General features: G+C 65.9%; 44 protein-coding genes and 1 pseudogene (1 of these 45 running past the window's edge). 12 read left to right on the top strand and 33 right to left on the bottom strand.

From position 1 onward, the window contains the following. The 4 genes and pseudogenes from QC821_RS19100 to QC821_RS19085 form a co-directional block, all read right to left on the bottom strand. A pseudogene (locus tag QC821_RS19100) lies at positions 1-4,739 on the bottom strand (LEPR-XLL domain-containing protein); its annotated part reaches 4,216 nt to the left of the window's first position; the annotation flags it as partial. 145 nt (positions 4,740-4,884) lie between these two features. Then, positions 4,885-5,709, bottom strand: a complete 825-nt coding sequence (locus tag QC821_RS19095; RefSeq protein WP_309724713.1) for a SapC family protein — start codon at positions 5,707-5,709, stop codon at positions 4,885-4,887. Positions 5,710-5,721: 12 nt separating this feature from the next. Continuing rightward, the gene (locus tag QC821_RS19090) at positions 5,722-6,576 is read right to left on the bottom strand and encodes a hypothetical protein (protein ID WP_309724711.1); all 855 of its coding nucleotides are present in this window, start codon (positions 6,574-6,576) and stop codon (positions 5,722-5,724) included. Further along, positions 6,576-7,952: a TolC family outer membrane protein gene (locus QC821_RS19085; protein WP_309724709.1), complete on the bottom strand. Its 1,377-nt coding sequence runs from the start codon at positions 7,950-7,952 to the stop codon at positions 6,576-6,578. Before QC821_RS19085 ends, QC821_RS19090 begins: the two co-directional genes overlap by 1 nt. Before the next feature lie 453 nt (positions 7,953-8,405). Between QC821_RS19085 and QC821_RS19080 the strand changes: the two genes are divergently transcribed. Beyond that, on the top strand, positions 8,406-9,473 hold the full coding sequence (locus QC821_RS19080; protein ID WP_309724707.1) for a helix-turn-helix domain-containing protein: 1,068 nt from the start codon (positions 8,406-8,408) through the stop codon (positions 9,471-9,473). Here the strand turns inward: QC821_RS19080 and QC821_RS19075 are convergent. Together QC821_RS19075 and QC821_RS19070 are read right to left on the bottom strand one after the other, a co-directional pair. Continuing rightward, a complete protein-coding gene (locus tag QC821_RS19075) occupies positions 9,456-9,743 on the bottom strand; it encodes a hypothetical protein (RefSeq protein ID WP_309724706.1) in 288 nt (95 codons plus the stop codon). The genes QC821_RS19080 and QC821_RS19075 overlap by 18 nt on opposite strands. Positions 9,744-9,754: 11 nt before the next feature. Beyond that, the gene (locus QC821_RS19070) at positions 9,755-11,185 is read right to left on the bottom strand and encodes a sigma-54 interaction domain-containing protein (RefSeq protein ID WP_309724705.1); all 1,431 of its coding nucleotides are present in this window, start codon (positions 11,183-11,185) and stop codon (positions 9,755-9,757) included. Positions 11,186-11,485: 300 nt separating this feature from the next. Between QC821_RS19070 and speB the strand changes: the two genes are divergently transcribed. Genes speB through QC821_RS19050 form a run of 4 tightly spaced genes read left to right on the top strand, consistent with a single transcriptional unit; the run spans position 11,486 to position 16,986 of the window. Beyond that, the gene (gene speB, locus QC821_RS19065; RefSeq protein WP_309724703.1) at positions 11,486-12,436 is read left to right on the top strand and encodes an agmatinase; all 951 of its coding nucleotides are present in this window, start codon (positions 11,486-11,488) and stop codon (positions 12,434-12,436) included. A gap of 48 nt (positions 12,437-12,484) precedes the next feature. After that, on the top strand, positions 12,485-13,864 hold the full coding sequence (locus tag QC821_RS19060; RefSeq protein ID WP_309724701.1) for a YjiH family protein: 1,380 nt from the start codon (positions 12,485-12,487) through the stop codon (positions 13,862-13,864). A gap of 10 nt (positions 13,865-13,874) precedes the next feature. Further along, on the top strand, positions 13,875-15,491 hold the full coding sequence (locus tag QC821_RS19055) for a 5-guanidino-2-oxopentanoate decarboxylase (RefSeq protein WP_309724699.1): 1,617 nt from the start codon (positions 13,875-13,877) through the stop codon (positions 15,489-15,491). A 49-nt stretch (positions 15,492-15,540) separates the two neighbouring features. After that, on the top strand, positions 15,541-16,986 hold the full coding sequence (locus QC821_RS19050) for an aldehyde dehydrogenase family protein (RefSeq protein ID WP_309724697.1): 1,446 nt from the start codon (positions 15,541-15,543) through the stop codon (positions 16,984-16,986). 89 nt (positions 16,987-17,075) lie between these two features. Here the strand turns inward: QC821_RS19050 and QC821_RS19045 are convergent, their stop codons facing one another. After that, on the bottom strand, positions 17,076-17,456 hold the full coding sequence (locus QC821_RS19045) for a histone-like nucleoid-structuring protein, MvaT/MvaU family (protein ID WP_163503470.1): 381 nt from the start codon (positions 17,454-17,456) through the stop codon (positions 17,076-17,078). Between the two features lie 313 nt (positions 17,457-17,769). Here QC821_RS19045 and bioA point away from each other — a divergent pair, with 313 nt between their 5' ends. From bioA to QC821_RS19025, 4 genes are all read left to right on the top strand, one after another. Continuing rightward, positions 17,770-19,041, top strand: coding sequence for an adenosylmethionine--8-amino-7-oxononanoate transaminase (gene bioA, locus QC821_RS19040; RefSeq protein WP_309724694.1), 1,272 nt, complete (start codon positions 17,770-17,772; stop codon positions 19,039-19,041). A 341-nt stretch (positions 19,042-19,382) separates the two neighbouring features. Next, entirely contained in the window at positions 19,383-20,135 is a 753-nt protein-coding gene (locus QC821_RS19035; protein WP_309724692.1) for an SDR family oxidoreductase, read from the top strand. Positions 20,136-20,165: 30 nt separating this feature from the next. Next, complete coding sequence (locus QC821_RS19030) at positions 20,166-21,020, top strand: fumarylacetoacetate hydrolase family protein (RefSeq protein WP_309724689.1); 855 nt, start codon at positions 20,166-20,168, stop codon at positions 21,018-21,020. 13 nt (positions 21,021-21,033) lie between these two features. Beyond that, entirely contained in the window at positions 21,034-22,674 is a 1,641-nt protein-coding gene (locus QC821_RS19025; protein ID WP_309724688.1) for a UxaA family hydrolase, read from the top strand. A gap of 371 nt (positions 22,675-23,045) precedes the next feature. Here the strand turns inward: QC821_RS19025 and nanR are convergent, their stop codons facing one another. From nanR to QC821_RS18985, 8 genes are all read right to left on the bottom strand, one after another. Beyond that, positions 23,046-23,774 carry a transcriptional regulator NanR gene (gene nanR / locus QC821_RS19020; RefSeq protein WP_309724685.1) on the bottom strand — a complete coding sequence of 243 codons (729 nt, stop codon included), beginning with the start codon at positions 23,772-23,774 and terminating at the stop codon, positions 23,046-23,048. 93 nt (positions 23,775-23,867) lie between these two features. Then, positions 23,868-24,941: an Ldh family oxidoreductase gene (locus tag QC821_RS19015; RefSeq protein WP_309724683.1), complete on the bottom strand. Its 1,074-nt coding sequence runs from the start codon at positions 24,939-24,941 to the stop codon at positions 23,868-23,870. A gap of 27 nt (positions 24,942-24,968) precedes the next feature. Next, a complete protein-coding gene (locus QC821_RS19010; RefSeq protein ID WP_309724681.1) occupies positions 24,969-26,348 on the bottom strand; it encodes a TRAP transporter large permease in 1,380 nt (459 codons plus the stop codon). A 12-nt stretch (positions 26,349-26,360) separates the two neighbouring features. Next, the gene (locus QC821_RS19005) at positions 26,361-26,897 is read right to left on the bottom strand and encodes a TRAP transporter small permease (RefSeq protein ID WP_309724679.1); all 537 of its coding nucleotides are present in this window, start codon (positions 26,895-26,897) and stop codon (positions 26,361-26,363) included. Between the two features lie 54 nt (positions 26,898-26,951). After that, positions 26,952-27,953, bottom strand: a complete 1,002-nt coding sequence (locus QC821_RS19000) for a sialic acid TRAP transporter substrate-binding protein SiaP (protein WP_309724677.1) — start codon at positions 27,951-27,953, stop codon at positions 26,952-26,954. A 116-nt stretch (positions 27,954-28,069) separates the two neighbouring features. Beyond that, on the bottom strand, positions 28,070-29,248 hold the full coding sequence (locus tag QC821_RS18995; RefSeq protein WP_309724675.1) for a four-carbon acid sugar kinase family protein: 1,179 nt from the start codon (positions 29,246-29,248) through the stop codon (positions 28,070-28,072). Continuing rightward, entirely contained in the window at positions 29,245-30,267 is a 1,023-nt protein-coding gene (gene pdxA, locus QC821_RS18990; RefSeq protein WP_309724674.1) for a 4-hydroxythreonine-4-phosphate dehydrogenase PdxA, read from the bottom strand. The genes QC821_RS18995 and pdxA overlap by 4 nt, the downstream gene beginning before the upstream one ends. Then, a complete protein-coding gene (locus QC821_RS18985) occupies positions 30,264-31,028 on the bottom strand; it encodes an SDR family NAD(P)-dependent oxidoreductase (protein ID WP_309724672.1) in 765 nt (254 codons plus the stop codon). The genes pdxA and QC821_RS18985 overlap by 4 nt, the downstream gene beginning before the upstream one ends. Positions 31,029-31,193: 165 nt before the next feature. On the opposite strand from QC821_RS18985, the gene QC821_RS18980 reads away from it, so the two are divergent. Next, a complete protein-coding gene (locus QC821_RS18980) occupies positions 31,194-32,357 on the top strand; it encodes a fumarylacetoacetate hydrolase family protein (RefSeq protein WP_309724670.1) in 1,164 nt (387 codons plus the stop codon). A 14-nt stretch (positions 32,358-32,371) separates the two neighbouring features. After that, complete coding sequence (locus tag QC821_RS18975; RefSeq protein WP_309724668.1) at positions 32,372-33,790, top strand: FAD-binding oxidoreductase; 1,419 nt, start codon at positions 32,372-32,374, stop codon at positions 33,788-33,790. A 16-nt stretch (positions 33,791-33,806) separates the two neighbouring features. Here the strand turns inward: QC821_RS18975 and hpaI are convergent, their stop codons facing one another. From hpaI to ltnD, 11 genes are all read right to left on the bottom strand, one after another. After that, complete coding sequence (hpaI, locus tag QC821_RS18970) at positions 33,807-34,571, bottom strand: 4-hydroxy-2-oxoheptanedioate aldolase (protein WP_309724666.1); 765 nt, start codon at positions 34,569-34,571, stop codon at positions 33,807-33,809. Between the two features lie 31 nt (positions 34,572-34,602). Continuing rightward, on the bottom strand, positions 34,603-35,499 hold the full coding sequence (locus QC821_RS18965) for an NAD(P)-dependent oxidoreductase (RefSeq protein ID WP_309724664.1): 897 nt from the start codon (positions 35,497-35,499) through the stop codon (positions 34,603-34,605). Positions 35,500-35,556: 57 nt separating this feature from the next. After that, positions 35,557-37,017, bottom strand: coding sequence for an aldehyde dehydrogenase family protein (locus tag QC821_RS18960; RefSeq protein WP_309724662.1), 1,461 nt, complete (start codon positions 37,015-37,017; stop codon positions 35,557-35,559). Between the two features lie 12 nt (positions 37,018-37,029). Then, on the bottom strand, positions 37,030-38,307 hold the full coding sequence (locus tag QC821_RS18955; protein WP_309724660.1) for a TRAP transporter large permease: 1,278 nt from the start codon (positions 38,305-38,307) through the stop codon (positions 37,030-37,032). Further along, positions 38,304-38,879: a TRAP transporter small permease gene (locus tag QC821_RS18950; protein ID WP_309724658.1), complete on the bottom strand. Its 576-nt coding sequence runs from the start codon at positions 38,877-38,879 to the stop codon at positions 38,304-38,306. Before QC821_RS18950 ends, QC821_RS18955 begins: the two co-directional genes overlap by 4 nt. Before the next feature lie 55 nt (positions 38,880-38,934). Next, the gene (locus QC821_RS18945) at positions 38,935-39,942 is read right to left on the bottom strand and encodes a TRAP transporter substrate-binding protein (RefSeq protein WP_309724657.1); all 1,008 of its coding nucleotides are present in this window, start codon (positions 39,940-39,942) and stop codon (positions 38,935-38,937) included. A gap of 221 nt (positions 39,943-40,163) precedes the next feature. Continuing rightward, positions 40,164-41,126 carry a D-erythronate dehydrogenase gene (gene denD / locus QC821_RS18940; RefSeq protein ID WP_309724655.1) on the bottom strand — a complete coding sequence of 321 codons (963 nt, stop codon included), beginning with the start codon at positions 41,124-41,126 and terminating at the stop codon, positions 40,164-40,166. A gap of 56 nt (positions 41,127-41,182) precedes the next feature. Then, complete coding sequence (gene otnI / locus QC821_RS18935; protein ID WP_309724654.1) at positions 41,183-41,980, bottom strand: 2-oxo-tetronate isomerase; 798 nt, start codon at positions 41,978-41,980, stop codon at positions 41,183-41,185. A 24-nt stretch (positions 41,981-42,004) separates the two neighbouring features. Further along, positions 42,005-42,664, bottom strand: a complete 660-nt coding sequence (gene otnC, locus QC821_RS18930) for a 3-oxo-tetronate 4-phosphate decarboxylase (RefSeq protein ID WP_309724652.1) — start codon at positions 42,662-42,664, stop codon at positions 42,005-42,007. After that, a complete protein-coding gene (otnK, locus tag QC821_RS18925; protein WP_309724650.1) occupies positions 42,661-43,986 on the bottom strand; it encodes a 3-oxo-tetronate kinase in 1,326 nt (441 codons plus the stop codon). Before otnK ends, otnC begins: the two co-directional genes overlap by 4 nt. Next, entirely contained in the window at positions 43,983-44,927 is a 945-nt protein-coding gene (gene ltnD, locus QC821_RS18920) for an L-threonate dehydrogenase (RefSeq protein WP_309724649.1), read from the bottom strand. Before ltnD ends, otnK begins: the two co-directional genes overlap by 4 nt. Positions 44,928-45,310: 383 nt before the next feature. On the opposite strand from ltnD, the gene QC821_RS18915 reads away from it, so the two are divergent. Beyond that, positions 45,311-46,336 carry a LacI family DNA-binding transcriptional regulator gene (locus QC821_RS18915; RefSeq protein ID WP_309724647.1) on the top strand — a complete coding sequence of 342 codons (1,026 nt, stop codon included), beginning with the start codon at positions 45,311-45,313 and terminating at the stop codon, positions 46,334-46,336. A gap of 77 nt (positions 46,337-46,413) precedes the next feature. Here QC821_RS18915 and QC821_RS18910 read toward each other — a convergent pair whose 3' ends face one another. From QC821_RS18910 to gyrA, 7 genes are all read right to left on the bottom strand, one after another. Then, the gene (locus tag QC821_RS18910) at positions 46,414-47,298 is read right to left on the bottom strand and encodes a PRC-barrel domain-containing protein (RefSeq protein WP_309724645.1); all 885 of its coding nucleotides are present in this window, start codon (positions 47,296-47,298) and stop codon (positions 46,414-46,416) included. A 145-nt stretch (positions 47,299-47,443) separates the two neighbouring features. Continuing rightward, the gene (gene rpsA, locus QC821_RS18905) at positions 47,444-49,294 is read right to left on the bottom strand and encodes a 30S ribosomal protein S1 (protein ID WP_309724643.1); all 1,851 of its coding nucleotides are present in this window, start codon (positions 49,292-49,294) and stop codon (positions 47,444-47,446) included. 11 nt (positions 49,295-49,305) lie between these two features. Further along, the gene (gene cmk, locus QC821_RS18900; protein WP_309724641.1) at positions 49,306-49,989 is read right to left on the bottom strand and encodes a (d)CMP kinase; all 684 of its coding nucleotides are present in this window, start codon (positions 49,987-49,989) and stop codon (positions 49,306-49,308) included. Then, positions 49,986-52,277, bottom strand: coding sequence for a bifunctional prephenate dehydrogenase/3-phosphoshikimate 1-carboxyvinyltransferase (locus tag QC821_RS18895; protein ID WP_309724639.1), 2,292 nt, complete (start codon positions 52,275-52,277; stop codon positions 49,986-49,988). Before QC821_RS18895 ends, cmk begins: the two co-directional genes overlap by 4 nt. Before the next feature lie 2 nt (positions 52,278-52,279). Next, complete coding sequence (pheA, locus tag QC821_RS18890) at positions 52,280-53,371, bottom strand: prephenate dehydratase (RefSeq protein ID WP_309724638.1); 1,092 nt, start codon at positions 53,369-53,371, stop codon at positions 52,280-52,282. Positions 53,372-53,373: 2 nt separating this feature from the next. Continuing rightward, a complete protein-coding gene (serC, locus tag QC821_RS18885; RefSeq protein WP_309724636.1) occupies positions 53,374-54,456 on the bottom strand; it encodes a 3-phosphoserine/phosphohydroxythreonine transaminase in 1,083 nt (360 codons plus the stop codon). 209 nt (positions 54,457-54,665) lie between these two features. Beyond that, complete coding sequence (gene gyrA, locus QC821_RS18880) at positions 54,666-57,386, bottom strand: DNA gyrase subunit A (protein WP_309724634.1); 2,721 nt, start codon at positions 57,384-57,386, stop codon at positions 54,666-54,668. Positions 57,387-57,671: the final 285 nt, after the last annotated feature.

The raw sequence follows: 57,671 nt of genomic DNA, 5'->3' as shown, positions 1-57,671 counted from the left end.
GACACGGCGATACCGGCAGCCACATCCGCGGTGTTCGATTTCTTGCTGCTCTCGCCGGACTCTCCCTGCGAATCGAAGCGCTTGCTGATGAAGTCCGGTGCCTTGTCCTTGGCCTGCTCCTTGGCCTTCTTGGTGACGGCTTCGCCGGTCGCTTTCTTAGCGTTGTCGAGGGTCGCCTCGGGTGACGCGTCGTTACGGGTTTTCTTTATGCCGTCGAGCAGGCTGTTGGGGCCGCTGGGCTTGGAGGTGCCGGCACTGGCGGTGGTGGCACCGTTGCCCGGCCCCTGCTCGCTGTCGGCGGTGACGTTTAGATCGCCGCCCACGCTGACCTCGCCGGCCAGCTGGGCTTGCGTAACGCCCGTCGCCACGTTGACAGACAGAGCAATCCCCACGACGCCCTTGTCGGGGCCTGACGCCGCCTTGGTCGTGCTGCTGTGCAGGCTGGTGGCCGCGACCGTCAGGTCACCCCCCGCTTCGATGCGGGCATCGTCCCACACCATCACCCGCGACTCGCTGACCCGTACGCTGACCGCCACGGCAGCGGCGACCCCCTTGACCCCGCTGGGCTCCGCCTCGACATTCTGTACCGTGGTCACCGCGCTGGTGATACCCAGGTCATTGTCGGCCTGCAAATGGCCGTGCACGTGGACGTTTGATCTGGCGACGATCGTGCTGACCGAGACCCCTAGCCCCCAGGCTTTGGTCGGCTTGATGTCGGCGTTCAACTCGATCTCTGACTGCACGCTGAGGTCGTTTGACGCCAGCAGCGACGCCTGTTCGCCGATATCGATCGTGGCGTCGGCGATCAGCGTGGAAATGCTGCCAAAGAAGGACAGGTCTTGAATGAAATCAAGGGCTGCATCGATACCGCTATCAATGAAGCCGAGGCCGGTGCGCTCATTGAACCAGTCGCGATCCGGGTCGACGATGCGAGCGTCCAGGGTAATGTTGTTACCCTCGACCGTCGCCTCTCCCAGGGTCATGGATACATCGAAGAGGCCGACATCAATGAAGCTGTTAACCGGTGCCTGGAGCACATCGGGTAGGTGGGCATTGAGGCTGATGTCGCCCTCGCCGGCATCGATGACGCTGCCGCCGTCGATCACCAGATGACGCGCCGTCAGCGTCAGCGAGGCATCGCCGTCGGTAGACAGCTGCATGCCGTCGTCCAGGGTCAGCGTCCCGGTAGTGCGCAGTTCGATATCGTCACTGAAGGTGTATCCGTCAGTGAAATCGCTCCCGCGCAGGGTGCTATCGCCCTTCCACAGACCGATCAGGACGCCGCTGTCATTCTCCAGCGTCACTTCATCCAACCCGTCGAGGCTATCGGCCTCGAGTTCGACGACGATGTCGTGATCCTCGGCGGCATCGACTGACACGTTCAGCAAGCCTTTGCCCAGCTCGATCAGGCTGCCGCCCACGTTGAAGCCCGACGAACTGACCGACACATTGGCCGCGCCGCCAAATACCGAGAGTTCCGCAAAGGTAATGTTGGACAGCGAACTGGTCACGCTGCCCAGCGCCAGCTCACCGTTGGTCAGCGTGATCTCATCGTCGTTTTCGCTGGCTTCGTAAGACGAGCGCAGCGCATTGTCACCCTCACCGCCGTCGATGTCCTGCTGACCGCCGGCAATGATGATGACGTCGTCGCCGCGGCTACCGGTCAGCGTATTATCGCCGCCCTGGCTGGCATCCAGCGTGACGCCACGGGCGATCAGCGCCTTGCTTCGCCACTCGCCATCATCGAGCGACATGCCCAGGGCATCGGCGGTCAGGATGGCCGCCGTGTCGTCAGCGTCGATCGAGAAGTCGTCGTCGCCATCGGTCAGGTCGCGGACTACCAGTTGACCGCTGGCAGTGTCGATCTCGGCCTCGAGCAGGGAATTGCCCTCGGCGTCCTCGATACTCTCCAGCAGCAGAACCAGGTGCTCGACGGTAAGCGCGTCGGCAATATTGAGGGAGTGCTCGCTGCCATCCTTGAGGCCGATGGTGAGGGTGGCGCTGGTCTGCTCCAGGTCGCTGTCCTCGAGGGTGTCGAGGTAGACCTGGTAGTCGGCGGGGTCCTCGAAGTCCGCTTCATCAAGGAATACGTCCCCCAGGGCATTCATGAACCGCGCGATATCGGCGTCGCTGATCTCCGCCTGGCGCATCAACTCGCTCAGCTCGGTGTACTCACCGACCCCGTGCCAGCCGCTGGCGTCGAGGATGTTGTCGCTCGACCCGCCGCGGACGGTCAGCCGCTCTACGTTGACGTATTGGGACGTCTCGCCGCCCAGCTCGAAGCTGCCACCATCGACGCTGATTGCCTGGTCGCCAGACGCCTGCAGGATGAGGTGGTCGACGTCTTCACCGCCGATGATATCCACTTTTCCGCCGCTGACATGCAGGGTGTTGTTGCCGGCGATGGCGGAAATCTCGCTCTCGCCCTGGCCGGCATAGATCGTATCGTTGCCGGCACCGCCTTCGATAAACACGCGCCCGGCAAAACCGCGGGCATCGAGAACGGTATTGCCGAACTCGGCCTGGAGTACCGCGTCACCGATATTCGCGAGGGAGTCGACGCCGGCCACGCGTTCATTGCGGATACTGGACGCCACCGCCTGGGCACCCGCCCCCGCCAGCGCCACGTTGAGTGTCTCGCGCGCCAGCGACCTGGTGAAGTCACCGTTCGCATCGACGTCCATGAAGTCATCGACGAAGCGCACCGTCCAGGCCACTTTGTCCTCGCCGTCTTCCACGAACAGCTCGCGGGAGACCTGCAGGTTCCCCTGGCCGACGCCGCTCAGCGACTCGAGGGCGTGCTGGACTTCCAGCGCCTCACTGCCCATGGCGAGTTCGTCGGTGTGGTGACCGTTGTAGCCGAACTGCACCCTGGCCTCGGGGTCGTAGGCCATCACCAGACGATGCTCTTCGGCGAAATCGCCGCGCACCAGCCGGTCGTCGTGCAGCCCGAGGTAGTGGGCGGTGCTACCCATTACCGCGTTGTCGCCCTCACCGCCATCCAGCGTATTGTCTCCGCGATAGCCGTAGAGCACGTCATCACCGGCGCCACCGGTGAGCGTATCGTTACCCAGGCCGCCCAGCAGCAGCGCCCCACCATCGCCGGCATAGAGTCGATTGTTGCCGTCCACGCCTTCCAGACGCACTTCACCCCGGAAGCCCCGGGCATCGAGAACATCGTCACCCTCACCGCCGACCAGCACGGCCTGCTGCACGCCGTCGAGGGTGAATGCCTGCCAGTCATCATCACCCTCGACGGTGACACTCAGGGTGGCGGAATCATCCTCACCGGTATCTTCGAGCCGCATGCTGACATCGTGGGTTATCTCCAGCCCGACGCCTGCCTCGATGACATTCTCGTCACCGCCATTGCCCACCACATGACCGCCCCCCGGCCCGAGCAGGAAACGGTCGCTGCTGGCGCTGCCGAGCATGGTGGTATCCACCGCGTCCTCGAGCATCTGGAAGGTCACGCCGCCGCTTTCACGGTAGCCGCTGGCATCCAGCGTCTGGCCGCTGCCCGTGGCGGAAAGCACCAGTTCAAACGGCACCTGGGCGAAGCTGAGGGTGTCGTCTCCCGCCTCGGCGGTGATGCCATTGTCGTCATCGGAGCGCAGGATAATGTCGGACGCGCGCTCCACCACGAAGGTGGTGTCGTTGACCTCGGCGCCTTCGAGCCGGAACTCGTCGCTGCCCCCACGTGAAATAAGGGTGCTGATGCCCTCGCCGGTGATCAGGGTATCGTCACCGCTGCCGCTGATGATCAGGTTGTCGCCGTTACGCCCGTCGAGGATCGTATCCGGGGCATCGTCTCGATCGTCGCCGACCAGGATGTCGTCGCCGTCGGTGCCGATCACGTGGTTGAAACCGCCGATTGACTGGAAGCCCGTGGCGGCGCCCTGGGCCAGGTCCACTTCGACTGGCGACACGTAGTCGGAAAAATCGAGCACATCGCCCGGGCGTCCGTCGAGGACGTCGATCCCCGAGAAAGCCACCTCGCCAAGCCGCAGGTCGCCGGCATCGAACAGCGACCAGGAGATCTCATCATCGAGGGAGCTGGTCAGGGTATGCGCGACGCTATCGTCCTCGGGAGATAGCAGCCCGTCGGACGTCTCGCGATAGGGAGCCACATCGATGGTCGCCACGCCCTTGAAGCTCAACCAGTCCGCGTTATCGCTTAACCGAGCGTCGCCCTTGCCCTCATCGGTCACGTCCCAGCTAGTGTCCGCCGCCAGCCCCTCGATACGATCATCCCCTTCGCCCCCCACGAAGGTGATGTTGAGCGTCTCGGTGTTGGCCAGCGACAGGGTGTCGTCGCCGTCCCCGCCCTTGAAGTTCACCAACAGCCCATCGACCTCGCCGATAAGGCTTTCATCGAAGCTGAGACGGTCGTTGTCTTCGCTGCCGTCGACGGTAATGCCCCGTTGCATGGCGACCGAGCGGCTGATGCTTGCCAGCTCCTCGTCGTCATCACCCAGGAAGTTGATGGCCTGAACCACGCCATCGATCTCTTCCACCAACTCCAGGTGCTCGCCATCCTCGGTCATGCGCAGCATGACATCGCTGCCCGACGCCAGCGCCGCCGTGAGCGGGTCCGCTGACAGCAGCATGCGCGGCTCGAGGCCCTCGAAAATGAAGGCTGACTTCTCGGCCTGGGCTCGCGTGCTGCGCTTGCCGCGCACCAGCTTGGCGACCAGTTCGGCAAGCGGCTTGCGAAGCGGCTGGAAGGGGCGGTTCATGGCGATTCTCCTGCATGTCGGACCACGCGCGGGGGGGCATCGTGATCCTTCGGTTAGGGCGGCCGGGGCATATGGCCGCCCCTGTTCCAAGCGTTGCACCTGTTCAGCGGTGGCACTTGGCGGTCTGGCGTTTAGCCAGGAGGGCTCAATGCACCGGCGTCTCTTCACCGCCGGCATCGGCTGCCGAACCAGACGACTCGGCGATGGTCTGCTCGGCGGGGTCACCCTTGTGCTGGGCACCCACGCGGGCACCACCGCGGGACAGACGGCTCAGGCGGTTGAAGTTGCGCATCGACTGCAGGTGCACGTAGAGCAGCTCCAGCTCATCGGTTCCCAGCATGGAGCGGATGTCATCTTCCTTGAGGGCCTTGAGCTTCTGGCGATTGACCGCCTTGAAGCCGGTCAGGGTGCGCGGGCTACCTTCGCCTTGGCGCACCTGAGCCTGCACGTCTTCGAGCAGGTCAAGATCCACCAGCCGCTGACAGAAGGTCCGCGTGCGCTGGAAGTGGCTCTGGTAGTCCTGGAGGAAGTCGAGCACCTTGGCCAGGTACTGGGTCTGCTCGCCGTCGGCATCGAAGAAGCGCTCGCCGCGGCCCTCCTGATTGAGGCCCTCGTAGGCGTTGTCGATGCACAGCGTAAAGGTCTTGCCATCCTCGCTGGAGGCAAACACGAACGGGTAGCGGCGCAGGAAGGCCGGCACGTACTCGCCGCGCCACTGGCCTTCGGCGTCGACCATCAGGTTGGCATCCTGCTCCAGGCCCAGCACGGCCACCGGCAGTACGCTGCCCTCGGCTTCGGTGAATACCACCGGCAGGTCGCTGGCCGCGGCGGGAAATTCGGCGGCCATGACGGGGACGGAGTTGATGTCCTTGGCGAAGCCAAAGTCCTTGCCCACCTTGAGTGATAGTTCGCCGTGCTTGTCGCGGGTGATGGGCTGAACGTCGCGGTAAATTAGCAGTTGTGTCGCCATGCTGATGCCTTCTTATCGGGTATGAGAAAGGGTGTCGTGTGGCACGGAGTGCCGCTTGCCTGCGTAGTAGCAGGTAAAAAATGGCTGCTGGCCGGCGCCCACGCCGAAGGACACGTTGCCCAGCAGCTGGTCGCCGTGCTGGGCAATCCACTGCACGAGGCGCTGGCGAGGGGCGCACTGCCAGTCACGCGCCAGTGCCATCAGCAGCCCGGCCACGCTGCCAAGCGGCAGCCGTGACTGGTGCATATGCAGGTTGAGTGAGTCCCGGGGAGTGGTGCTGCCGGCCTGTTGTTCTTCGATGCGCACCGTCATCGGTGGCCATGCACGCTGGGATAGCGCCGAGCTGATCTCGAGCTGCTCGACGATGTCGGCGACTAGCGCAGGCATGACGGCAAGCTGATCGCCGATTGCCGCCGATGCCGCTGAAGCAGAGGGCAGCAGCAGGTACTCAGATACGGCTGCATGATCCTGGCCGGGGGTCCACTTCCAGGCGCGGTATTGAACGTGCCGCGTAGCGGGATCGGGTGCCGACTCAGGCAACGTGTACTCCCAGTAGACTTTGCGCCGCTCGCCCTCCAGGCCGAGGTGAAGAAAATGCGGTGCTGAGCCACCCGCGGCCGCCAGCTCCGATAGCACCCGCTGCTGATCGCTTGTCGGCATCTGCCACCGCGCCAGCAGCGTCTGGAGGGTGTCGGACAGCACCGACTGCGACAGCCGCGCCAGCGGCAGGCTGAACAGCACGCGCTGCGCGCCCCAGTGGCCAGGCCCCAGCTTGACGGACTGCTCTTCCAACCACGGCGTCGCCAGCTCGGCGACCGCCTCGCGCAGCAGCGTCAACGCCGCCGGATGCCACTCGGTCGCCGTCATCAGGCCGCCGCCTGCCGACCGACGACGACCTCATCGCCAAGAAAGCCGTCGATCTCTGCCAGGTCCTCGGCGTTGAGAATCCCGGCGGCATGCTTGAGCCGGATCACGCTAAGCAAGTAGTCGTAGCGGGCATTGGCCAACTCACTCCGCGCCAGGAACAGGTCGCGCTCGGCGTCCAGCAGATCGAGCAGCGGCGTTATGCCGGATTCGAAGCCCACCTGGCGAGATTCCACGATCCGCTCGCTGGCACGCAGCGACTCTCTTAGCGCCTCCTCACGTGCCATGGCGGTGATGATGCCCTGGTAGCCGGCTTGCACCTGGCGATCGATCTCGCGCCGCACCTGCTCCAGCGTGGAGCGGCTGGCGTTGATCAGCTGTTCGCCCTGGCGAACCTGGGATGACACCATGCCGCCGCTGTAGATGGGGATATTGACGTTGAGCCGAATGGTCTGGGTTTCCACCTCGCTGCCGCCACCGAACAGTGACCCCTCAGTGTCGTCATTCTCGTAATTGAGACTCAAATCAACCGTCGGGTAGTGGCCACCACGCCGGACATTCACATCCTGGGCGGCGACATCACTGGCCAACTCTGCGGCTTTCAGGCGGGGACTGCGCTGCAGCGCCAGCTCCGTCCACGCCGACTCGGCATCCGGATCAGGACGCTGTAGTTGAAGATCCTCACGCACCAGGCGCAGCTGATCTGGGGCCTGGCCGGTGATCTCGCCAAGCCCGTTGTGTGCATCGCGCAGCCGGTTGGCCAGGTCCAGTTCACGGGCCTGCACCTGCAGGAAACGCGCCTCGGCATCGAGCAAGTCGATCTCCCGGGCAAGTCCGTCTTCGTATCGCGCCCGCACTTGCCCTAGGTTGGTCTCGACCTCTTCCTTCTCGGCGTTCAGGAAGTCCAGGTTCTCTTGCAGTGCCAGCACATCGAAATAGCGCTCGGACACCCGCAGCAGCAGGTCCTGACGTGCTACCTCGAGCTCCGATGCCGCCTGCTGTGTCTCCATATCCGCCTGGCGAAATGATGCCCAGCGCGAGTAGTCGTAGACCGACTGCGTGAGTGAGATGCCGTACACGGTGGTGGGATAGCTGGTGCTGCCGCTGCCAAAGACTTCATTGTCGGAGCTGACGATGTCCTGGCTGATTTCGCTACGCGCAACGTTCGCGCTCACCTGCGGCAGCAGCGCGGAACGCGCCTGGTAATAGCGTTCATCGGTGGCCTGCTTGCCGAAGAAGTCCGACTGGAACTGGGGGTCGTTGTCCCGAGCCAGATCGTAGACATCCATCAATCCGGCCGCAGTCGCATGTGAGGCGCCGACAAGGAGTGCCAGCACGCCCAACATTCCCAGGCGCTGCCCGGAAAATATCCTGATCATTATTGTAAATCCCCTGCAATACCGGCCCTGCTGAGCCAAGTGTGCCCATCATGACCAAAGCGATTCGTTACAGCGTTAGGCTGCTTGATAGAGCCAAGGGGCAAAGCGCCAACCTAGGTTTGGTTAGCAATTATTGGAGTCCCTGCAATGCGTGCTTTACCCCGTCATCCTTAAGCATGAGTCTAGTCATATCGAAAGGCTTACACGCGTCACTTTGTCTCTAGATGCACACCACTTCGTCCTGACGTACGGTTACAAACCTGCAGGGAGTCGCTCACCAGCTAACTATCATGAGACTCAACACCACCCGTTCCACGCCGGTCGGGTTATTCCCAAGTGTCCGATGGTAGGCTTGCAGACCAGTTCGCTCACAAGACGAGAAATGAAAATAGCGCCTAGGTGGCGCTCAACCGACGCGCCTAAGGGAACCTGGCAAGAATTAAGGATACTTAAGTGAACGTCGACGCAGCCCAGCGACAACACGACGACCGCTCAACGCTCCCGTACCTCATTTTCTCGACTGATGAACTGCCACTCGCGGACAGAACCCGGGCGTGGCAGGAAATCGCCGCACCACTGTTTGAGGTGATGCCAAGGGAGACGACGCTGGAAGGGCGAATAAATTCGTTCTTGCTCAGTGACTGGCTGGTCGGCACCATTGAATGCAACGCCCACCGCTACTCTCGCCAACCGTCGATGTCGGCCAACGATGGTTTGGATTACTACTTCATCCAGCACTACCAGCAAGGCGAACTGAAGGGTACCTGTGGCGACAATACGATTGAGCTGCGTCCAGGCGACATCGGCTTTTTCGACACCAAGCAGGCCATCGACGTCAATGTCACCAGCGTACGTACCTTTTCCCTAATTATTCCTCGGCACGAGTTTGGCATCGACCCCGCAAGCACCAACTTGCACGGCATGGTGCTGAAGCGTGAAAGCCCTATGGGGTATATGCTGGGGAATCACTTCCAGAGCATGCTGCAGCTACTGCCTACGCTACCCATACAGGATGCCAAGCAGTTAAAAAGCTGCACTCGTAGCCTGATGGTTGCCTGGCTCGACACCCTGTCCTCGCAACAAACCCGCAGCGCATCGACGCTTAGAGGGCTCAAGCAGCAGCTGCACGCCTTTATCGACGAGCGACTGAGCGATCCAGCACTCGACCCGGCCCTGCTGCAGAGAGAATTTGGTATATCGCGCACCACGCTTTATCGGGCCTTCGGCGCGCCTGGCGTCAGCGACTACATTCGCTACCGCCGGCTCGAAGCGGCACTACGCGATATCAAGCGAGAAGAGGCAATGTCGATCAGCCAGATTGCCTTTCGCTGGGGCTTTACCAATGAACGAAAGTTCCAGCGTGCTTTTCGCAAGCGCTATGATATGTCGCCCAGCGACGCCCGGCACGATAGCAAGGACCTGCTGCAGCTTCACTCTCCAGTATTGGCCCTACAAGACACCATGGCTTATTGGGTTAAACGAGGAAAGGAAACCAGGGCTGAATCAGGCGATCTTGCCTAGCGACAGCAGGGTGCGCATCAGCAGGCTGACCGACTCACTGGACTGCTGGTACTCCTGCATCAACATACTGACGCGGCGCTCGAAGGCCTCCTGATCGTTACGCTGCTGGGCCTCGCGGCGCGCCTCGGCGCTCATCACGCTGGGCATGTCGCGGGGCGCCTGGCCGCTGTCGAGGGCCACCAGGGCATCGGCGAAGGCGTCGTCGAGCTCGCGGAATTTGCGCAGTTTCTCGCGCTCGTCCATAGGTTTGGGGCGTTTTTCGTATCGCATTCTTGAGTGACTTATCTCTCGTTATGAATCGTCAGGCCATGCTTGCTGAGCTTGCGCACCACGCTGGGCTGACTGATGCCCAGGCGCCGGGCCATGGCATAGGTACTCGGATGGTCGCGGCACAGTGATGCGAGGATATCGCGCTCCATCGCCGCCATTGCTTGCTTGAGGGTTTGCCCCTCGGATAGCAGCGTATTCCCAGGCATGGGCGCATGGGATGAGCGATCACTTACCAGTATACCGGGTTCCTGGCCGGCGGCGAACCTCTGCTGCCCCACGTCGGGCTCGATCAGGTCGCCGGGGGACGATAGCCAGGCGCGCTCCAGGGTGTTCTCGAGTTCTCGTACGTTACCCGGCCAGTCGCGGGCCATCAACTGCGACCAGAGGCCGGCATGCAGCAGCTTGTTGCCACCATAGCGCTGGTTGAGACGGGCCAGCTGCAGTTCGGCGAGCACTGGAATGTCCTCGCGGCGCTCGCGCAGCGGCGGCAGCGTGACCGGTATCACGTTGACCCGGTAGTAGAGATCGAGGCGAAAGCCGCCCTCCTCCACGCGCCGGGCAAGATCCTGATTGGTAGCCACCACCAGCCGGAAATCTACCCGCCGCGGCCGGGTGTCGCCCAGCCGCGTAAGGCTGCCATCCTGGATCACCTTGAGCAGTTTGGTCTGCATGGCCAGCGGTAGTTCGCCGATCTCGTCGAGAAACAGCGTGCCGCCGTCGGCCTGCTCCAGCAGGCCGGCGCGGCCCTGGCGCGTGGCGCCGCTGAAGGCGCCGGGCTGGTAGCCGAACATCTCGGATTCGAACAGGCCCTCGGGAATCGAGGCGCAGTTGACGTCGATGAAGGGACCGTCGCCGCGCCGGCTCCAGCGATGCAGCTGGCGCGCGAAGGCGGTCTTGCCAACCCCCGATTCGCCGAGCAGCAGCACGGTGGCATCGGTGGGCGCCACGCGCTTTAGCAGCACGGCAATCTCGCGCATGACGCCGCTGCGCACCTCGAGGCTATCGAGCTCCAGATCGTCGCCGATCGAACCGCCGCCGCTGCGTTTGAGGTGGTCGCTGAAACGCTGCTGTAGCAGCGCATACTCGTCCTGCAGCAGCTGCAGGTCGGTGAGATCCATCGAGCGGCTGACGACCCGCTCGAGCTTGCCGTCGATATACACCGGATGTGCCTGGGCGAGCACCCGTCGTCCGGTGGCAGTCTGCTGCATCAGCTGGGCGGGCTCGCCGGTGCGCATCACCTCGAGACTTACCGAGGGCTTGAGAATGCCCTTGGTTTCCAGCGCCTGCACCGTGGTGCGGCACAGCGCCTCGCGGCTCATGCCGTATACCGCCGCGGCGCCGGGGCTGACGTCCAGCACCCGGCCCTCGCCGTCGACGATGAAGAAATGGTCGCTGGCCGTCTCGACGATGGTGGCCAACACTTGGCTATCGATGTCGCGCATGACGGGTCTCGCTGAGGGCGAAATCGATACGTTAACGCATCATTGATGCATTTTTAAATCAAATCGGCGGCGCAATGATGTAAAAACGCATCACCCTGCCGGAAACCGCCTATAAAACAGTCGCGTAAACTTGGCACGCAATGTGCAGTAGGTGATGGGCAAAGCGCCAAAGGCCAATGTAGGAGCGTATTTATTCGCGATGGGTTTTTCGACCCCGGCAGCGCTGCGTGCTGCATCGCGACTGACGTCGCTCCCACAAGGGCGGGGCCCTTTGCAAATCGATTGAACAAGGAGAACAGCATGAGCGAGTTCAACCAGCCGCTGGGCGGCAACGAGATGCCGCGCTTCGCCGGCCCGGCGACCATGATGCGACTGCCCACCCAGGATAGCGCCGCTGGCCTGGACGTGGCCTTTATCGGCATTCCGATGGATATCGCCACCTCCAACCGGCCGGGCACGCGGCTGGGGCCGCGCCAGATCCGCGACGAGTCGCGCATGCTGCGCCCCTATAACATGGCTACCCGCGCCGCGCCCTTCGACAGCCTGCAGGTGGCCGATATCGGCGACGTGCCGATCAACACCTTCCACCTGCCCAAGAGCGTCGACATCATCAGCGCCTTCTACGACGAGGTGCTGCGCCACGACTGCAAACCGCTGACCATGGGCGGCGACCATCTGATCACCCTGCCCATCCTGCGCGCCATGGCCAACAAGCACGGCCCGGTGGGCCTGATCCATATCGACGCCCATGCCGACGTCAACGAGCACATGTTTGGCGAGCCCCTCGCCCACGGCACGCCCTTCCGTCGCGCCCAGGAAGAAGGCCTGCTGGCCCACGGCAAGGTGGTGCAGATCGGCCTGCGGGGCACCGGCTATGCTGCCGAGGACTTCGACTGGTGTCGCGACCAGGGTTTCCGCGTGGTGACCGCCGAGGAGTGCTGGTACAAGTCGCTGGCGCCGCTGATGGCGGAGGTGCGCGAGCAGATGGGCGACACGCCGGTCTATATCACCTTCGACATCGACGGTCTCGATCCCTCGGTGGCCCCTGGCACCGGCACCGTCGAGATGGGCGGCCTGACCTCGGCCCAGGGCCTGGAGCTGGTGCGCGGCGCTGCCGGCCTCAACATCGTCGGCGGCGACCTGGTGGAAGTGTCGCCGCCCTATGACCCCAGCGGCAACACCGCACTGATGGGCGCCACGCTGCTGTATGAAATGCTGTGCGTACTACCCGGCGTAACGCACCAGGATTGATCGAGCCGATACCCCCCACTGACTGACGACAACAACGAGGATGACCTCATGCCCTCTCCCGACACGACCCAAGAGACGGTGCCCCGAGCGCCGCTAGACCGTGGCAACCTGCTGAAATTCCTCATCCCCTCCGTGATTGGTGTGAGCCTGTTCCTGATCCCGTTCCAGGTCGGCGACACCATCAACATCGGCATGGGCCTGATGGCCGACGGCCTCAAGGCGCTGCTCGACGGCGCACTGCCGGCCATCGCCACCGCGGTGCTATGCCTGTCGGTGATACTCACCGCCTGGGTCAAGATCGCCAAGCCGTCCTTCGCCGCCGAGGGCGTGTTCAAGGACATGTTCGATGTCGGACCGGTGTGGTTCGGCATGCGTATCCTGGGCGCAGCCTTCGCGCTGATGACCTTCTTCCAGTTCGGGCCCGAGTTCGTCACCGCCTCCTTCACCGGCGGCGTGATGCTCAATGACCTGGCACCGGTGCTGCTGACGTTCTTCTTCTTCGCCGCGATCCTGCTGCCGTTCCTGGTCGACTTCGGCTTCATGGAGTTCATCGGCAGCCTGGTGCGCAAGCCGTTCCGGGTGATCTTCCGCCTGCCGGGACGCAGCGCCATCGACGCCACCGCCTCGTGGATGGGGTCGGGCACCGTGGGCGTGCTGATCACCACCCAGCAGTACGAGAAGGGCTTCTACAATCGCCGCGAAGCGGCGGTGATCGCCACCAACTTCTCGATCGTATCGATCGCCTTCAGCCTGCTGATCACCAGCTTCGTCGACCTCAACCACATGTTCGTGCAGTTCTACTTCACGGTGGTAGTGTCGGGGCTGATTGCCGCCATCATCGTGCCGCGCCTGCCGCCGCTGTCGCGCAAGCCGGATACCTACTACGAACCGGTGGGCTGCCAGCTGCGCGAAAAGCGCACCGACGGCATGGGCGTATTCCGCTACAGCCTGACCATGGCGGTGAAGCGCGCCGAGAACGCCCCAGGTCCGCGCGAGCTGGTGCGCAACGCGCTGTTCAACGTCGCCGACATCTTCCTGGCGCTGCTGCCGCTGGTAATGGCGATCGGTACCGTGGCACTGATCCTGGCCGAGTTCACGCCGCTGTTCACCTGGCTCTCCTACCCGATGGTGCCGGTGCTCGAGCTGCTGCGCATCCCCGAGGCTGAGGCCGCCGCACCGGCGACCCTGGTGGGCTTCGCCGACATGTTCCTGCCGGCAGTGCTGGCCACCAACATCGAGAGCGAACTGACCCGCTTCGTGATCGCCTGCCTGTCGCTGACCCAGCTGATCTACATGTCGGAAATCGGCGCGCTGATCCTCAAGTCGAAGATTCCGCTCAAGCTGTGGGAACTGCTGGTAATCTTCCTGCTGCGCACGGCGATCACCTTGCCGATCATCGCCTTCATGGCGCATACCTTCTTCTTCTGAGGCATACGCGATGACTGACACCTCCATGACCTGCGCCGAGCTGCTGATTCGCCTGCTGCGCGATACCTACGGGGTCGACACCCTGTTCGGAATTCCCGGCGTGCACACCGTGGAGCTCTACCGCGGCCTCGAGGGCAGCGGCGTGCAGCACGTCACGCCGCGCCACGAACAGGGCGCCGGCTTCATGGCCGACGGCTACGCCCGCGCCAGCGGCAAGCCCGGGGTGTGCCTGATCATCACCGGGCCCGGCATGACCAATATCGCCACCGCCATGGGCCAGGCGCTGGCCGACTCGGTGCCAATGCTGGTGATCTCCAGCGTCAACCGCCGCGACACCCTGGGCCGCGGCCAGGGCCGGCTGCATGAGCTGCCCAGCCAGCAGCAGATGATCAGCGGCGTGGCGCGCTTCAGCCACACCCTGCTCGATGCCGAGGCCCTCCCAGAGGTGCTGGCACGGGCCTTCGCGGTATTCCGCGGAGCGCGGCCGGGGCCAGTGCATATCGAGATCCCCATCGACCTGTTCAATGTGGCGGTGACCACGCCACGCGCCTGGCAGGCGCCGGTGGTCTACCGCGCCGCGCCGGACCCCGAGGGCCTGGCCCAGGCAGCCAGCTGGCTGCGCAGCGCCGAGCGCCCGCTGGTGCTGCTCGGCGGCGGCTGCGTGGATGCTCCCGAGGCGGCACGTGCGCTGGTCGAACGACTCGATGCGCCGACGGTGACCACCATCAACGCCAAGGGCCTGCTGGGTCGCGACCACCCGCTCGACCTCGGCGCCAATGCCGCCCTGCCGGCGGTACGCGAGCTGGCCCGCGACGCCGACGTGATCCTCGCCGTGGGCACCGAGCTCGGCGAGACCGACTACGACGTGGTGTTCGACGACGGTTTCGCGCTCGCCGGCACCCTGATTCGCATCGACCTCGACCCCGAGCAGCTGGTGCGCAACCAGCGCCTGTCGCTGGGGCTGGTGGCAGACGCCGGGCGCAGCCTGGCGCTGCTACTCGAGCACTTTCCGGTGGCAACACCGCGCGACGGTGCGGCACGCACGGCAGCCGCCCTGGCCGCGCTCGACCTGGCCCACGATCCGGCCTTTGCCGATTTCGTGCCCTTCTACACCACCCTGGCCGAGCATCTGCCGGAGGCGATTCTGGTCGGCGACTCCACCGCACCGGTCTATGCCGGTAATCATCTGGTCTCGCAGCCGGCTCCGCGCCGCTACTTCAACGCCTCGACCGGCTACGGCACCCTCGGCTACGGCCTGCCGGCGGCACTCGGTGCCCAGCTGGCGCGGCCCGACCTGCCGGTGGTGGCGCTGGTCGGCGACGGTGGCGTCATGTTCACCATTGCCGAGCTGGCCACCGCGGTGGAGGAGCGCCTGCCGGTGGTGATCCTGCTGTGGCACAACGCCGGCTACGAGGAGATCAGGCGCTATATGGATGCCCACGGCGTCGAACGGGTCGGGGTGGATATCCTGCCGCCGGACTTCCTGGCCCTGGCGCGCGGCTTCGGCTGCGTGGCCACCCATGTCGACGACCCGGCAAGCCTGCGTGAGGCCCTCGCTTCGCGCCCGCTGGACGGCCCCTTTCTGATCGAGATCGGCGCCGAATCCTGGCAAGCCCATCGCCAATGAATTCGCTCCTACTAGGGAGTGGCGCCAAGACACACATAGGAGATCTCAGGTGCAACGACTCGATCATCACTATATCGACGGCCGCTGGGTGGCGAGCCGCGGCACACGCTGGCTGCCGGTATTCGACCCTTTTCGCGAGCAGCTGATCGCCGAGGTGACCGCCGGCGACCCGGCGGATGTCGACGACGCCGTGGCCGCGGCGCGCCGTGCCCTGCCCGCCTGGCAGGCGCTGAGTGGCGCCGAGCGCGGGGGCTATCTCGACGCCTTCGCCGACGCCCTGACGCAACGCCGCGAGGCGCTGGTGCGGCTCTCCTGCACCAATAACGGCAAGGTGCTGGCCGAGGCCGAGATCGATCTCGACGACGCCATCGCCTGCTACCGCTACTACGCCGAACAGGCCCGGGCGCTGGACGCGCGTCAGGGCCAGGCAGTGGCAATTGAGATGGACGGCGTCGAGGCACGCTGCTACTTCGATCCGGCCGGTGTGGTGGGCCTGATCACGCCGTGGAACTTCCCACTGGTGACCAGCGCCTGGAAGCTGGCCCCGGCGCTGGCTGCCGGCTGCACCGCGGTGCTCAAGCCCTCCGAGGTCACCCCGCTGCCTGAGCAGGCGCTGGCCGAAATCGCCGCCGAGATCGGGCTACCCGCCGGCGTGCTCAACCTGCTGCACGGCGACGGCGAGGGCATCGGCGCGCCGCTCACCGCCCATCGCGACGTCGACAAGGTCTCGTTCACCGGCAGCAACCGGGTCGGCGAGGCGGTGATGCGTGCCGCCAGCGAGGGCTCCCGCGGCGTCTCGCTGGAGCTCGGCGGCAAGTCGCCCATTGTGGTGCTCGACGACGCCGACCCCGAGCAGGCCGCCGACTGGATCATGGCGGGCATCTACTTCAACGCCGGCCAGATCTGCTCGGCCACCTCGCGGCTGATCGTCGCCGAGCCATTGGCCGATGCGGTCTATGCGGCCCTGGCCAGCCGCATCGATGCGCTGCGGCTCGGCGACCCCCTCGACGACGCCAGCGACATGGGGCCGCTGACCAGCGAGCGCCAGCGCGAGGCGGTGAACGCCTATCTGGCCATTGCCGAACAGGAGGGACTCAGCGCGGTACGCGACGGCCGTGATCGCCGGCTGCCCGAGCGGGGCTATTTCCTGGCGCCAACCCTGTATCGCGATGTGCCCACCACTAGCCGCCTGTGGCAGGAAGAGATATTTGGACCGGTACTCTGTGGCCGCTCCACTACCAGCGAGGAAGAGGCGATCGAACTGGCCAACGCCAGCGACTTCGGCCTGGCTGCCACGGTAATCAGCGGTGACCCGGAACGGGCCAAACGCGTGGGTCGCCAACTGCGTGCCGGCAGTATCTGGTATAACAGCGAACAATTGGTATTACCGCAAACCGGTTGGGGCGGCTTCAAGCGTAGCGGTATCGGCCGGGAACTCGGCCCATGGGGGCTTTCCGCCTATCTCGAAGTCAAGCATATCGTCGGGCCGCAATAACGCCGCGACGCTGTTCGGGACTCGCCACAAACAAAAGGCCGCGCAGTTTGCGCGGCCTTTTGCCAGATATCAACCCGGGTAACGCAGTATCACTCTTCGATACGGACCAGCCAGGACTCGACGGTGTCGTTGCCGAACTCGTCTTTCCATGCTTTCAGGGTCTTCTGGTTGCCACCGCGAGTCTCGACGACTTCACCGGTGTTGGGGTTCTTGTAGATCTTCAGTTTGCGCTTGCGGCGACCACCGGCTGCGGCAGAAGGCGACTTGGCGGCGGCCTTGTTGGCCGGCTTGGGGTCGAGCAGGTCGATCACGTCAGCGGCCGACTTGTTGAACTCCTTCATCAGCGCTTCGAGCTTTTCCTTGAACTCGAGCTCGGCCTTGAGGCGCTGATCGCTTTCCATGTTGTGCAGTTCTTCGGTGAGCTGCTTGAGAAGCTGCTCTTTCTGCATGTAGGCGCTAAGCAGAGACATTGCATTTCCTTTTCTTTAACGGATGCCAGTTTGCGGGATGCCGACGCATTATCACCGCAATCGACGCTAAGTTTCAATATCATAGCGAGATTATCTCGACTCCTCAACTTAATGCCAGTCAATTAATCAACAGCGTAATAGCCGTACTTATTGTTTAAAACTGCAATCCCCTGCACGCAACGCACTTGCCCCGCTCCGACAGCCTGCCTGGCCTGCTCCGGTCACCCTGCCAGACCTACTGCTGGCGCCGCTTTCCAGGCTTTGTTAACCTATTTAAAAACATGTGTTTACAGAACTTCTACAAGGTTTGCCCATGCCGTCAAATGCCCTATGGCACCCCTACGCCCAGATGCAGACGCAACCAGCTCCCCTCGAGGTGGTCGGCGGCCAGGGCGCCTATATCGAACTTAGCGGCGGTGAGCGGCTGCTCGACGCCACTTGTTCCTGGTGGTGCATGATCCACGGCTACGGCCATCCGCGCCTGGTATCGGCGATCCAGCAGCAGGCTGACACGCTCTGCCACGTGATGCTCGGCGGGCTGTCACACGCTCCCGCCGTTGAGCTTGCCGAGACCCTGGTGCGGATCACCCCACCGGGCCTCGATCATGTTTTCTTCTCGGATAGCGGTTCGGTAGGCATGGAAGTGGCGATGAAGATGGCAGTGCAGTACCAGGTGCTGCGCGGTCGCCCGCAAAAACATCGCATGCTGTCACTGATGCGCGCCTACCATGGCGACACCAGCGGCTGCATGGCGGTCTGCGACCCCGAAGAGGGCATGCATTCGCTGTTTGCCGGGCTGCTGCCACGCCACCACTTCGCGCCGGCGCCCACGGCGCCCTTCGATGCCTCGCCGCAGGAGGCCGAGGCCGACATCGCCGCCCTGCGCGCGACCCTCGAGGCCTGCCACCATGAGGTAGCCGCGCTGCTGATGGAGCCGCTGCTGCAGGCCGCCGGCGGGCTCAACATGACCTCGCCCCACTATGTTCGCGCCGCCCGCGAGCTGTGCGACGAGTTCGACGTGCTGCTGATCTTCGACGAGGTGGCTACCGGCTTTGGCCGTACCGGCAAGCTGTTCGCCGCCGAGCATGCCGGGGTCACGCCGGACATCATGGTGCTCTCCAAGGGACTTACCGGCGGCTACCTGGGTCACGCCGCGACCCTGGCCACCAACCAGGTCTATGACACCTTCCTCAGCGACGACGACGGCCATGCCTTCATGCACGGCCCCACCTTCATGGGTAATCCACTGGCCTGCCGGGTAGCGCTGGAGAGCATCGCGGTGTTCGAGGAGGAGGACTACCTGAGCAAGATCGCCGAGCTCAACGCCGTGCTTCGCGAGGCGTTGCTCAATGAGCGGGTAGCGCACCACCCCGCGGTCAGTGACGTACGCGTGCTCGGCGCCTGTGCTGCCATCGAGTTCAAGGATGCCGCCAGCCTGGCCGGTGCCCAGACCCACGCGCGCCGCCAGGGCGTCTGGCTGCGCCCGTTTGGCCGCTGGCTCTATACCATGCCGGCCTATATCACCACGCAGGATGAGCTACGCCAGATCACTGCGGCGATGATCTCCTGGGTCGACCAGTGTTGACGCCCAATGGATCGCCAGGCGGCCTGCGGGCCGCTTTTTTTGTGCTTGAGCGGCGGCTAAACAGGATTGTCGCGGCTGCCAAAAGCGAGGGACGCCGGGGACAGGCCGTAGAGGAGGTTCTACGCCAGGGATGGCGTAGGTAGCGCCCAGGGATGGGTTCACAGCGCCTCCTCGCAGGCCTGTCGCCGGATCAGTGCCGAGCGGGGCTGCTATCTACGGGCCGTCTTTTCCGTGCTTGAGCGGCGGCTGAGGCGATCAGTTGGCAAGCTCGGCGAGATGTTCCATACTGACGAGCTATCGGGCTAGCATCCTGTCATACCACATACCCTCAGGACCCGCCGATGCAACGACTGAACAACAAGACCGCCCTGATCACCGCCGCCGGCAACGGCATTGGCCACGCCGCGGCACGGCGCTTTGCCGCCGAAGGCGCACGGGTGATCGCCACTGACATCGACAGTGACGCCCTGGCCACGCTGCACGCCACCGCGGGCATCGAGACACGCCGCCTGGACGTCACCGATAGTGCACAGATCGCAACTCTGGTCGCCGAGTTCGAACGCATCGACGTGCTGTTCAACTGCGCCGGCTACGTCGCCGACGGGAGCCTGCTGGAGTGCGAGGAGAACGCTTGGCAGCGCTCCTTCGAGCTCAACGTGACCGCCATGTTCCACCTCACCCGCGCGGTGCTGCCGGGCATGATCGATGCAGGCGGCGGCAGCATCATCAACATGGCCTCGGTGGCCTCGAGCCTCAAGGGCGTGCCCAACCGCTGCGCCTACGGCGCCAGCAAGGCCGCGGTGATCGGGCTCACCAAGTCGATCGCCGCCGACTATGTCGGCCACGGCATCCGCTGCAACGCGATCTGCCCGGGCACCGTCGAGTCGCCGTCGCTGCGCCAGCGCATCCGCCACCAGGCCGAGCGCCAGGGCCGCGACGAGGCCAGCGTGTTCGCCGAGTTCGAGGCCCGCCAGCCACTGGGCCGACTCGGCCGCGCCGACGAGATCGCCGCCCTGGCCTGCTACCTGGCCGCCGACGAGTCCGGCTATACCACCGGCACCACCCACACCATCGACGGCGGCTGGCTAACCTGACCCAGCCCCTTTCACAGCAAGGAAACGCCTATGAAACTGCTGCGCTTCGGCCCTGCCGGCCATGAGAAACCCGGCGCCCTGGACGCCCAGGGCAGAATTCGCGACCTCTCGGCACACGTCACCGACCTGAGCGGCGCCCACCTCGACCGCCGGGCGCTGGCCGAGCTGGCCGCCCTGGATCTCACCCAGCTACCCGAAGTGGCCGGCGATACCCGCCTGGGGCCCTGCGTGGGTGGGGTCGGCAAGTTCATCTGCATCGGCCTCAACTACTCCGACCACGCCGCCGAGACCGGCGCCGAAGTGCCGCCGGAGCCAGTCATCTTCAACAAGTGGACCAGCGCCATCTGCGGTCCCAACGACGACGTGATCATCCCCCGCGACTCACACAAGACCGACTGGGAGGTCGAGCTGGGCGTGGTGATCGGCAAGACCGCGCGCTATGTCGACGAGGCCGACGCCATGCATCATGTGGCCGGTTTCTGCGTGGTCAACGACGTCTCCGAGCGCGAGTTCCAGCTCGAGCGCAGCGGCACCTGGGACAAGGGCAAGGGCTGCGATACCTTCGGCCCGCTGGGCCCGTGGCTGGTGACCCCGGACGAGATCGACGACCCGCATCAGCTGGCCATGTGGCTGGATGTCGACGGCAAGCGCTACCAGGATGGCAACAGCAACACCATGGTTTACCAGGTGCCCTACCTGATCAGCTACCTTAGCCGCTTCATGAGCCTGCAGCCCGGTGACGTGATATCCACCGGCACCCCGCCCGGCGTGGGCATGGGCCAGCAGCCGCCGACCTACCTGCGCCCCGGCCAGACTATGCGCCTGGGCATCGACGGCCTCGGCGAACAGCAGCAGCGTGTGGTTGCCGAGCGCGACGCGCGATGAGCAGGAGCCAGCCATGACCTCTCCGATTGCCAGCGACGCCGGTCGTCTGACCAGCCTGCGCGTGCACGCCGACGACAACGTCCGCGTGGCACTCAAGGATCTGCCGGCCGGCAGCGAGATCGACGACGGCGCGCGTCGGGTGCCTCTGGTCGAACCGATCCGCCACAAGCACAAGTTCGCGCTGGCGGATCTCGCCGTGGGCGACAGCGTGATCATGTACGGCGTGACCGTGGGCCGCGCCACCCGGCCGATTGCCGCCGGTGCCGCCATCACCACCGACAACACTGCCCACAGCACCGCCTCGAGCACGCCCCAGGCGCGCCGCGGCGAGTGGCAGGCACCCGACGTCGGCGCCTTCACCGGCCTGACCTTCGACGGCTATCACCGCGCCGATGGCAGCGTCGGCACCGCCAACGTCTGGCTGGTGGTACCGCTGGTGTTCTGCGAGAACCGCAACATCGAGGTGCTGCGCCAATGCGTGGCCGATGCGCTGGGCGAGGACCCCTACCGCGACTACAAACGCATGGCGCGCGAGCTGCTTCACGGCGACGCCGCCGCTCCCTCGCCCCAGGCTGCCGCCGAGCGGCTGTTCCCCAACGTCGATGGCGTGCGCTTCCTGACCCATACGCTGGGCTGCGGCGGCACCGACGACGACGCCCAGGCGCTGTGCCAGCTGCTGGCCGGCTATATCTGCCACCCCAACGTGGCAGGCGCCACGGTGCTCAGCCTGGGCTGCCAGAAGGCCCAGATCGAGATGATCCAGCAGGCCGTGGCCAGCCGCGACCCGCAGGGGCTGCGCCCGGTGCACTACCTGGAGCAGCAGGCCAGCCAGAGCGAGGAGGCGCTGATCCGCGATGCGCTGACCACCATCTTCGACGGCCTGGCCGAGGCCAACCGCACCCCGCGCACCCCGGCCCCGCTTTCGGCGCTGAGCCTGGGCGCCGAGTGCGGCGGCTCGGACGGTTTCTCTGGACTCTCCGCCAATCCGCTGGTGGGCGCGGTGATGGACCGGCTGGTGGCGTTGGGCGGCAGCGGCATGCTCAGCGAGTTCCCTGAGCTGTGCGGCGTCGAGCATGAGCTGGTGGCACGCTGCAGCGATGACCGGGTGGCCGAGCGCTTCCGCGCGCTGATGAGCGCCTACCAGCGCCACGCCTCCCGGGTCGGCGCCGACTTCTCGATGAACCCCTCGCCGGGCAATATTCGCGACGGCTTGATCACCGATGCCATGAAGTCCGCCGGCGCCGCCAAGAAAGGCGGCGACAGCCCCATCGTCGATGTGCTCGACTACACCGAGCCGCGCACCCGCGCCGGGTTGAGCCTGCTCTGTTCGCCGGGCAACGACGTCGAGTCGACCACCGCCCTGGCCGGCTCCGGCGCCAACCTGATCCTATTCACCACCGGGCTTGGCACCCCCACCGGCAACCCGGTCACCCCGGTGCTGAAGATCTCCAGCAACAGCGAGCTGGCGACACGCATGAGTGACGTGATCGACTTCGACGCCGGGCCGATCATCCGCGGCGAGGCGCAGATCGACGAACTCGCCGACGACCTGCTCAGGCTGTGCATCGACACCGCCTCAGGCCGCTACCAGCCCCAGGCGGTGAGGCTCGCCCAGTACGACTTCATCCCCTGGAAGCGCGGTGTGTCCCTTTAGGGAGTAGGGAGTGGCACCAAGGCCAATGTAGGAGTGACTTTAGTCACGATGGGGTTGCTCTACCCAGGCAGTGCTACGCACTGCATCGCGACTGAAGTCGCTACTACACTGGGAGTCGTGCCTTTGGCATGGATGGATTTCCTTCAACACCGGATGTGGCACCAAGGCCAATGTAGGAGTGACTTTAGTCACGATGGGGTTGCCTTACCCCAGCAGTGCTACGCACTGCATCGCGACTGAAGTCGCTCCTACAAAGGAGGGTGGCGCCAAGGCCAATGTGGGAGTGACTTTAGTCACGATGGGGTGGCTCTACCCCGGCAGCGCTACGCGCTGCAATCGCGACTGAAGTCGCTCCCACGGGGAATTGCGCCTCAGCTGGCGTCGCTGTCGGTCAGCCGCTTCTTGAGCTGCATATAGGTGCCGTAGTGGCGGTCGAGGTGGCGACGCATGGCGGCTTCGGCGGCGTCCGGGTCGCGGGACTCGATGGCTTCGACGATCTCGATATGCGCGGCCATGGCGGCCTTGTCCTCGTCTTTCTGCTGCAGCACCTGGGCGCGGCGGTCGTCGAGCCACTCGGAGAGCGACTCGTGGATGGCGTCGAAGATCGGGTTGCGGGCAATATTTGCCAGCACCCCGTGGAAGGCGTTGTCGGAGCGCTTGAAGCGCGCTTCGTCGCCCACCGCGGCGCGGTTGTCGTCGAGCGCGGCGCGCAGCCGGTCGAGATCCTCGTCGCTGGCATGCTGGGCGGCGTAGCGCGCCAGCGAGATCTCGAACATGGCCCGCGCTTCCTGGAAGTATTGCTGCCCGTCGGGCTTGGAGAGCAGCTGCCGAGTGACGCCCGATAGCCGTGCCATCACCGCCTCGGCGGTAGGCCGGATGACCCGCGCCCGGGTGCCGCTGTTGATGGCGATCAGCCCCAGCTGCTGAAGGTGAAACAGCGCTTCGCGCACCGCCGGCCGGCCGACACCGAACTGTTCCATCAGCTCACGCTCTGAGGGCAGCTGGTCGTTCTCACTCAGGCGGCCCTCGAGGATCTCGGCCTCGAGCTGCTCGGCGACCTGTTCGGACAGCGTCTTGCGCTCTACGCGGTACTTGCTCATCTACATCCCTCTTGCTCTGCTTGGGCGCCCGCCACGCGCTGCGACGCCGACATGCCGACCATGTTACTGCATTATACCCGCGCCGACAGCGCGCTATAGCGGCGTCAGGGGGGCGATCCCCAGGCGCTCGGCAAGCTCGGCATAGGCCTCACGATTGGCCGTGTCGAGGGGGATGCCCTCGGCGTCGCGCTGCGCCATGCAGCGCCATTCGCGGTCGCCCGGCGCCAACACCTCGGCGTCGGCCACGGCAGGCTGGCTGCGCAGGTCGGCCAGGTAGTCGCCAAGGCGCTGCTGGAACTGTTCAAGATCGATGAAGCCGGCCGGATTGATGGCCAGGAAGAAGTGGCTGACACCGCGCGGCGTGGCCATGTCGTCGCCGACCATGGGCAGCAGCCGAAAACCGTTGAGCATGCCGGACAGCGTCGAGCTGAGGATCTCGGTGAGACCGCCGAGGCCGGCGCCCTTGAAGCCGAACTCGCTACCCCCCAGCGGCAGCAGCGCGGCCACCTCGCCGGGCGTGCGGGTCACTCCGCCCGCGGCGTTAGCCGCGACCTGGTCAGGCAGCTGGCGGCCAATGGCGCCGTACTGCTGGACGCGGTTCCAGGGAATCGAGCTGGTCGCCATATCGAACACGTAGGGGTTACCGCCCGCCACCGGTGCGGCGAAGGCAATCGGGTTGGTGCCGTGGAAGGCTCGCTCGCTGTGGTGAAGCAGCACGAAGGGATCGGAATTACTCACCGTCAGACCCAGCATGCCCTGCTCGGCGGCCGCCAGCGCATAGCAGCCGGCGGCGCCGTAGTGCGAGGAGTTGGCCACTGCCACTGCGCCAATGCCCATCTCGCGGGCCATCTCCACGGCGTGGGCCATGGCGGTGTAGCCGGCCAGATGGCCCATGGCATGGTCGGCGTCGAGCTGGCCGGTGGCCGGCAGGCGCCGGGTGAACTGCAGCTGCGGCCGCGGGTTGATGCGGCCGCCGGCAAGCTCTTCGAGATAGTGCGGCAGCAGACGCAGGCCGTGGCTGTCGGTGCCCCAGCGCGAGGCGGTGACCAGCGCCCGGATCACCGCGTCACGACTAGCGGCATCGGCGCCGCGCTGGGCCAGCGCCGCGTCCATGAAGCGCTCCAGGTCGTGGCGGGCTACGCGAATGGCGGTGTAGGCGTCGCTCATGGATCAGTGCATCCTCCGTTGCGTCGATCAGCGATAGATCAGGGTCGGCAGCCACATGGAGATGGCCGGAATGAAGGTCACCAGCAGCAGGCACACCACCAGCGGAATCAGGAATGGGATGGTGCCACGCATGCAGCGCTCGAAGCTGACGTTGGAGACCCGCGACAGCACGTAGAGCACCATCCCCACCGGCGGCGTGAGCAGGCCGATCATCAGGTTGAGCACCATGATCACGCCGAAGTGCACCGGATCGACGCCCACCGCGATGGCCATCGGCAGCAGCACCGGCACCAGGATGGTGATGGCGGCGATGGTCTCCATGAAACAGCCGATGATGATCAGCACGATATTGGAGAACATCAGCACCGCGATCTTGCTGTCGGCGAAGGGTCCAAGCACCGCCACCAGGTGCTGAGTGACCTGGTTGCTGGACAGGATCCAGGCGAAGATCGACGCCGAGGCGACGATGAACAGAATGATCGCGGTGGTCTCGATGGTCTCCATGCTGACCTTGAGCAGCTTGCGCCAGTTGAGGGTGCGATAGACCACCACCCCCAGAAACAGCGCGTAGGCCACTGCCGCCACGGCAGACTCGGTGGGCGTAAAGACACCGGTGATGATGCCGCCGACGATGATCACTGGCGTCATCAGCGACAGTCCTGCACGCATAAAGGTCTTGCCCAGTACACCAAACGAGAAGCGCGCATCGGCGGTATAGCCACGGCGGCGCGAGATGATGAAGATCATCCCCATCAGCATCGCCCCCATCAGCAGCCCGGGAATCAGGCCGGCGGCGAACAGCTGGCCCACCGAGGCCGAGGCCATAACGCCGTAGATCACCATCGGCAGGCTGGGCGGGATGATCGGCCCGATGGTCGAGGATGCCGCGGTAATGCCGACGGCAAACTCCTCGTCATAGCCGGCGTCCTTCATCGCCTTGATCTCGATGGTACCCAGGCCACCGGCATCGGCCACCGCCGCCCCCGACATGCCCGAGAAGACGATACTGGCGCCAACGTTGACATGCCCAAGGCCGCCGCGCATCCAGCCCATCAATGCCTTGGCGAAGTTGAAGATGCGCTCGGTGATGCCGGCATTGTTCATCAGGCTGCCGGCGAAGATGAAGAACGGGATGGCCAGCAGCGGGAAGCTGTCGATGCCGTTGATCATGCGGTGTGCGACCACGATATCCGGCACCTGGCCGGAGATCACCACGAACAGCAGGCAGGCCCCCGCCAGGCTGATGGCGATCGGCACCCCGAGCACCAACAGGGTGAACAGCGTGAAGAATAGAAATGACAGGTAGTAGCCGGTCACCGCCAGCACCACGCAGCCGAGTACGGCCAGGGCCGAGAGCAGCGGCGTGAGGAGCGGTGCTCGCCAGCGCAGCATGGAAAGTCGAGACATGTGGACGCACCCTTACTGACGTGCCGCGCGCAGGCGCAGGACGATTCGCTGAATACCGCGTAGCGCCATCACCACGAAGGCGGCAAAGACGGTGAAATAGATGAGGCTCTTGGGTAGGTCGACGGAGATCATCATGCTGCCGGTGCGGTCGGCAAGCTTGTAGGTGACCCAGGCCATGGCGAAGTAGAACCCTACGCTGACGCCTTCGGCAACGCCGGCCACCAGCTTGCCTAGCCAGTTGGGCATGTAGCGGTAGAAGAACTCGACCATGATATGGGTGCCCTTGCGCACCGCCATTGCGCTACCCGCGAAGCCGACGATGATCAGCAGGTAGCGGGCGATCTCCTCGGTCCAGGTGGTCGAGTCACCCAGCACATAGCGGGTGAAGAACTGCAGTGAGACGACCAGGATCAACGCCCAGAACACCACCAGGGTGAAGTAGTCCTCGATGGCGTAGTCGCTGAAGTGGAACTCGTCATCGTCGAACGCCGACTCGAAGTCGAGCATGGGGTCGACGGCATCGTCGAAGCCCTCGCTGTCTTTCGGCATGACACTCCTCCAGATGCCCACTGCCAGGCAGTGGGCACGTTAGTCGATGTCCGCTTACTGGCCGATTGCCTGCAGGCGCTCGTAGAGTTCCTCGTCCCAGTTGGCGTCGTCGCCGAGATGGTAAGGCACGGTGATATCGCGGAACGGCTCGCGATCCACCTCGTTGACGGTGGTGCCCTGCTCCTCGAACCACTCGGCGAGCTCCGCCTCGGCCTGGAGGATGTCGGCGGTGTTGTTCTGCGCCGCTTCCTGCAGCACCTCGCGGAATATCTCCTGATCCTCTTCGGAGAGCTGGTTCCAGCGAGTGCCACTGACAATGGTAATCAGCGAGTCGGTGACGTGGCCGGTGAGGTTGATGTAGTCCTGAACCTCGTGGAAGGCCATGGCACGAATCGCCGGCAGCGGGTTCTCCTGGGCGTCCACCACGCCTTGCTGCAGTGCCAGATATACCTCGCTGAAGGCGATCGGCGTCGGGTTGGCGCCGGCGGCACGCGGGAACATCATGTACAGCGGCGCGCCGGGTACACGAATACGCAGGCGCTCCATGTCCTCGGGCACGTTGATCGGGTCGTTGGAGGTGACGTGGCGCTCGCCGTAATAGTTGAGTGCGATCGGCACGTTACCGGTGGCGTCGCGGTAGCCGTCGGCGATCTCCTGGAACAGATCGCTCTCGGCGTAGGCCTGCCAGTGGTCGAAGTCGCGGAACATATAGGGCGCCCCGGCGATCCCCATCGGCCCGTAGGAGTGGCCGGCGAACTGGGTGCCGGTATAGATCATGTCGACCGTGCCCAGCGTCAGCCCCTCGTTGATATCCTCTTCGCTGCCCAGCGACGAGGCGGGATGCACGCTGATGCGGTAGCGACCCTCGGTGCGCTCCTCGATCTCGTCGGCGGCCCACTCGGCCCACTGGTGGAAAGGTTCCGAGGTCTCATAGACGTGGGCGAAGCGCAGGGTCTCCTGGGCGTAGGCGGCGCCGGCCAGGCTGACCCCGGCGGCCAGCAGCGACACCGAGAACCAGCGACCGAGGGTGTGATGGCGGCGAGTATTGTTATGCATGTGCGTGCTCCTGTGGCTATATCTTTGGATAGCGTTAGTGTTGTGCTGTATACGTATCATACCACCCAGCTTGAAGCTAGCCGTTCAACCGGTGCGACGCAACCTCCGCTGCGCGACTATCGACTAACGGCGTAGCCCCGCGGCCCCGGCATGCTGCCGTGCAGCTCCGCCAGCAGCTGCGGGTCGCCAAAGCCGCCGGCCTTGGTGATCACCGGGCGCGCGGGATCGCCGTCACACAGACCCAGGACCACGCCCGGCGACCACTCCGCCGCAACGCTCAGATAGCGCACCCCAAGCCGTGTGAGAACCGCCAATGCCGTATCGCCGCCGGTGGCAAACAGCAGCCCGGTGGGATGGACTGCCAACCATGCGGCAGCACCCTCCGCCAGGGCTCGGGCCACCTGCGCGGCATCGTCCTGCCCGCCGGGGGGCGGACGCAGCAGCAGCCGAGCCGGCGGCACGGGCGCGCCGCACAGCTGGTCCGGCGTTAACGCGGCGAGGTCGGGAGCGTGGATCAAAAGCTGCTGACACTGGGCGTCACTGCGCGGCGCCCGGGAGCCGACCACATAGAGCTTAGCGTGACTCGCGGCAATCACCGGACACCCGCCCAGCAGGCGACCGAACAGGCGCTGGGCGGCGGCCTGGGCGAGCCCCGCCGCACCCGCCAGGCAGAACCCGCCGCCGGCGCGCAGCGCAGCGTCGTAGATCACGGCAAGTTCGCTTTCACTGCAGGAATCCACCACCGCATCGCACTGCGCGAGGGTTATCCCAGGCTGCGCCACGACCCGTGCAAGCGGCAGGCCCGCCGCGGCAAAGGCCTCGTCTATCGGCCCCGCTAGCGGTGGTGAGCGGGCATCAAGACGATAGTCGCTGTCGGCCAGGCGCACGCCGTCTACCCACACCTCAGCGGCACGCACCTCGCGCTGCTGGGCCGGCACCGCCGGTGCCAGCAGCAGCGGCAGGCCCAGGGCCTGCCTCAGCGCCTTGCACTCGGCAATCACCTGGCCACGCAGGGTGGAATCAACCTTCTTGAACCACAGCCCGGGCGCCAGCGGGCGCAGTGCCTCGAAGGCACCCGTGACCCGCTCAGCGGCGGCCTCGGCCGAAAGGTGGCGCGATTCGGTGTTGATCGCCACCACCTCGGGGGGTGCGCCTTGCCACTCGGCTGCCAGCTCAGGCAGCTGCTGCTGCGCCACCACCACCCGCGCATCGGCACCGCGGGCGGCAAAGGGTGCGCAGGCGTCCAGGGCGCCGGTGAGGTCATCGGCGATAATCGCTAGCCGGCAGCGGCTCACACCATGCCTCCCGCCACCAGGCGCTGGGCATAGGCCAGCGCCGACCCCAGGTTGGTGGCATCGGCGCGCCCCTGCCAGGCGATATCGAAGGCGGTGCCGTGGTCTACCGAGGTGCGCTGGATCGGCAGACCCAGGCTGACGTTGACGGTGGTATCGAAGGCGATCAGCTTGACCGGGATATGCCCCTGGTCGTGATACTGCGCCACCACCAGGTCGAACTCGCCGCGGCTGGCGCGGTAGAACACCGTGTCGGCGGAGATCGGCCCCTGCACGTCGAAGCCCGCCTCGCGCAGGGCCTCTACCGCTGGTGCGATGCAGCGCTCATCCTCGTCACCGAAGATGCCGCCCTCACCGCAGTGCGGGTTCAAGCCAGCCACGGCGATACGCGGCTGGGCCAGGCCCAGCGCCTTGAGATGGGCGTGCCCTGCCTCGACGGTGGCGATGATACGCTCGGGCGTGACCCGGTCGATGGCATCGCGCAGCGAGACGTGGGTCGACACGTGCAGCGTCGAGAGCGTCTCGGACGCCAGCAGCATGAACGACGACAGCGCGCCGGTAAGCGAGGCCAGCATGCCGGTGTGGCCGTCGTAGTCGTGGCCGGCGGCGTGCAGCGCCGCCTTGTTGAGCGGTGCGGTGACGATCACCCCGGCGTGGCGCGCCTGGACCAGCTGCACTGCCCGCTCGACGCAGCGGAAGGCCATGTCGCCGGCGGCGGCGCTGATCCTGCCATCGGGGATCTCGCTCCCCGCCGGCACTTCCACCGCGGCCACCGCCACCCCCTGGTCGGGAAGCACATCGCCGGGCGACCAGGGGATAAGCGCCAACGGCGCCTCGATCATCGCGGCGGCGCGACGAAAGATCGCCGGATCCCCTACCAGCAGCGTCTGGCGGCGTGTCTCCTCGGTCATCGCGGCCACCGCCCGGCAGATGATCTCCGGCCCGATGCCGGCCGGGTCGCCCATGGTGATGGCGGTAGCGAACGGGGGCGCAGTGGCGCCCTCAGTGTGCGATTCTCTCATGGCATCAACTGGCCTCCGTTGACCTCGATGACTTGTCCGGTGACATAGCCGCCCAGCGCCTCGCTGCCCAGGAACAGATAGGCGCCGACGCACTCCTCGGCGGTGCCCAGCCGGCCCATGGGAATGCTGGCGCGCGCCGCGTCCAGGTGCCCGGTGTTGGAGTGTCGGGCGTGGAAGTCGGTGGCGATGGTACCTGGCGCCACGGCGTTGACGCGGATACCCTCGGCGGCGAGCTCCTTGGCCATGTTGCGCGTCAGGGTGCTCACGAAGCCCTTGGCCGAGGCGTAGAGGCCGGCACCGGCACCACCGCCGTTGCGGGCGGCGATGGAGGTGGTATGAATGATATTGCCGCCCCCCGCGCGACGCAGATGCGGCAGCGCCGCCTGGGAGGCCATCACCAGCGAGCGCACGTTGAGGTCCATGACGCCGTCGTAGCGCGCGTCGTCGATCTCTTCCAGCGCCACGCGGCCCAGCATGTCCCCGGCATTGTTGATCAACACGTCGAGACCGCCCAGCTGCTCGGCGGCCTCGTCGACCACTCGCTTGGCCTCCGCCGAGCGGCTGAGGTCGCCCTTCAAGGCTACCGCTTCGCCCCCTGATGCACGGATCGCATCGACAACCTGCTCGGCGCCTTCGGCACTGGCGTGGTAGTGCACCCCGACCCTGGCTCCCAGCTGCCCCAGCTGCAGCGCTACCGCCGCACCGATCCCGCGGCTGGCGCCGGTGATCAGTACACGCTTACCTTTCCACTCGTCGAACATGGCATCACTCCTCGGGCCTTGCGATCATGTTGCTGGATGCACTACGCCCTATCGATGTGGTGAATTACGCTGTTATAGTATTGGCATACCTTTCATACAAGACGACATCAATAACATGATAGGCGATGACCGGCCAGCCGCCAGCTCGCCGCCAAGGGAGACATCATGACCAGCCACCGCACATCGGACCTGCTGCCCCGCGACCTCGACCGCGCGCTGCTGGTCGGCCGCGCCTGGCGCGACACACCGAAGCCGCGACCGGTACTCATCACGCTGCGTGACGGCGAGGCGATCGACATCAGCCACCTGGGTCCGACCATGGCCGACCTGCTGGAGCGCGACGACCTGGTGGCGGCGCTGCGCAGCGCCGAGGGCGAGTCGCTGGGCAGCGTCGAGGCGCTGCTCGACAACTCGCTGGCGGAGCCGCAGCGCGCCCCCTACCTGCTCGCCCCCTGCGACGTACAGGCGGTCAAGGCGTGCGGCGTGACCTTTGCGGTGAGCCTGCTGGAGCGGGTCATCGAGGAGCAGGCCGGCGGCGACCCGGGGCGTGCCAACACCCTGCGCGCCGAGCTGCAGTCACTGATCGGCAGCGACCTGTCGCAGATCGTGCCGGGCTCCGACGAAGCCATGGCGCTCAAGCAGGAACTCCAGCAGCGCGGCGGCTGGTCGCAGTACATGGAGGTCGGCATCGGCCCCGACGCCGAGGTGTTCTCCAAGGCGCCGCCGCTCTCCTCGGTGGGCTTCGGGACCACGGTGGGCCTGCACCCCGCCTCGCGATGGAACAACCCCGAGCCGGAGATCGTGCTGGCGGTGGACAGCCGCGGCGAGGTCAAGGGCGCGACCCTGGGTAACGACGTCAACCTGCGCGACGTCGAGGGCCGCAGCGCCCTGCTGCTGGGCAAGGCCAAGGACAACAACGCCTCCAGTGCCATCGGCCCGTTTATCCGCGTGTTCGACGACACCTTTGGCATCGACGACGTGCGCCGCGCCAAGGTCTCGCTGCGCATCGAGGGGCAGGACGACGACTTCCTGCTCGAGGGCGAGAGTGACATGGCCGAGATCAGTCGCGATCCGCTCGACCTGGTGGGCCAGACCATCGGTGCCCACCACCAGTATCCGGATGGCGTGATGCTCTATCTGGGCACCATGTTCTCGCCGATCCAGGACCGCGACGGCCAGGGCCAGGGTTTCACCCATCACCTCGGCGATCTGGTCACCATCGCCACCCCGACGCTGGGCGCGCTGGTCAACCGGGTCGGTCGCAGCGACCAGCTGCCGCCCTGGACCTACGGTATTCGCCAGCTGATGCGCGACCTCAGCCAGGGCTAAGGAGGCAGACACTCATGAGCACCGATGCGCTACTCGATGCCCTGCATGAGCGACTCGGCGGGCGCGGCCTGCTGCGCGACCCTGCCGACATGGCCCGCTACAGCGTCGACTGGGCCGGCGAACGGCTCGGCCAGCCGCTGGCGGTGGCACGCCCGGCCTCCACCGCGGAGGTGTCGGCCACCGTCATGCTGTGCCGCGAGCACGGCGTCGCCATGACGCCCCAGGGCGGCCATAGTGGGCTGGTGGCAGGCGCCCTGCCGGCCGAAGACGGCGCTGAACTGGTGATCAGCCTGGAGCGCATGGACCGGGTGCGCGAGATCGACCCGATCAACTTCAGCATGGTCGTCGACGCCGGCTGCATCCTCGACAACGTCAAGCAGGCGGCAACCGAGCACGACTGCGACTTCCCGCTGTCGCTGGGCGCCCAGGGCAGCTGCCAGATCGGCGGCAATATCGCCACCAACGCCGGCGGCCTCAACGTGCTGCGCTACGGCATGATGCGCGAGCTGGTGCTGGGGCTCGAAGTGGTACTGCCCGACGGGCGCATCTGGCACGGCCTCAAGGCGCTACACAAGGACAACCGCGGCTACCCGCTGCAGCAGCTGCTGCTGGGCAGCGAGGGCACCCTGGGCATCGTCACCGCGGCGGTGCTCAAGCTCTCGCCGCGCCAGACCCAAAGCCGTACGGCGCTGCTCGGCCTGCCCTCGGTGGAGGCGGTGATTGCGCTCTACGGACTGGCGCGCCGCGACTGCAGCGACCTGCTCAGCGCCTTCGAGCTGATCCCGCGGCGCTGCATCGAGCTGGCCATGGAGGCCACGCCGACGCTCGGCGACCCACTCGACGACGCCTACCCCTGGTACGTGCTGATGGAGGTGGCCGCCAGCGGCCCGCTTGACCTCGGCGCGATGCTCGAGCACCTGCTCGAACAGGGCATGGAGCGCGAGCTGGTGCTGGACGGCGCCCTGGCGGCCAGCGACGCCCAGGCCCAGCAGCTGTGGCAGTTCCGCGAGAGCATGCTGGAGGGCCAGCGGCGCCGCGGCGAGCACCTGCGCACCGATATCGCGATGCCGATCTCGGCGATTCCGACCTTCGTAGAGCGCGCCTCGACGGCGATCATGGCAGCCTCGCCGGACTGTGAGATCATCGCCTACGGGCATGTCGGCGACGGCAACCTGCACTTCAATATCCTGCCCCCCGCGGCCATGGCAGATGCCGACAAGCACGCCCATCTGCATGAGCTGGAGGCGCTGCTGTTCGAGGTAGTGGATGAGGTAGGCGGCAGCATCAGCGCCGAGCACGGCATCGGCCGCACCAAGCAGGACGCCTACCTGGCGCGGCTGTCGCCGCTGGAACGCGAGCTGGCAGGCGGCATCAAGTCGCTGTTCGATCCGGCACACGCCCTGAACCCGGGGCGCATTCTGCCCCGGCCGTAAGGGCTGAGCGCAACGCTCAACGGGTGCTGAAGCGCCCCGCCAGGCCACGCAGCGCGTCGACGAACAGCACGCTGTCGACGCCCACGCCGACAAAGCTGCAGCCGGCATCGAGGTAGCGCTGCGCCTCATGCTCGTCGACAGTGACAATGCCCGCCGCCTTGCCGGCGGCGCGGATGCGCCGCACGCCGTCGTCCACCGCCGCCACCACCTCGGGGTGGCCCAGATCGCCGAGATGCCCCATCGCCGCGGAGAGATCCGCCGGCCCGATGAAGACCCCGTCGACCCCATCCACCGCCGCAATCGCCTCGAGATTCTCCACGCCGCGCAGGGTCTCGACCTGCACCAGCAGGCACATCTGGCGGTTGGCCTGCTGCAGGTAGTCGGGCACCTGCCCCCAGCGCGCCGCCCGCGACAGCACGTGGCCCACGCCGCGCATGCCCTCGGGGGGATAGCGCATCGCCGCCACCAGGGCGGCGGCCTGCTCCGCCGACTCGACCATCGGCACCAGCAGGTTCTGTACACCGATATCCAGGTAGCGCTTGATCAGCACCGGATCGCCCACCGGCGGCCGTACTACCGGTGCGCTGGTATAGGGCGCCATGGCCTGCAGCTGGGCGAGCAGGCTGGCGACGTCGTTGGGGGCGTGCTCGGCGTCGAGCAGCAGCCAGTCGAAGCCCGCGGTAGCGGCCATCTCGGCGACGTAGGGGCTGGCCATGCCCAGCCAGATGCCGGTCTGCGGCTGGCCGGCCAGCAGCCGTGTCTTGAAGACGTTGTCGTTCATGCTCTTCCTTTTTGGGCGCTTGTCTTGGCGACTAGCGGCGCCTTTCGAGCTCGCCAATCACCTCCGGCACCGTCAGCGCCGGGTCGTCGATGCTCTGGTAGAGGGCGTGCACCGCCGCGGCGACGCCACGTTCGACCCCCAGCTCGTCGGTCATGGTGTGGTAGTAGCCGAGATCCTTGCTGGCGTTGGCGACGCTGAAGCGAAAGCCAGTGGAATCACCGTCGGCAATGAACGGACGCAGGCGTTCAAACACCACCCCGCCGCCGCCACCCTTGCCGAGCACCTCGAGCAGCGCCACGTCATCGATGCCGGCCCGCCGCGAGGCCGCTGCGGCCTCGGCGAGCACCGCCGAGAAACCCAGCGAGACGAAGTTGTGCAGTAGCTTGAGCGTATGACCGGCGCTGACGTCGCCGGCGTGGGCGATGTTCTCGGCGAAGCACGCCAGCACCGGGCGCAGCTCGTCGAATAGCGCCTGGGGCGCGCCGACGATCAGGTTGAGGCGCCCCTCCTCGGCCTCCTTGGGGGTGCGCGTCATGGCGGCGTCCATGAAACGGCCACCGGCCTGCTCGACCCGCTCGGCCACCTTGGCCGTGGCACTGGGCAGCGCCGTGGAGCAGTCCACCACCACCGCCCCGGGCTCCAGCCCTTCCAGCACGCCGCCGGGCTCGAACAGCACCGCCTCGACCTGCGGCGATCCGGTCACGCACAGCAGCACCAGCTCGGCGCCTTCGGCCACCTCACGCGCGCTGGCGCGGGACTCGGCCCCCGCTGCCAACAGGTCGTCCACCGGCTGGTTGCCGGGGTGGTCGAGAAAGGTCAACGAATGCCCAGCCTTGAGCAGGTTGCTGGCAATGCCGTGGCCCATCAGCCCGACGCCAACCATGCCAATGCGAAACACTCGATTAGACACCTCAGGGGAGCGGTTCATCGCAAGCCTCCACAGTAAGATAACGGTATAAAAAGGGGCGTATTACAACGACGATTATCAGCCATGCTGGATTGCCACCGTCTTGAGGCGCGTATAGCTGCGCAGGCCCTCGAAGCCCTTCTCGCGGCCGTGGCCGGAGCGCCCCACGCCGCCGAAGGGCAGCTCGATGCCGCCGCCAGCGCCGTAGTTGTTGACGAATACCTGGCCGCTGCGGATGCCCCGCGCCAGGCGCAGCTGGCGCCCGCCGTCGCGGGTCCAGACGCCGGCACACAGGCCGAAGTCGGTGGCGTTGGCCAGGCGCAGCGCCTCGGCCTCGTCGTCGAAGAGCTGCACCGCCAGCACCGGGCCGAACAGCTCCTCGTTCAGCACGGCGTGGCCGTCGGGGATCCCGGTAAGCAGCTGCGGCACCACGAAGTGCCCCTCCTTTGATGCGCCCTCGGCCAGCCGGCCGCGGGCGGCAACGTTGATGCCGTCGGCCTCGGCGGCGGCCAAGCGCGCCTCGAGCCGCGACTTCTGGCGGGCATTGATCAGCGGCCCGCAGTCGGCATCGGCCTCGCCGGCGTCGCAGCGCAGCGCCGCGAAGCGCTCCACCAGGCGCCCGGTGAAGGCCTCGGCGATCTCGCGCTGGACCAGCAGCCGGCTGCCTGCCGAACAGGTCTGGCCGGCGTTCTGGATGATGCCGCGCACCACGGTATCGAAAGCGGCGTCGAGGTCGGCATCGGCGAACACGATCTGCGGCGACTTGCCGCCCAGCTCCAGGGTCACCGGTACATGGTGCACCGCTGCCGCCTGGGCCACCTGGGTGCCGGTCTCCGGCGAGCCGGTAAAGGAGAGATGGTCGATGCCCGTATGCGAGGCCAGCGCGGCGCCGGCCTCGCGTCCCAGGCCCGGCACCACGTTGAGCACCCCGGCAGGCAGGCCATGCTGGGTCGCCAGTTCGGCCAGGCGCAGCACGCTAAGGCAGGCGTCTTCGGCAGGCTTGAGCACCACCGTGTTACCGGTGGCCAGCGCCGCCGCCACGCAGCGGCCGAAGATCTGTGCCGGGTAGTTCCAGGGGATGATCTGCGCACACACGCCGTAGGGCTCGCGCAGGGTCATCACCGTGAAGCCGGTCTCATAGGGGATGGTCTCGCCGTGGAGCTTGTCGGCACCGCCGCCGTAGAAGCGGAAGTAGCGCGCGCAGGCGCTGATGTCGGCACGCGCCTGGGTCAGCGGCTTGCCGGTGTCGAGACACTCCAGCGCCGCCAGATGTGCGTGGTCGGCCTCGATGGCCGCGGCCATGGCCAGCAGCCAGGCGCCGCGCTCGCGGGTACTCCAGCGTGACCAGTCGCCGAGCTCCCCATCGAAGGCACGGCGCGCGGCTCTCACCGCCGCATCCACCTCCCCCGCCTGGCTGCGCGCAATGCGGGTGGTGACCCGGCCGCTGGCCGGGGCCTCCATATCCAGGGTAGCCGCGGTGGCCTGCCATTCGCCGCCGATCAGCGCCGCCTGGGGCGGCATTGCAGGGCTCTCCATCATTGTCCTTCTCCTTTATCCATATACCAGATTGACCAGGCCCATGGAGATCCACGGCAGGTAAGTGATCAGCATCAGGCAGGCCAGCACCACCAGCACGAAACGCAGTAGCCACGGCAGCATCTGGTCGATCGAGATCTTGGCAACCGCACAGGCAGCGAACAGGTTCACACCCAGCGGCGGGGTGATCATGCCCAGCGCCAGATTGACCACCATCACCAGCCCGAAGTGCACCGGGTGAACGCCGAACTGTATGGCGATCGGCGTGAGGATCGGCGCCAGCACCAGGATCGCCGCCGATGTCTCGATGAACATGCCCACCACCAGCAGCAGCGCATTGACCACCAGCAGGAACATCAGCGGGTCGTCGATGGTGGCGGTCACCGCATTGGCGATCTGCGCCGGCAGGCCGATACGGCTGAGCAGGAAGCTGAACAGCGAGGCGGCGGCGATGATCAGCATCACCGCCGCGGTGGAGATCACGCTCTGGCGCAGGATCGGCACCATATCGGCGAGCTTCAGTTCACGGTAGTAGAAGCCACCCACGATCAGCGCGTAGAACACCGCCACCGCCGAGGCCTCGGTGGGCGTGAACACGCCGCCGTAGATGCCGCCGATCACCACCACCGGCATCAGCATCGCCGCCCAGGCGCGCTGGAAGGAGGTAACGAAGCCGGTGCTGTCCTTGTAGTCCTCCTTGCCGAAGCCGCGCGCCTTGCAGAACAGGTAGAGGAACAGGATCAGCGCCCCGCCGATCAGGAACCCCGGGCCTACGCCGGCCAGGAACAGCTGGCCGATGGAGGTATCGGTGCTGACCCCATAGAGGATCAGCGGGATCGACGGCGGAATCAGCACCCCGAGCTCCGCCGAGGAGGCCTGGATCGAGGCCGCCAATGGCTTGGGGTAGCCGTGCTTGACCATCGCCGGGATCAGGATCGCGCCGATGGCGAAGGTGGTCGCCACGCTGGAGCCGGAGACCGCGGCGAACATCATGCAGGTCAGTACGCATGACATCGCCAGCCCGCCCTGGACCTGGCCGACGATCGACTTGGCCAGGTCGACCAGGCGCTGGGAGATCCCCCCGGCGGCCATCAGGTTGCCGGCCAGGATAAAGAACGGGATGGCCATCAGCGGGAACTTGTCGATGCCGATGAACATCTGCTGCGGCACCAGCAGCAGCGGCAGCCGGGTGAAGAATTCGATGCCGATGATCGACGCCAGCATGATCGAGATGGCGATAGGCACGCCGAAGGCGAACAAAATCAGCAGCGAGAGTCCGATGACCAGGTTCATGGGCGCGAGCCTCCCTTGTGGTCATCGGCGATCTCGTGCTGGACCTGCTGCAGCTCGACCTCGGGGCTGACCTCGCTGTTGTCAGGCCCCACCGGCTCGCGGCCGCTGAGCTGGGCGAACAGCCGCGCCAGCGCCGCGACGATGGCGAATGCCGACCCGGTAGGGATCGCCGCATAGGCGTAGGACATCGAGATATTCATCCCCGACATCGTCTGGTTGCTGACGCGTCCGGTCATCTGGATGCCGAAATGGATCAGCACCCCCAGCACCAGCAGGCAGCACAGCACGATAGCGGTCTCCAGCCATAGTGCAAAACGCTGCGGAATAATCTTGTAGATCGCCTCCACGGCCATCATGTAGCCGCCGCGAAACGTCGCTGCAGCGGCCATGAACACGCACCAGATCATCGCCGCCCGCGAGGCGACTTCGGTCCAGGTCGAGGGGGCGTTGAACACGAAGCGCGTCAACACCTGATAGAAACTGAGCGTCACCGAGATCACCAGCATGACGATGGCGATAGCCATCGCCAGACGCGTCAACTGGCGCTCGAAGCGCAGGAATGCAGCGAGCATAGGGTCACCAAGTGCGAAAATGCCCCCGGCGTCGGCCGGGGGCTAGCGGGTCGAATCAGCAGCTGGCGGCTTTTTCCTGGATGCGCTCCAGCATCTCGCTGCCATGCTCAGCGGTGAAGATCTCGTAGGCCGGCTCTACGGCGTCCTGGAAGGGGCCGATGTCGATGTCGGTCTTGACCGTCATGCCGTTCTCTTCGAGCAGCGCGACACCCTCCTCCTCGAGGCGCGAGACTTCCTGACGAGTGGCTTCTGCCGAGGCGCGGGCGGCTTCGTGGAACCACTCGCGCTCCTCGTCACTCAAGCCGTCGAGCAGAATCGGCGAGCCGAGCACCGCGGCGGGCGAATAGACGTGGCCGGTCAGCGACAGGTAGTCCTGCACTTCCCAGAAGTTGGTGGCCACGATCACCGTGATGGGGTTCTCCTGACCGTCCACGGTGCCCTGCTGCAGGGCGGTGAACAGCTCGGGGAAAGCCATTGGCGTGGGCCGGGCGCCCATCTGGCGGAAGGCTTCCTGGTGGACCTCGTTCTCCATGGTGCGCACCCGCAGGCCGTCGGCATCGGCCGGCGAGGCGATCTCGCGGCGGCTGTTGGTCATGTGGCGGAAGCCGTTCTCGGACCAGGCCAGGCCGACCAGGTCATGGTCGCTCATCTTGGTCAGCAGTTCGTCGCCCAGCTCACCGTCGAGCACGCAGCGCGCCTGGTCGTAGTCTTCGAACAGGAACGGTAGGTCGAGCACGTAGGTCTCGGGCACGAAGTTGCCGAGCGGCCCGGTGGAGGTGATGACGATATCCACGGTGCCGATCTGCAGGCCCTCGATCATCTCGCGCTCACCCCCGAGTGAGCCGGAGGTGTGCTCGGTGACGGTGAAGGCGCCATCGGAGAGCTCTTCCAGGGTCTCCTTGAAGGCTTGGGCCCCTACCGCATAGTGGGAGGTGGAGGAGAGCGTATGGCCGAGACTGATCTCGGTGGCGGCCTGGGCCTGCAGGGCCATGCCGGCCAGGGTCAGTGAAACGGCACCGCCGATGGCGGTGACCAGGGGACGACGAGCTAGGCGTGTTGTCATGTGGCATTCCTCTATTGTTGTCGATACGGCGCTTGGCGCCGTGCCATTGATGACGCATCAGGTGCGTCGCTTGCTCTTGGGCTGCCAACGCTCGGGACTGTTCCGGCGGCAGGCCTGCGAGGAGGCGCTGTAAACCCATCCCTGGGCGCTACCGATGCCATCCATGGCATCGAAACCTCCTCTTCGGCCTGCCCCCGGCGTCCCTCGCTATGCGCCCGGGCTCAGTAATGTTCTGCCACGAACGCATCGATGATCTGCGTGAAATCGTCGTCGCCGGCGAAGCCCAAGCGGTCGGCCTTGGCGGTATCGAAGCGCGTCGGCCAGCTGGCGATAATCGCCTGGATGCGCGGGTCGGGCTCATGGCGCACCCGCGCCACGGCCTCGGGACCGGCGGCCTGGCGGAGCGCCTCGAGCATCTCGGCAACCGTGACCGTGATCCCCGGCAGCATGAAGGCGCGGAACTTGCCCAGCGCATCGCCGTCTACCTCGGCGCCGTGCACCAGCGCCTCGATCACCTTGCCCGGCGACATCACGAACAGCGGCTGCTCACGTGGCACCGGGCAGATCGCTTCCTCGCCGTTCAGCGGCTCGCGCAGGATGCTCGAGGCGAAGCTCGACGCCGCGGCATTGGGCCGGCCGGGGCGAATCACGATGGTCGGCAGGCGCAGCACGCGGCCGTCGACCAGCCCACGGCGGCTGTAGTCATTGATCAGCAGCTCGCACATCGCCTTCTGGGCGCCGTAGGAGTTCTGCGGCTGCAGCGCGGTCATGTCGTCGAGGGTCTCGGGCAGGTCGCCTCCGTAGGCGGCCACCGAACTTGCCATTACCAGCCGCGTGGCGCTCAGCTCACGGGCGCGGCAGCCTTCCAGCAGCGCCCGGGTGGCGTCGAAGTTCACCGCCATGCCCAGGTCGAGATCTGCCTCGGCGGCGGAGCTCACCACCGCCGCCAGGTGGTAGATGACGTCGGGGCGGCCGTCGAGCACGCTGTCCCAGGCGCCCGACGCGGTGATATCCAGTGCGTGGCTATCGAAGGCGATGCCCGCAGCGTCGGGGATCGCGGCCTCGCTCTGATCGACCAGGGTGAAGCGGCTGATCGGCTGGCCGCACAGCTCACCGCGGGCGACCAGGCGGTGCAGCAGGCGCTGGCCGAGGAAGCCGGCAGCACCGGTAATCAGGATATGCATATCAGTTGGCGTCCTCTTGTTCTTGAAATCCGTGGTTGTGGTCTCGCGGCACTACCTCAGCCGGGTAGCAGCCCGAACCTGCGTCCCCAATCCAGGCCCTGGCGAGTATCGTCGACCGGTCGGTACTCGCAGCCGATCCAGCCGGTGTAGCCCAGCGCCTCGAGGCGCTCGAACAGCGCCGGATAGTGCACCTCGCCGACGTCGGGCTCGTGGCGCTCCGGCACCCCGGCGATCTGCACGTGGCCGATGGCGGCGAACTGCCGCTCGAGATGGCGCGTCAGGTCACCGTCCATGATCTGGCAGTGGTAAAGATCGAACTGCAGGCGCAGGTTGGGCTCGCCGACCTGTTCCAGCACCGCCATGGCCTGGGCCTGTCGGGACAGGAAGAAGCCCGGCATGTCGCGGGTGTTGATTGGCTCGATGAGCAGCTCGCGGCCCACCTTGGCGGCCTCGCGTGCGGCGAAGCGCAGGTTGTCGATATAGGTGGCGTGGTGGGCCGCTTGGGTTGTGGCGTCGGCATCCGCCGGCAGTAGCCCGGCCATGGCATGGACGCGCGGGCAGCCCAGCGCCTCGGCGTAGCGCAGCGCCTCCACCAGCGAGTCGCGAAACTCCCCTTCGCGCCCCGGCAGGCTCGCCAGGCCGCGCTCACCTGCCGCCCAGTCCCCCGGCGGCAGGTTGAACAGCACCTGCTCCAGGCCGTGTTCGTCCAGCAAGCCGCGCAGGGTGTCGGGGGCATGCTCATAGGGGAACAGGTACTCGACCCCGCGGAAGCCCGCCTGGGCGGCAGCCGCAAAGCGGTCGAGGAAGTCGTGCTCGTTGAACAGCATGCTGAGGTTGGCGGCCAGTCGAATCATGATAGGTATCCAGTGCGTCTCGGGTCAGTCACGGGGAAAACGTGCTTCAAGCTCGGCGACCTGCTCAGGCGTCAGGCAGCGCGGATTCTCGCCGCGCAGCAGCAGGAACAGCTTGGCGGTCTCCTCCAGCTCCTCGGTAGCGTAGACCGCCGCTTCGAGGTTCTTGCCGGCGACTACCGGGCCGTGATTGGCCAGCAGCACCGCGCTGTGCTGGCCGGCCAGGCCGCGCACCGCATCGCCCAGCGTCGGGTCGCCGGGCACGTGGTAGGGCACCAGCGGCAGGCGGCCGACCCTCATCACATAGTAGGCGGTAAGCGGTGGAATGCAGTCGCAGGGGTCGATGCCCGGCAGGCAGGAGACCGCCACCGAATGGGTCGAGTGAAGGTGCACGATGGCCCCGGAGCGCGGGCGCTCGGCGTACATCGCCATGTGCAGGAAGCTCTCCTTGGTGGGCTTGTCGCCGTCGAGCAGGCGGCCGTCGCCATCAAGGCGCGAGATGCGCGCCGGATCCAGCCGCCCCAGGCAGGCGTTGGTCGGCGTCATCAGCCAGCCGCCGTCCTCGAGACGCACGCTGATGTTGCCGCTGGAGCCCATGGTCAGGCCGCGGTCGAACAGCGACTGGCCGAGGGTGGCGATCTGCTCGCGCAGTTGGCTCTCCTGACTCAGCGCTTTGTTATCGCTCATGCCCTGCCCTCCCCGGTCAGCTCATCCAGCACCGTGAAGGCGCGGGTGAAGAAGTCCTCGCCGCCGAAATTACCCGACTTGAGCGCCAGCGACAGCGGCGCTTGGCCCTGCCGCGGCGCCTGGGTCCAGGGCACGCCGGGGTCGATCTGGCCGCCGATGCGCAGCTGGCGAATGCCCAGCGCCGACACCACTGCACCGGAACTCTCGCCGCCGGCCACCACCAGGCGCCCGACACCTTCATCGACCAGGGTGCTGGCCAGCTGGCCCAGGGCCTGCTCCACCAGCTCGCCGGCGCGGGCCACGCCCAGCGCCTGCTGGGCGGCCTTGACCCGTTCGGGGTCCGCGGAGGCGTAGACCAGTACCGGGCCGCCGCCGGCGAGGTGCTCGCGGGCAAAGGCCAGGGCGGCGTCGAGATGCGCCCCGCCTTCGGCGAGCTGCAGGGGGTCGAGGGCCATGCCGGGGTGATGCGCGAGGAACTCGGCCACCTGGCCCAGGGTCGCCCGCGAGCAGCTGCCCGAGAGCACCAGGGCGCTGCCTGATGCCTGCGCAAGGCGACCCGGCTCGGCCACCTCGGCCAGCCAGCCGCGGCGACGATACTGGGCCGGCAGCGCCTGGCCGAGGCCGGAGCCGCCGGTGACCAGCGGCAAGTCGACCACCGCCTCGGCCAGCACCTCGAGGTCGTGCTCGTCTAGGCTGTCGCAGATCACGTGGCGTACGCCATCCGCCGCCAGGGCGTCGAGATGCGCACGGGTGGCGTCGCTGCCCCGGGCCAGTACTGGCCGGGCAGCCAGGCCCACCGGGTGCGGCGTCTGGCGCCCCAGCACCCTGACCAAGTCAGCATCGGTCATGGGGTTGAGCGGGTGGTGCTGCATGCCACTATCGTTGAGCAGGCGGTCACCGACGAACAGGTGGCCCTGGTAGACGCTGCGGCCATTGACGGGAAAGGCCGGCACCATCACGGTCTGGCCACCGCCCAACCGCTCTGTCTGTGTCGCCCGAAGCCGCTCCAGCAACGCATCGGCCACCGGGCCGATATTGCCGGCGTCGGTGGAGTCGAAGGTGGAGCAGTACTTGAAGAATATCTGCCGTGGGCCGCGCGCCTCGAGCCACTCCAGCGCCGCCAGGGAGTCGGCCACCGCGTCCTCGGCCGGGCAGGAGCGCGACTTGAGCGCCACCACCACCGCATCGACCTCGCCCAGCGCCAGCTCGTCGTCGGGCACGCCGATCAGCTGCACGCAGCGCATGCCGGCGCGCACCAGGTTGTTGGCGAGATCCGTGGCACCGGTGAAGTCGTCGGCGATGGCCCCGAGCACCAGGCTCATGAGTCACCTCCGGCATCGGCATCGTTGGCCGCCTGGGGCAGGTCGATGCCCGACAGGCGCTGGTAGACCTTGATCACCGCCGAGTCATCCTCGCGGCCGAAGCCGGCGCCCTTGGCGGCGGTGAACTGCTGCAGGGCACTGGCCGCCACCGGGGTGGGCATGGCCAGCTCGCGGCCGGTCTGGTGCACGATATTGAGGTCCTTGACGAAGATATCCACCGCGGAGAGCGGCGTGTAGTCGCCCGCGAGGATATGCGGCACGCGGTTCTCGAACATCCAGGAGTTGCCCGCCGAGTGGGTGATCACCTCATAAACGGTATCCGGGTCGAGGCCCATGCGGATGCCCAGCGCCATGGCCTCGGCGGCGGTGGCGATATGCACCCCGGCGAGCAGCTGATTGACCAGCTTCATGCTCGAGCCAACGCCGGGCGCGTCGCCCAGGCGATAGACGGTCGCGGCCATGGCGTCGAGCACCGGCTGGGCCTTGTCGAAGGCGGCGGGGGCGCCGGACGCCATCACCGAGAGATCACCGCTGCGCGCCTTTCCGGCACCGCCGCTGACCGGAGCATCGAGCATCGCAAGCCCCGCCTCGGCCAGCCGCTCGCCGAGGCCACGGGCCTGGCTGGGCGCCACGGTGGCACACTGGAGGACCAGGCTACCCGGCGCCAGTTTGCCGACCAGCCCCTGCTCGCCGAACAGCACCTGCTCGACCTGCTCGCCGTTGACCACCAGCAGCACCACGACATCGCAGCCGGCCAACTCCCCCGGTGTGGCTACGCTGTTGCCGCCGTGAGCCACGAAGGCGTCCCGGGCATCCGCCGAGACGTCGCAGCCGGTCACCGTCAGGCCCCGCTCATGAAGCGCCCGCGCCGTGCCCATGCCCATGGCACCCAGGCCCACGACGCCGACGTGCGGAGCTGTTCTCTTACTGGTCTGGCTCACCGGTTACTCTCCCCTTGCCGTGGTATGGGTCCACGCTTGATCTGCTCGTGCCGAATAGGCCATCGCTTCAGCGAGGGACGCCGGGGGCAGGCCGAAGAGGAGGTTTGCGCCATGGATGGCGCAAGGTAGCGCCCAGGGACGGGTTTACAGCGCCTCCTCGCAGGCCTGCCGCCGGATCAGTCCCGAGCGGTGCCGCTGCCATGCACTTGCTCGGCTCAACGATTGCACCGCTCTTTCGCGATGACTGCTCTTTCGCGATAACTGCTCTTTCGCGATAACTGCTATCCAGCGAAGACGTCTGGTAGCGCTGTTATGTTAGCGCTAACATCCTTTTTAGTAGAGACCATCGCCATCAGCAAGACAGGTTTGCAAGGACACGACCAATGTCTAAGTCATCTCCCCCGCGCCGCAGACGCGGCTCGGCACGCACCACCCTGAGCCAGGTCGCCGATGCCGCCGGGGTCTCGGCGATCACCGTATCGCGAGCCCTCAACGCTCCGGAGCGGGTCAACGCCGAGACCCGCCGGCATATCCTCGCCACCGTCGAGCGGCTCGGCTACGTGCCCAACCTGGTCGCCGGCAGCCTGGCCTCGGCCAGTTCGCGATTCATCGCGGTGATCGTGCCATCGCTGGCCAATGCGGTATTCATCGAGGTGATCCAGGGGCTGCAGGAGACCTTCGAGGCCGAGGGCTACCAGATCCTGCTCGGCAATACCGACTACGACCTCGACCGCGAGGCCCAGCTGGTGCGCACCTTCCTGGGCTGGTCATGCTCGGCGCTGGTCACCGCCGGGCTGCGCCACAGCGACGCCTGCCACAGCCTGCTGAGCCAGTGGGACAAGCCGATCATGGAGATGATGGAGCTGGGCGAGGCACTCGACCTCAACGTGGGGCTGGATCACAGCGAGGCTGGGCGCTGCATGGCCCGCCACCTGCTGACGCGCGGCTATCGCCAGATCGTCTACGTCGCTGGGCGCATGGCCGAGGACTACCGTGCCGGGCTGCGCTACGCCGGCCATCGCGAGATACTCGAGGGCGAGGGGCTGGCGGCGCCGCTGCTCGACCTCGCCCACCTCGGCAGCCTGGAAGCAGGCGCCGCGGCCTTGGAGCACGTACTCGAGACCCACCCCCGCGCCGACGCCGTTCACTTCGCCAACGACGACCTGGCCACCGGTGCACTGCTCCACGCCCAGCGCCTCGGCCTCGGCGTGCCCAAGGACATCGCCATTGCCGGCTTCAACGGCCTACCGCTTGGCCAGCATGTAACGCCGAGGCTGACCACCATTCGCTCGCCGCGCCGGCATATGGGCCAGCTGGCCGCCCAACGCCTGCTGGCACGCCTGGAGGGAGACGCGGTGTCACGCCGCCAGGACGTGGGGTTTGAACTGCTGCCCGGCGACAGCACATAAAAAAACGCGGCCGAAGCCGCGTCAATGATCGCAGGACCGCTACTACTCGCGATGGATCAAACCTTCATAAGCGATGTTCAATTATTGCCCTGCATGGACTCGAGGAAGGTGCTATCGCCGTCAAGGTCCTCGTACTGGTCGCTACCATAGTCGCCGGAAACACCGTCATCACTCGAGCGAACTTCGAGCTCATCATCGCCGCGAAGCGCTAGATCATCCAATCTGTAACCCATCTCATCGGCGCCGAAACCCAGGAAACCCCCTTTCGAGATTACGACGTAGATGTCGTTGCTCTGGGTGTCGCGAACCACGCGCTTGACGTCACCAATCTCTTCGTCGTCTTGCTGGCTATAGAGGGTATAGCCTTCGAGCTCACTGACCCTCCTGTTCATCAGCTCGTTCCCCTCAGCGCCCTGCTCCTGAGAGGCCTGATCGGCATCCTGTTGCGCCTGATCCTCGTCATCTGGATCACGCATTTCGGCTTCAGCTTCTTCGGCGCGCTCAACTTCAACGTTGGCTTCACCCGTCTCTTCTACGCTGACATTGGGCTCGGATTGTTCGACGGTGACATTGGGATCCGCCTGTTCAATCGTAACCTCCGGGGCCTGCTGCTCGACAGTGACATCCGGCGGCTGTTGCTCGACTTGAATGTCGGCCGGCGCCTGCTCGACCTCGACATCAGCCGGCTCGCCCTCCACGCGGACCTCGGCTCCCTGGTCTTGCAAGTCCTGATTTCCCTCATCATCCTGGGCGAGAGCGCCTTGGGCAAGCCCGATGCTCAAGGCACCGATTGCAATAGAAAGTGCTGTCCTTTTCATTCCAAACTCCTTCTTCATTAGCTGACCTTGGCTTGCAATCTTTCTGCTACTAACCTCCTGTGCGTTGGCCGACATATCAGCACTGCGGCACTGTTTCCCGTCACTCACGGTGAAATATGCTGCTTCAGGCTGCTGACCACTCATAGGCTGAGCCTAGTAGCTAAGCAAGAGATCATCTGTGCGCTGGTCAACATAGCCAGGGGCTTTCAGCTGAGCCAAAAAAAACGCCGCCTCCCGAAGGAGGCGGCGTTTGTCGATCCAGCGAATCGCGGCTAGCGCGCGACGCAGATCAGTCCTGACCCATCTGCTGCTTGATCAGATCACCGATAGTGGTCGCGCCACTGCTGTCGGAGCTCTCTTCACGCAGCTTCTTCAGGTTCTGACGGGTATCGTCCTGATCCTTGGCCTTGATCGACAGGTTGATCGCGCGGTTCTTGCGATCCACCCCGACGATGCGGGCCTCGACGCTGTCGCCTTCGCTCAGCACGTTGCGCGCGTCTTCGACGCGGTCAGCGCTGATCTCGGAGGCCTTGAGGATGGCAACGACGTCGGTCGCCAGCTCGACGTGGGCTTCCTTGGCGTCGACTTCGACCACGCGGCCGGTGACAATGGCACCCTTGTCGTTGACAGCCAGGAACTCGGAAACCGGATCGGTCTCGAGCTGCTTGATGCCCAGCGAGATGCGCTCACGCTCCGGATCGATGGAGAGAATGACCGCTTCGGCTTCGTCGCCCTTCTTGAACTGACGCACGGCTTCTTCGCCGGTTTCGGTCCAGGAGATGTCGGACAGGTGCACCAGGCCGTCGATGCCGCCTTCCAGGCCGATGAAGATGCCGAAGTCGGTGATCGACTTGATGCTGCCGGCAACGCGGTCGCCCTTGTTGTAGCGTGCGCTGAAGTCTTCCCACGGGTTGGTGGTGCACTGCTTGATACCCAGCGAGATGCGACGACGCTCCTCGTCGATATCCAGCACCATGACGTCGACATCGTCACCCACCTGCACGACCTTGGAGGGGTGGATGTTCTTGTTGGTCCAGTCCATTTCGGAGACGTGAACCAGACCCTCGACGCCCTCTTCCAGCTCGGCAAAGCAGCCGTAGTCGGTGAGGTTGGTGACGCGGGCGGTGACCTTGGTGCCTTCCGGGTAGCGCGCGGTGATGTTGACCCACGGATCTTCGCCGAGCTGCTTGAGGCCCAGCGAGACGCGGTTGCGCTCACGGTCGAACTTCAGCACCTTGACGTTGATCTCGTCGCCTACGGCAACGATCTCGGACGGATGCTTGATGCGCTTCCAGGCCATGTCGGTGATGTGCAGCAGGCCGTCGACGCCACCCAGATCGACGAAGGCGCCGTAATCTGTGAGGTTCTTGACGATACCCTTGATCTGCTGACCTTCCTGGAGGGTGGCGAGCAGCGCTTCACGCTCGGCGCTGTTCTCGGCTTCGAGCACGGCGCGGCGTGATACCACCACGTTGTTACGCTTGGCATCGAGCTTGATGACCTTGAAGTCCAGCTCTTTGTGCTCGAGGTGCGTGGTGTCGCGCACCGGACGCACGTCGACCAGCGAACCCGGCAGGAAGGCACGGATGGAGGCGACGTCGACGGTGAAGCCACCCTTGACCTTGCCGTTGATCACGCCTTTGACAATCTCTTCTTTCTCGAAGGCGGCTTCCAGCTCTTTCCACGCCTCGGCACGCTTGGCTTTCTCGCGGGACAGGCGGGTCTCACCGAAGCCATCTTCGACGGCCTCCAGGGCCACCTTGACTTCATCGCCGATGGCAATGGTCAGTTCGCCATTGTCATCGCGGAATTGGGAAACAGGGATCTGACCTTCGGACTTGAGGCCGGCATTGACGGTGACCCAGTCACCTTCGATGTCGACGACGGTCGCCATGACAATGGCACCCGCCTCCATGTTGATGTCCTGGAGAGACTGTTCAAACAACTCAGCAAAGCTTTCGCTCATGATGTTCCTGTGATCAACGTTTTGATGGCGGCGAACCGCCCTTCTCCGTACCACCAGCGAGTACGGGCCTACTGCAATGATCCCCGGGGACGTTGGCGCTGGTTCGACCTGGCCTGGCTTTCTGAAATGAGACTGCCGTGCCACGTCATGACGTCTTGCCGGGGGCTCCGTCATGGATCGTCAGGTCACGCTGTGAGGCCTCGCTGGGCCAGCAGCTGCGTCAACCGATCCACCACTTCCGGTATGGTCAGGCGCGTGGAGTCAAGCGTAATGGCGTCATCGGCCGGCTTGAGCGGGGCCACGCTGCGCTGCATGTCGCGCGCATCGCGTGCCTGAATCTCTTTTAAAAGACTCGATAGACTAGCAGTCGTACCGCTTTCCTGCAACTGCAGGTGACGCCGTCGGGCCCGCTCCTCGGCCGATGCGGTAAGAAAGATCTTGAGCGGTGCCGCGGGAAACACCACGGTGCCCATGTCGCGGCCGTCGGCGACCAGCCCGGGGGGCGTGGCGAAGTCGCGTTGGCGCGCCAGCAGTGCCTCGCGCACCGGGTTGAGCGCCGCCACCTGAGAGGCGCGGTCGCCGGCCTGCTCGGTGCGAATCGCACGGGTCACGTCCTGGCCTTCGAGCAGCACCCGGGGCTCGCCGTCCTCGACCAGGAACTCGACGTCGAGACTTGCCGCCAGCGCCGCCAGGCCCTCGGCGTCGTCCAGCGCCACCGCGTGCCGGGCGGCGGCTTCGGCGGTGAGCCGATAGAGCGCCCCGGAGTCGAGCAGGTGCCAGCCGAGGCGCTCGGCGACCAGCCGGCTGATGGTGCCCTTGCCGGCGCCACCCGGGCCGTCGATGGTCAGCACCGGTGCTTGATCGCTCATGCGCCCCCCCCGCCGTCGACTCGCTCCTCGTCCAGGCTCAGGCCAACCTTGCGCGCCAGATCGATGAAGCCGGGGAAGGAGGTCGCGACATTGGCACAGTCGTCGATGACGATCTCGGCATCGGCGCGCAGCGCGGCAATGCTGAAGGCCATGGCGATGCGGTGATCACCCAGGCTGTCGATGCGCCCGCCGCCGTAGCTGGGGCCGTTGCTGCCCTGGCCCGGGGCGCGACCGACGATGTCGATGCCGTCGGGGTGCAGGGTGTTGTCGACGCCCAGCGCGGTGAGGCCATCGGCCATCGCCTGCAGGCGGTCGGACTCCTTGACCCGCAACTCCTCGGCGCCGCGCAGGCGCGTGGTGCCCTCGGCGTTGGCCGCGGCGATGAACAGTGCCGGGAACTCGTCGATGGCCAGCGGCACCTGGTCCTGGGGAATCTCGATGCCCTTGAGCGGGGTATAGCGTACGCGGATATCGGCCACCGGCTCGCCGCCCACCTCGGCCTGGTTACTGAGCTCGAGGTCGGCGCCCATGGCCTTGAGGATATTGATCACACCGATGCGGGTCGGGTTGATGCCGACGTGCTCGAGCATCAGGTCGGCGCCCGGGGTGATCGCCGCGGCGACCAGGAAGAAGGTCGCCGAGGAGATATCCGAAGGCACGTCGATGGGCCCCGCGGTGAGCGTGCCGCCGCCCTCGAGCCAGCAGGTGTCGCCATCGCGCTGCACGGCGTAGCCGAAGCCGTTGAGCATGCGCTCGGTGTGATCGCGGGTCGGCGCTGGCTCGCGCACCTGAGTGACGCCCTCGGCGTACATGCCGGCCAGCAGCAGGCACGACTTGACCTGGGCGCTGGCCATCGGCATATCGTAGTTGATGCCGGCTAGCCGGCGCCCGCCCTTGATCTTGAGCGGCGGCCGGCCGCCTTCGCGGGTCTCGATCTCGGCGCCCATGGCCCGCAGCGGGTCGGCCACGCGCCCCATGGGGCGCTTGGTCAGCGAGGCGTCGCCGATCAGCTCGCTGTCGAAGGCCTGGCCGGCCAGCAGGCCGGCGAACAGCCGCATGGCGGTGCCGGCATTGCCGACGTAGAGCGGCCCGGCGGGCTGCTGGAGGCCGTGCATGCCGACCCCGTGAATGGTCACCCGGCCCTGATGCGGGCCTTCGATGGCCACGCCCATCTCGCGGAAGGCCTGCAGGGTCGCCAGGCTGTCCTCGCCCTCGAGGAAGCCCTTGACCTCGGTGACGCCCTCGGCCAGGGCGCCGAGCATGATCGAGCGGTGCGACACCGACTTGTCGCCGGGCACGCGGATACGGCCGGTCACGGAGCCACCGGGGGCCACCCGGTAGCGAAGCGCTTGCTGTTGCATGGTGTGGTCACTCACCTGGTAGCGGGTCTTGTTGAGTAGCGTATCGAAATAGTGCCGGGCATGGCTGGCACGGTCGATGGTGGCCAGCATGGCGTCACTGTCGCCGGCTTCCACCTCGCGGCGCAGCCGCGCCAGGCCGGCCTCGAAGTCGTCTAACGCATCGAGTACCGCATGCCGGTTGGCGGTGAAGATATCGCGCCACATCACCGGGTCGCTGCCGGCGATGCGAGTGAAGTCGCGAAAGCCGCCGGCGGCGTAGCGAAAGATGTCCAGCCGCTCGTCCTGGCGTGCCAGGGTGTCGACCAGCGAGAAGGCCAGCAGGTGCGGCAGGTGGCTGGTGCGCGCCAGCACTTCGTCGTGGCGCTCCACCTCCATTTCCAGCACCTCGGCGCCGCACGCCTGCCATATCGCCCGCACCCGGGCCACTGCCTGGGGCTGGGTATCATGCTGCGGCGTGAGGATGACCTTGTGATGTCGGAACAACGCGGGGTTGGAGGCCGCCACGCCGCTCTTCTCGGAGCCGGCAATGGGATGGCCGAGCACCAGCTGCGGCGGCACGCGGCCGAAGGCGCGCTGGGCGCAGTCGCGGATCGCCGCCTTGGTGCTGCCGACGTCGGTGATCACCGGCCAGGCGTGCTCGGGGCACTCGGTCAGCGCCTCGGCGAGATGCGTCATTACGCTGTCCATGGCCAGTACCGGTACTGCCAGCACCACCAGGCTTGCACCCTCGAGCTGCTCGGCGAGCCGCGTGCCGCCGCTGTCGATCACGCCCATCTCGATGCCGCGGGCAATCTCGTCGGCGTCGCGGTCGCACCCGGCGATGGCACCGCTAAACCCCGCCTCCTTGAGCGCGGCGGCCAGTGAGCCGCCGATCAGGCCGAGGCCGACAATCAGGATCCGCGTTTCCTGCACGCCTGTTTCCTGCATGCCTAGAGCACGCCCATCGGGTAGGAGCCGAGCACCTTGAGATCGGCGGCGCGCAGCCGTACCTCCTCGAGCACCGCGGCGACCCGCGGCTCGTCGCGGTGGCCCTTGAAGTCGATGAAGAACACGTAGTTCCACACCCCGCTGCGCGAGGGACGCGTCTCGAGGCGAGTCAGGTCGATGGCGTGGCGGTGGAACGGTTCGAGCAGCTCGTGCAGCGCACCCGGCTGGTTGCGCATGGCAACGACTACCGAGGTCTTGTCCTCGCCGGACATAGGCACGTCGTGGTTGCCGATGATCAGGAAGCGCGTGGAGTTGTCGGGGCTGTCCTCGATCTTCTCGGCGATGCGCTCCAGGTCATACAGCTTGGCTGCCATGTCGCCGGCGATCGCCGCGCTGTGCCACTCGGTCTTGACCAGCTTGGCGGCCTCGGCGTTGGAGGCCACCGCCACCCGCTCGGCGTGGGGATAGTGGGCATCCAGCCACTTGCGGCACTGGGCGAAGGACTGCGGGTGGGAATAGATCCGCGACACCTTGTCCTTGCGGGTGTTGCTCGACACCAGCAGGTGGTGGTGAATGCGCAGCACCGCTTCGCCGCAGATGCGCATCGAGGAATCCATGAAGGAGTCGAGGGTATGGTTGACCACGCCCTCGGTGGAGTTCTCCACCGGTACCACGCCGTAGTGCACGGCGCCGGCCTCGACCTCGCGGAACACTTCGTCGATGGCCGCCATCGGCAAGCTCACCGCGCTGTGGCCGAAGTGCTTGAGCGCCGCCTGCTGGGTAAAAGTGCCTTCGGGGCCGAGATAGGCGACCTTGACCGGCTGCTCCAGCGCCAGGCAGGCCGACATGATCTCGCGGAACAGCCGCGCCATCTCCTCGGCGTCCAGCGGGCCCTCGTTGAGGGCCATGATCCGCCGCAGTACCTGGGCCTCGCGCTCGGGGCGGTAGAAGACCGTATCGGGATCCTCCTGGGTCTTGATCTCGGCCACCCGCTTGGCGCAGGTGGCACGCTCGCTGATCAAGCGCAGGATATCGCTGTCCACTGCGTCGATGCGTTCACGCAGTGCGTCGAGACTCTGCGGGGTATCGCTCATGGTCATCCCCTTCTGTGTTCGAAATCGGTCATGAACTCGATCAGCGCGTCGACCCCCGCCTCGGGCACGGCGTTGTAGAGGCTGGCGCGCATGCCGCCGACGCTGCGGTGGCCCTTGAGATTGAGCAGCCCGGCCGCTTCGGCCTCGGCCAGGAACGGCGCATTGAGCGAGTCCTCGGCGAGTACGAAAGGCACGTTCATGCGCGAGCGGTTGCGCGGGGCAATCGGGTTGGAATAAAAGTCGCTGGCGTCGATGGCCGCATACAGCTTGGCCGCCTTGCGGTCGTTGATGGCATTCATCGCCGCCAGGCCGCCGACATCGTGCTTGAGCCACTGGAATACCAGACCGGCCAGGTACCAGGCGTAGGTTGCCGGGGTATTGAACATCGAGCCGTTCTCCGCCATGACCTTGTAGCTGAACATGGTCGGCGTCTCGGGCCGTGCGCGCTCGAGCAGGTCGTCGCGCACGATGACCAGCGTCAAGCCGGCCGGGCCGATGTTCTTCTGCGCCCCGGCGTAGAGCACGCCGAATTTGGAGACGTCGAGCGGCCCCGAGAGAATCGATGACGACATATCGCAGACCAGCGGCGCCTCGACCTCGGGGATATAGTCGAACTCGAGCCCGCCGATGGTCTCGTTGGCGGTGTAGTGCAGGTAGGCGGCATCGGCGGAGAGCCGGATCTCCTCGGGCCGCGGCACCGCGGTAAGGCCGTTGCCTTCACTGGAGGCCGCCACATGGGCGCCGGCCAGGTGCCTGGCCTCGCTGATCGCCTTCTTGCCCCAGATGCCGGTATAGAGGTAGTTGGGCGTACCGCCCTGGCCCAGCAGGTTGTAGGGCAGCATGGCGAACTGCATCGACGCACCGCCCTGCAGGAACAGCACCCGGTAGTTATCGGGGATCGCCAGCAGCTCGCGAATATCGGCCTCGGCCTGCTCGGCGATGGCGGTGAACTCGGGGCTGCGGTGACTCATCTCCATCACCGACAGGCCGCGGCCCTGGTAGTCGAGAAGCTCGTCGCGGGCGCGCTCGAGTACCGCCTGGGGAAGCGCCGCGGGACCGGCGCAGAAGTTATAGTGACGTGTCATCAGCGTGGTGTTCCGTTATCGCGGTAGCACTTGTTTCATGTCCTGCCAGGCGATGAGCTAACCCGGCGACAAGCCTTCGCGAGGGCGCTGTAAACCCGTCCTTGGGCGCTACTTTTGCCATCCATGGCAAAAGACCCTCGCTCCGACTTATCCCCGGTGCTCATCTCGGCATACCAACCCGGCACTCATCGCAGCATGGCAATCAGGCCTTATTCGTCAGGCTTGCCTGGCTCATCCACCTGGTTGGTTGATGCGTCGCCTGCGCCCTGCTCCGCGTCACCTTCCTCGGCGTCGGCAGCTTCGCCGTTAACCGGCTCATCGCTCGGCTCGTCGATGCGCACGGTCTTGACCAGCTTCTCGTCGTTGCCGAGGCGGATCAGCATCACGCCCTGGGTATTGCGCGAGGTGATCGAGACTTCGTCGACCCGGGTGCGGACCAGAGTGCCGCGGTCGGTGATCAACATCATCTCGTCGGCGGAGTAGACCTGCATCGCCGCCACCAGGGAGCCGTTACGCTCGCTGGTCTGCATGGCGATCACGCCCTGGCCGCCGCGCCCGCGCAGCGGGAACTCCTCGAGGCGGGTGCGCTTGCCGTAGCCGTTCTCGGAGGCGGTGAGGATATAGATCTGGCCGCCGTTGCCGTTGTCGATGACCACGCCGTTCTCGTCCTCGCCCTCGACGTCGGCCTCGGCGTCGATCTGCTGGCTCTGGGGGATGATCAGGCTGATCACCTCGGCGTCTTCGAGCAGGCGCATGCCACGCACGCCGCGGGCGGTGCGGCCCATCGAGCGCACGGTGGTCTCTTCGAAGCGGATCGCCTTGCCGTTGGACGACAGCAGCATGGCGTGGTCGCTGCCCGAGGTGATGGCGGCACCCACCAGGCGGTCGTCCTCTTCGAGGTCGATGGCGATCAGGCCCACGCTGCGCGGCCGCGAGAACTGGTCGAGGCTGGTGCGCTTGACGGTGCCCTTGGCGGTGGCGAAGAAGATGTAGCTGTCGGCGCGGTAGTCGCGCACCGGCAGGATCGCGTTGATCGCCTCGTCTTCGTCCAGCGGCAGCAGGTTGACCAGCGGCTTGCCCCGCGAGCCGCGGCTGGCATTGGGCATCTCGTAGACCTTGAGCCAGTAGACCTTGCCCTTGTTGGAGAACAGCAGCACGGTGTCGTGGGTCGAGGCCACCAGCAGGTGCTCGATGACGTCCTCGTCCTTCATGGCGGTGGCCGACTTGCCGCGTCCACCGCGGCGCTGAGACTGGTAGTCCGAGAGCGGCTGAGTCTTGGCGTAGCCGGAGCGCGACAGGGTGACCACCATGTCCTCCTCGGCGATCAGGTCCTCGATGCGCAGGTCGAGGTGGCTGGCCTGGATCTCGGTGCGGCGCTCGTCGGCGAACTGGTCGCGTACCGCGATCAGCTCCTCACGGATCACCTCGAGCAGACGATCGGCGGAGGCCAGGATCTCGCTGAGCTCGGCGATCTGCTCGAGTATCTTCAAGTACTCATCGAGCAGCTTCTCGGTCTCGAGCCCGGTCAGGCGGTGCAGCCGCAGCTCGAGAATCGCCTGGGCCTGGGCCGGCGACAGACGGTATTCGCTGCCGGTCTGGTTGAGGCCGAAGCCCTCCTCCAGGTCTTCCGGCTTGCACGAGGTAGCGCCGGCGCGCTCGAGCATGCCGGTCACCTGCCCCGGCTGCCACACCGCGGCCAGCAGTTTCTCCTTGGCCTCGGTGGCGCTCGGCGAGGCCTTGATCAGCTCGATCACCTCGTCGATATTGGAGATGGCGACGGCCAGGCCTTCGAGGATATGGCCACGCTCGCGGGCCTTGCGCAGCTCGAAGATGGTGCGCCGGGTCACCACCTCGCGGCGATGACGGATGAACGCCTCGAGGACTTCCTTGAGGTTGAGGATCTTCGGCTGGCCATCTTCGATGGCCACCATGTTGATGCCGAAGACGTTCTGCAGCTGGGTCTGGGCGAACAGGTTGTTGACCACCACCTCGCCGGACTCGCCGCGCTTGACCTCGATCACCACCCGCAGACCGTCCTTGTCGGACTCGTCGCGCAGCTCGGCAATGCCGTCGATCTTCTTGTCCTTGACCAGCTCGGCGATCTTCTCGATCAAGCGCGCCTTGTTCACCTGATACGGCAGCTCGCTGACGATGATGTGGTCGCGGCCGGACTTGTCGTCGTGCTCGATGGTGTGGCAGGCGCGCACGTAGATGCGCCCGCGGCCGGTGCGATAGGCCTCGAGGATCCCGGCACGGCCGTTGATGATGCCCCCGGTGGGGAAATCTGGCCCCGGCACGTGCTCCATCAGGTCGTCGACCGTCAGGGTGTAGTCATCGATCAGCGCCAGGCAGGCGTTGATGATCTCGTTCATGTTGTGGGGCGGGATATTGGTCGCCATGCCCACGGCGATGCCCGAGGAGCCGTTGATCAGCAGGTTGGGCACCTTGGTCGGCAGCACGTCGGGGATACGCTCGGTGCCGTCGTAGTTGTCGACCCAGTCGACGGTCTCCTTGTCGAGGTCGGCCAGCAGCTCGTGGGCCAGGCGCGCCATGCGCACCTCGGTGTAACGCATGGCGGCGGCGTTGTCGCCGTCGATGGAACCGAAGTTGCCCTGGCCGTCGACCAGCACGTGGCGCATCGAGAAATGCTGCGCCATGCGTACGATGGTGTCGTAGACGGCACTGTCACCATGGGGGTGATACTTACCGATCACGTCGCCAACGACACGCGCCGATTTCTTGTAGGGTTTGTTCCAGTCGTTGCTGAGCTCGTTCATGGCGAACAGCACGCGACGGTGGACCGGCTTGAGGCCGTCGCGCACGTCGGGCAGTGCTCGGCCGATGATTACGCTCATCGCGTAATCGAGGTACGACTGCTTCAGTTCGTCCTCGATGTTGACTGGCAGAATCTCTCTGGCAATGTCACCCATGGGTCGTCAAATCCTTTGCACTGCGACAGGTTGGCGCTACGGGATGCTTTTGGAATAGCCGCGTAACAGCAGAGCCGGAGTATATCACCGAGCGCTGGCAAAGGCAGCCGCCGGCGCCTCTCCATGGGTCGTGGCAGCAACCTAATCGCGACTAAAGTCGCTCCCACATTTGCCAGAGGCGCCATTCCACTGTAGGAAATGGGATGGACCCGTCCCCCCTTGTGCCAAGATGAGTTTGCAACGCCATCTTGGGTGCATGGGGCACCACACGGCATCTCGGAAAGA

Source organism: Franzmannia qiaohouensis, assembly GCF_031451695.1.
Lineage (GTDB): Bacteria > Pseudomonadota > Gammaproteobacteria > Pseudomonadales > Halomonadaceae > Franzmannia > Franzmannia qiaohouensis.
Note: the sequence above shows the minus strand (reverse complement) of the source record. Positions and strands in the feature narration are given on the sequence as shown.

Coding starts and splice junctions, on each gene's coding strand:
- QC821_RS19095 (WP_309724713.1), bottom strand. CDS start 5,709: ATGGCGACACAACTGCTAATTTACCGCGACGTTCAGCCCATCACCCGC.
- QC821_RS19090 (WP_309724711.1), bottom strand. CDS start 6,576: ATGACGGCGACCGAGTGGCATCCGGCGGCGTTGACGCTGCTGCGCGAG.
- QC821_RS19085 (WP_309724709.1), bottom strand. CDS start 7,952: ATGATCAGGATATTTTCCGGGCAGCGCCTGGGAATGTTGGGCGTGCTG.
- QC821_RS19075 (WP_309724706.1), bottom strand. CDS start 9,743: ATGCGATACGAAAAACGCCCCAAACCTATGGACGAGCGCGAGAAACTG.
- QC821_RS19070 (WP_309724705.1), bottom strand. CDS start 11,185: ATGCGCGACATCGATAGCCAAGTGTTGGCCACCATCGTCGAGACGGCC.
- speB (WP_309724703.1), top strand. CDS start 11,486: ATGAGCGAGTTCAACCAGCCGCTGGGCGGCAACGAGATGCCGCGCTTC.
- QC821_RS19060 (WP_309724701.1), top strand. CDS start 12,485: ATGCCCTCTCCCGACACGACCCAAGAGACGGTGCCCCGAGCGCCGCTA.
- QC821_RS19055 (WP_309724699.1), top strand. CDS start 13,875: ATGACTGACACCTCCATGACCTGCGCCGAGCTGCTGATTCGCCTGCTG.
- QC821_RS19045 (WP_163503470.1), bottom strand. CDS start 17,456: ATGTCTCTGCTTAGCGCCTACATGCAGAAAGAGCAGCTTCTCAAGCAG.
- bioA (WP_309724694.1), top strand. CDS start 17,770: ATGCCGTCAAATGCCCTATGGCACCCCTACGCCCAGATGCAGACGCAA.
- QC821_RS19035 (WP_309724692.1), top strand. CDS start 19,383: ATGCAACGACTGAACAACAAGACCGCCCTGATCACCGCCGCCGGCAAC.
- QC821_RS19030 (WP_309724689.1), top strand. CDS start 20,166: ATGAAACTGCTGCGCTTCGGCCCTGCCGGCCATGAGAAACCCGGCGCC.
- QC821_RS19025 (WP_309724688.1), top strand. CDS start 21,034: ATGACCTCTCCGATTGCCAGCGACGCCGGTCGTCTGACCAGCCTGCGC.
- nanR (WP_309724685.1), bottom strand. CDS start 23,774: ATGAGCAAGTACCGCGTAGAGCGCAAGACGCTGTCCGAACAGGTCGCC.
- QC821_RS19015 (WP_309724683.1), bottom strand. CDS start 24,941: ATGAGCGACGCCTACACCGCCATTCGCGTAGCCCGCCACGACCTGGAG.
- QC821_RS19010 (WP_309724681.1), bottom strand. CDS start 26,348: ATGTCTCGACTTTCCATGCTGCGCTGGCGAGCACCGCTCCTCACGCCG.
- QC821_RS19005 (WP_309724679.1), bottom strand. CDS start 26,897: ATGCCGAAAGACAGCGAGGGCTTCGACGATGCCGTCGACCCCATGCTC.
- QC821_RS19000 (WP_309724677.1), bottom strand. CDS start 27,953: ATGCATAACAATACTCGCCGCCATCACACCCTCGGTCGCTGGTTCTCG.
- pdxA (WP_309724674.1), bottom strand. CDS start 30,267: ATGAGAGAATCGCACACTGAGGGCGCCACTGCGCCCCCGTTCGCTACC.
- QC821_RS18985 (WP_309724672.1), bottom strand. CDS start 31,028: ATGTTCGACGAGTGGAAAGGTAAGCGTGTACTGATCACCGGCGCCAGC.
- QC821_RS18980 (WP_309724670.1), top strand. CDS start 31,194: ATGACCAGCCACCGCACATCGGACCTGCTGCCCCGCGACCTCGACCGC.
- QC821_RS18975 (WP_309724668.1), top strand. CDS start 32,372: ATGAGCACCGATGCGCTACTCGATGCCCTGCATGAGCGACTCGGCGGG.
- hpaI (WP_309724666.1), bottom strand. CDS start 34,571: ATGAACGACAACGTCTTCAAGACACGGCTGCTGGCCGGCCAGCCGCAG.
- QC821_RS18965 (WP_309724664.1), bottom strand. CDS start 35,499: ATGAACCGCTCCCCTGAGGTGTCTAATCGAGTGTTTCGCATTGGCATG.
- QC821_RS18960 (WP_309724662.1), bottom strand. CDS start 37,017: ATGATGGAGAGCCCTGCAATGCCGCCCCAGGCGGCGCTGATCGGCGGC.
- QC821_RS18955 (WP_309724660.1), bottom strand. CDS start 38,307: ATGAACCTGGTCATCGGACTCTCGCTGCTGATTTTGTTCGCCTTCGGC.
- QC821_RS18950 (WP_309724658.1), bottom strand. CDS start 38,879: ATGCTCGCTGCATTCCTGCGCTTCGAGCGCCAGTTGACGCGTCTGGCG.
- QC821_RS18945 (WP_309724657.1), bottom strand. CDS start 39,942: ATGACAACACGCCTAGCTCGTCGTCCCCTGGTCACCGCCATCGGCGGT.
- denD (WP_309724655.1), bottom strand. CDS start 41,126: ATGCATATCCTGATTACCGGTGCTGCCGGCTTCCTCGGCCAGCGCCTG.
- otnI (WP_309724654.1), bottom strand. CDS start 41,980: ATGATTCGACTGGCCGCCAACCTCAGCATGCTGTTCAACGAGCACGAC.
- otnC (WP_309724652.1), bottom strand. CDS start 42,664: ATGAGCGATAACAAAGCGCTGAGTCAGGAGAGCCAACTGCGCGAGCAG.
- otnK (WP_309724650.1), bottom strand. CDS start 43,986: ATGAGCCTGGTGCTCGGGGCCATCGCCGACGACTTCACCGGTGCCACG.
- QC821_RS18915 (WP_309724647.1), top strand. CDS start 45,311: ATGTCTAAGTCATCTCCCCCGCGCCGCAGACGCGGCTCGGCACGCACC.
- QC821_RS18910 (WP_309724645.1), bottom strand. CDS start 47,298: ATGAGTGGTCAGCAGCCTGAAGCAGCATATTTCACCGTGAGTGACGGG.
- rpsA (WP_309724643.1), bottom strand. CDS start 49,294: ATGACGGAGCCCCCGGCAAGACGTCATGACGTGGCACGGCAGTCTCAT.
- cmk (WP_309724641.1), bottom strand. CDS start 49,989: ATGAGCGATCAAGCACCGGTGCTGACCATCGACGGCCCGGGTGGCGCC.
- QC821_RS18895 (WP_309724639.1), bottom strand. CDS start 52,277: ATGCAGGAAACAGGCGTGCAGGAAACGCGGATCCTGATTGTCGGCCTC.
- pheA (WP_309724638.1), bottom strand. CDS start 53,371: ATGAGCGATACCCCGCAGAGTCTCGACGCACTGCGTGAACGCATCGAC.
- serC (WP_309724636.1), bottom strand. CDS start 54,456: ATGACACGTCACTATAACTTCTGCGCCGGTCCCGCGGCGCTTCCCCAG.
- gyrA (WP_309724634.1), bottom strand. CDS start 57,386: ATGGGTGACATTGCCAGAGAGATTCTGCCAGTCAACATCGAGGACGAA.